Annotated in this window: 52 protein-coding genes; 38 read left to right on the forward strand and 14 right to left on the reverse strand. The window is 40.7% G+C overall.

Annotated features, from left to right (window positions below; genetic code table 11):
• Positions 1-381: 381 nt before the first annotated feature.
• From U1E44_RS08415 to U1E44_RS08425, 3 genes are all read right to left on the reverse strand, one after another.
• Positions 382-639 (reverse strand): hypothetical protein, encoded by a 258-nt coding sequence (locus U1E44_RS08415; RefSeq protein ID WP_322930627.1) that lies wholly within the window; start codon positions 637-639, stop codon positions 382-384.
• Between the two features lie 460 nt (positions 640-1099).
• Positions 1100-1474 (reverse strand): hypothetical protein, encoded by a 375-nt coding sequence (locus tag U1E44_RS08420; protein ID WP_322930628.1) that lies wholly within the window; start codon positions 1472-1474, stop codon positions 1100-1102.
• A gap of 5 nt (positions 1475-1479) precedes the next feature.
• Positions 1480-2772, reverse strand: coding sequence for an RHS repeat-associated core domain-containing protein (locus U1E44_RS08425; RefSeq protein WP_322930758.1), 1293 nt, complete (start codon positions 2770-2772; stop codon positions 1480-1482).
• A 612-nt stretch (positions 2773-3384) separates the two neighbouring features.
• Between U1E44_RS08425 and U1E44_RS08430 the strand changes: the two genes are divergently transcribed.
• The 3 genes from U1E44_RS08430 (at position 3385) to U1E44_RS08440 (ending at position 7636) form a co-directional block, all read left to right on the forward strand.
• Complete coding sequence (locus U1E44_RS08430) at positions 3385-4551, forward strand: MFS transporter (RefSeq protein WP_322930629.1); 1167 nt, start codon at positions 3385-3387, stop codon at positions 4549-4551.
• A 125-nt stretch (positions 4552-4676) separates the two neighbouring features.
• Entirely contained in the window at positions 4677-5945 is a 1269-nt protein-coding gene (locus tag U1E44_RS08435; RefSeq protein ID WP_322930630.1) for a M28 family metallopeptidase, read from the forward strand.
• Between the two features lie 41 nt (positions 5946-5986).
• The gene (locus U1E44_RS08440; RefSeq protein WP_322930631.1) at positions 5987-7636 is read left to right on the forward strand and encodes a M1 family metallopeptidase; all 1650 of its coding nucleotides are present in this window, start codon (positions 5987-5989) and stop codon (positions 7634-7636) included.
• Between the two features lie 163 nt (positions 7637-7799).
• Here the strand turns inward: U1E44_RS08440 and U1E44_RS08445 are convergent, their stop codons facing one another.
• Positions 7800-9047, reverse strand: a complete 1248-nt coding sequence (locus tag U1E44_RS08445; RefSeq protein ID WP_322930632.1) for an MFS transporter — start codon at positions 9045-9047, stop codon at positions 7800-7802.
• Positions 9048-9365: 318 nt separating this feature from the next.
• Between U1E44_RS08445 and U1E44_RS08450 the strand changes: the two genes are divergently transcribed.
• The 5 genes from U1E44_RS08450 (at position 9366) to U1E44_RS08470 (ending at position 15222) form a co-directional block, all read left to right on the forward strand.
• Positions 9366-10733 carry an amidohydrolase family protein gene (locus U1E44_RS08450; protein WP_322930633.1) on the forward strand — a complete coding sequence of 456 codons (1368 nt, stop codon included), beginning with the start codon at positions 9366-9368 and terminating at the stop codon, positions 10731-10733.
• Between the two features lie 117 nt (positions 10734-10850).
• Positions 10851-12071 (forward strand): bifunctional alpha/beta hydrolase/OsmC family protein, encoded by a 1221-nt coding sequence (locus U1E44_RS08455; RefSeq protein WP_322930634.1) that lies wholly within the window; start codon positions 10851-10853, stop codon positions 12069-12071.
• A gap of 117 nt (positions 12072-12188) precedes the next feature.
• Positions 12189-12764, forward strand: coding sequence for a superoxide dismutase family protein (locus U1E44_RS08460; protein WP_322930635.1), 576 nt, complete (start codon positions 12189-12191; stop codon positions 12762-12764).
• 380 nt (positions 12765-13144) lie between these two features.
• A complete protein-coding gene (locus U1E44_RS08465) occupies positions 13145-13969 on the forward strand; it encodes a DUF547 domain-containing protein (protein ID WP_322930636.1) in 825 nt (274 codons plus the stop codon).
• A 71-nt stretch (positions 13970-14040) separates the two neighbouring features.
• The gene (locus tag U1E44_RS08470; RefSeq protein ID WP_322930637.1) at positions 14041-15222 is read left to right on the forward strand and encodes an LETM1-related biofilm-associated protein; all 1182 of its coding nucleotides are present in this window, start codon (positions 14041-14043) and stop codon (positions 15220-15222) included.
• 96 nt (positions 15223-15318) lie between these two features.
• On the opposite strand, the gene U1E44_RS08475 is transcribed toward U1E44_RS08470, so the two are convergent.
• Genes U1E44_RS08475 through U1E44_RS08490 form a run of 4 tightly spaced genes read right to left on the reverse strand, consistent with a single transcriptional unit; the run spans position 15319 to position 18089 of the window.
• Complete coding sequence (locus U1E44_RS08475) at positions 15319-16074, reverse strand: LytR/AlgR family response regulator transcription factor (protein ID WP_322930638.1); 756 nt, start codon at positions 16072-16074, stop codon at positions 15319-15321.
• A gap of 43 nt (positions 16075-16117) precedes the next feature.
• Positions 16118-16441 (reverse strand): 2TM domain-containing protein, encoded by a 324-nt coding sequence (locus U1E44_RS08480; protein ID WP_322930639.1) that lies wholly within the window; start codon positions 16439-16441, stop codon positions 16118-16120.
• Positions 16428-16733 carry a 2TM domain-containing protein gene (locus U1E44_RS08485; protein WP_322930640.1) on the reverse strand — a complete coding sequence of 102 codons (306 nt, stop codon included), beginning with the start codon at positions 16731-16733 and terminating at the stop codon, positions 16428-16430. The genes U1E44_RS08480 and U1E44_RS08485 overlap by 14 nt, the downstream gene beginning before the upstream one ends.
• Before the next feature lie 21 nt (positions 16734-16754).
• The gene (locus U1E44_RS08490) at positions 16755-18089 is read right to left on the reverse strand and encodes a histidine kinase (protein ID WP_322930641.1); all 1335 of its coding nucleotides are present in this window, start codon (positions 18087-18089) and stop codon (positions 16755-16757) included.
• A gap of 333 nt (positions 18090-18422) precedes the next feature.
• Between U1E44_RS08490 and U1E44_RS08495 the strand changes: the two genes are divergently transcribed.
• Both U1E44_RS08495 and U1E44_RS08500 read left to right on the forward strand, forming a co-directional pair.
• Positions 18423-19976, forward strand: a complete 1554-nt coding sequence (locus tag U1E44_RS08495; protein ID WP_322930642.1) for an NAD(P)/FAD-dependent oxidoreductase — start codon at positions 18423-18425, stop codon at positions 19974-19976.
• Positions 19977-20226: 250 nt separating this feature from the next.
• The gene (locus U1E44_RS08500) at positions 20227-21495 is read left to right on the forward strand and encodes a DEAD/DEAH box helicase (protein ID WP_322930643.1); all 1269 of its coding nucleotides are present in this window, start codon (positions 20227-20229) and stop codon (positions 21493-21495) included.
• A gap of 44 nt (positions 21496-21539) precedes the next feature.
• Here U1E44_RS08500 and U1E44_RS08505 read toward each other — a convergent pair whose 3' ends face one another.
• Entirely contained in the window at positions 21540-22280 is a 741-nt protein-coding gene (locus U1E44_RS08505; RefSeq protein ID WP_322930644.1) for a response regulator, read from the reverse strand.
• On the reverse strand, positions 22277-24223 hold the full coding sequence (locus U1E44_RS08510) for a histidine kinase dimerization/phosphoacceptor domain -containing protein (RefSeq protein ID WP_322930645.1): 1947 nt from the start codon (positions 24221-24223) through the stop codon (positions 22277-22279). Before U1E44_RS08510 ends, U1E44_RS08505 begins: the two co-directional genes overlap by 4 nt.
• Positions 24224-24397: 174 nt before the next feature.
• Here U1E44_RS08510 and U1E44_RS08515 point away from each other — a divergent pair, with 174 nt between their 5' ends.
• From U1E44_RS08515 to U1E44_RS08650, 28 genes are all read left to right on the forward strand, one after another.
• Positions 24398-24907, forward strand: a complete 510-nt coding sequence (locus U1E44_RS08515) for an ester cyclase (RefSeq protein ID WP_322930646.1) — start codon at positions 24398-24400, stop codon at positions 24905-24907.
• Between the two features lie 153 nt (positions 24908-25060).
• Positions 25061-25795 carry a hypothetical protein gene (locus U1E44_RS08520; protein WP_322930647.1) on the forward strand — a complete coding sequence of 245 codons (735 nt, stop codon included), beginning with the start codon at positions 25061-25063 and terminating at the stop codon, positions 25793-25795.
• A gap of 119 nt (positions 25796-25914) precedes the next feature.
• The gene (locus U1E44_RS08525) at positions 25915-26469 is read left to right on the forward strand and encodes a nuclear transport factor 2 family protein (protein ID WP_322930648.1); all 555 of its coding nucleotides are present in this window, start codon (positions 25915-25917) and stop codon (positions 26467-26469) included.
• A 152-nt stretch (positions 26470-26621) separates the two neighbouring features.
• Positions 26622-27089, forward strand: coding sequence for a cupin domain-containing protein (locus U1E44_RS08530; RefSeq protein ID WP_322930649.1), 468 nt, complete (start codon positions 26622-26624; stop codon positions 27087-27089).
• Between the two features lie 11 nt (positions 27090-27100).
• Positions 27101-28012, forward strand: coding sequence for an SDR family oxidoreductase (locus U1E44_RS08535; protein WP_322930650.1), 912 nt, complete (start codon positions 27101-27103; stop codon positions 28010-28012).
• Between the two features lie 38 nt (positions 28013-28050).
• Positions 28051-28464 carry a RidA family protein gene (locus tag U1E44_RS08540; RefSeq protein ID WP_322930651.1) on the forward strand — a complete coding sequence of 138 codons (414 nt, stop codon included), beginning with the start codon at positions 28051-28053 and terminating at the stop codon, positions 28462-28464.
• 108 nt (positions 28465-28572) lie between these two features.
• Positions 28573-29907 (forward strand): YfcC family protein, encoded by a 1335-nt coding sequence (locus U1E44_RS08545; protein ID WP_322930652.1) that lies wholly within the window; start codon positions 28573-28575, stop codon positions 29905-29907.
• An 82-nt stretch (positions 29908-29989) separates the two neighbouring features.
• Positions 29990-31537 carry a M20/M25/M40 family metallo-hydrolase gene (locus U1E44_RS08550; RefSeq protein ID WP_322930653.1) on the forward strand — a complete coding sequence of 516 codons (1548 nt, stop codon included), beginning with the start codon at positions 29990-29992 and terminating at the stop codon, positions 31535-31537.
• A 36-nt stretch (positions 31538-31573) separates the two neighbouring features.
• Positions 31574-32182: a DUF2306 domain-containing protein gene (locus U1E44_RS08555; protein WP_322930654.1), complete on the forward strand. Its 609-nt coding sequence runs from the start codon at positions 31574-31576 to the stop codon at positions 32180-32182.
• Positions 32183-32209: 27 nt separating this feature from the next.
• On the forward strand, positions 32210-33214 hold the full coding sequence (gene ahr, locus U1E44_RS08560) for an NADPH-dependent aldehyde reductase Ahr (protein WP_322930655.1): 1005 nt from the start codon (positions 32210-32212) through the stop codon (positions 33212-33214).
• 12 nt (positions 33215-33226) lie between these two features.
• Complete coding sequence (locus U1E44_RS08565; protein WP_322930656.1) at positions 33227-33727, forward strand: YybH family protein; 501 nt, start codon at positions 33227-33229, stop codon at positions 33725-33727.
• A gap of 40 nt (positions 33728-33767) precedes the next feature.
• Positions 33768-34523, forward strand: a complete 756-nt coding sequence (locus tag U1E44_RS08570; RefSeq protein WP_322930657.1) for an SDR family NAD(P)-dependent oxidoreductase — start codon at positions 33768-33770, stop codon at positions 34521-34523.
• A gap of 28 nt (positions 34524-34551) precedes the next feature.
• Positions 34552-35856 (forward strand): DUF418 domain-containing protein, encoded by a 1305-nt coding sequence (locus tag U1E44_RS08575; protein WP_322930658.1) that lies wholly within the window; start codon positions 34552-34554, stop codon positions 35854-35856.
• A gap of 7 nt (positions 35857-35863) precedes the next feature.
• Positions 35864-36685 (forward strand): sterol desaturase family protein, encoded by an 822-nt coding sequence (locus tag U1E44_RS08580; RefSeq protein ID WP_322930659.1) that lies wholly within the window; start codon positions 35864-35866, stop codon positions 36683-36685.
• Positions 36686-36688: 3 nt separating this feature from the next.
• Positions 36689-37162 carry a RidA family protein gene (locus U1E44_RS08585; RefSeq protein WP_322930660.1) on the forward strand — a complete coding sequence of 158 codons (474 nt, stop codon included), beginning with the start codon at positions 36689-36691 and terminating at the stop codon, positions 37160-37162.
• Positions 37163-37230: 68 nt separating this feature from the next.
• Positions 37231-38145, forward strand: a complete 915-nt coding sequence (locus U1E44_RS08590; protein WP_322930661.1) for an amidohydrolase family protein — start codon at positions 37231-37233, stop codon at positions 38143-38145.
• 301 nt (positions 38146-38446) lie between these two features.
• On the forward strand, positions 38447-38782 hold the full coding sequence (locus U1E44_RS08595; RefSeq protein ID WP_322930662.1) for a hypothetical protein: 336 nt from the start codon (positions 38447-38449) through the stop codon (positions 38780-38782).
• Positions 38783-38818: 36 nt separating this feature from the next.
• The gene (locus U1E44_RS08600) at positions 38819-39595 is read left to right on the forward strand and encodes a hypothetical protein (protein ID WP_322930663.1); all 777 of its coding nucleotides are present in this window, start codon (positions 38819-38821) and stop codon (positions 39593-39595) included.
• Positions 39592-39762 carry a hypothetical protein gene (locus U1E44_RS08605; RefSeq protein ID WP_322930664.1) on the forward strand — a complete coding sequence of 57 codons (171 nt, stop codon included), beginning with the start codon at positions 39592-39594 and terminating at the stop codon, positions 39760-39762. The genes U1E44_RS08600 and U1E44_RS08605 overlap by 4 nt, the downstream gene beginning before the upstream one ends.
• Before the next feature lie 140 nt (positions 39763-39902).
• Positions 39903-40664, forward strand: a complete 762-nt coding sequence (locus U1E44_RS08610) for a DUF6090 family protein (protein WP_322930665.1) — start codon at positions 39903-39905, stop codon at positions 40662-40664.
• A gap of 228 nt (positions 40665-40892) precedes the next feature.
• Entirely contained in the window at positions 40893-41945 is a 1053-nt protein-coding gene (locus tag U1E44_RS08615) for a proline iminopeptidase-family hydrolase (protein WP_322930666.1), read from the forward strand.
• 25 nt (positions 41946-41970) lie between these two features.
• Positions 41971-43134 (forward strand): acetyltransferase domain-containing protein, encoded by a 1164-nt coding sequence (locus tag U1E44_RS08620; protein ID WP_322930667.1) that lies wholly within the window; start codon positions 41971-41973, stop codon positions 43132-43134.
• Between the two features lie 323 nt (positions 43135-43457).
• A complete protein-coding gene (locus tag U1E44_RS08625) occupies positions 43458-43682 on the forward strand; it encodes a hypothetical protein (protein WP_322930668.1) in 225 nt (74 codons plus the stop codon).
• An 11-nt stretch (positions 43683-43693) separates the two neighbouring features.
• The gene (locus U1E44_RS08630; RefSeq protein ID WP_322930669.1) at positions 43694-43861 is read left to right on the forward strand and encodes a hypothetical protein; all 168 of its coding nucleotides are present in this window, start codon (positions 43694-43696) and stop codon (positions 43859-43861) included.
• Between the two features lie 305 nt (positions 43862-44166).
• The gene (locus U1E44_RS08635; protein WP_322930670.1) at positions 44167-45657 is read left to right on the forward strand and encodes a TolB family protein; all 1491 of its coding nucleotides are present in this window, start codon (positions 44167-44169) and stop codon (positions 45655-45657) included.
• 396 nt (positions 45658-46053) lie between these two features.
• Positions 46054-46902, forward strand: a complete 849-nt coding sequence (locus U1E44_RS08640; protein ID WP_322930671.1) for a phosphatase PAP2 family protein — start codon at positions 46054-46056, stop codon at positions 46900-46902.
• Positions 46903-47085: 183 nt separating this feature from the next.
• Complete coding sequence (locus tag U1E44_RS08645; RefSeq protein WP_322930672.1) at positions 47086-47964, forward strand: SMP-30/gluconolactonase/LRE family protein; 879 nt, start codon at positions 47086-47088, stop codon at positions 47962-47964.
• A 30-nt stretch (positions 47965-47994) separates the two neighbouring features.
• Positions 47995-48765: an SDR family NAD(P)-dependent oxidoreductase gene (locus U1E44_RS08650; protein ID WP_322930673.1), complete on the forward strand. Its 771-nt coding sequence runs from the start codon at positions 47995-47997 to the stop codon at positions 48763-48765.
• Positions 48766-49124: 359 nt separating this feature from the next.
• Here U1E44_RS08650 and U1E44_RS08655 read toward each other — a convergent pair whose 3' ends face one another.
• From U1E44_RS08655 to U1E44_RS08670, 4 genes are all read right to left on the reverse strand, one after another.
• Positions 49125-50507, reverse strand: a complete 1383-nt coding sequence (locus U1E44_RS08655; protein ID WP_322930674.1) for a RagB/SusD family nutrient uptake outer membrane protein — start codon at positions 50505-50507, stop codon at positions 49125-49127.
• 17 nt (positions 50508-50524) lie between these two features.
• On the reverse strand, positions 50525-53716 hold the full coding sequence (locus U1E44_RS08660) for a SusC/RagA family TonB-linked outer membrane protein (protein WP_322930675.1): 3192 nt from the start codon (positions 53714-53716) through the stop codon (positions 50525-50527).
• 510 nt (positions 53717-54226) lie between these two features.
• Entirely contained in the window at positions 54227-55117 is an 891-nt protein-coding gene (locus tag U1E44_RS08665; RefSeq protein WP_322930676.1) for a PorP/SprF family type IX secretion system membrane protein, read from the reverse strand.
• Between the two features lie 17 nt (positions 55118-55134).
• On the reverse strand, positions 55135-55831 hold a 697-nt coding region (locus U1E44_RS08670; protein WP_322930677.1), incomplete at its 5' end, for a gliding motility-associated C-terminal domain-containing protein.

Below are 55831 nucleotides of genomic sequence, written 5' to 3' on the forward strand. Positions count from 1 at the left end.
ATCCCTGCTAAATGGATTAAAAATGCAAGGCAGTACAAATTAAGGGTATATGGTAAATTGCATTTTAAAACTTAGATTATCCTGATCAAACCCAAAAAAGTACCTAAAACAAACTAATCCAAGCATATTGGACAGACCAACCTTTGCTTTGTTCTGAGCTAAATTCATATAAATCAATGGATTCACCTAAATTTATCAGCTAGAGAAGTGAAACTTTGCCTTATCTAGTCAAATTTGAACAATGAGAATGGCGAAATAACCTTATTTTTAAAGACATGCGGATTTATGGTGCAAATCCGCGCCATCGGGGTTAATAGATTCAGGTTATAAAAAGCCTGAGTTAGATTGATTTTACGATGGGTACAAAAGCCGTCATCCCGATTAGGGGACGAGTACCTTGGTCCCGGGAGCCTCGGGACGCACATCGTACGTCAATCCTTCAACCGTATCTTCCACCAATTGCCCAATGGAGTTATAGACATAATTGTTGGGGGCCTGTGTCTTTAGGTCGTCGGCATTGGTGGCCGCGGTGACCGCATCCTGCACATGGTTCAACTGGTTGGTGCCCGTTTTGTAGGCATAGGCAAAATCGTCCATGGCGTTGCCATTGGCGAAAGGAACACCAAAGGATGCGCACACCAACAGGGTGGTCAGTATTCGGTATTTCCTACTCGGTTCGGTCCTCGTTGCAAACGAGCACTAGCGTACACGAGGACCAGCGAGGGGATACGGCTGTCCCACAAACGAAGCTCAAAGGCCTCTTTTCCCGTCTCCGGGTCCTTCTCCTGGCCCTGGAAGGCGTACCTGTAGTCGCCAACCAAATTACGGCCCGGCATGGGCATGCCATACGGGTAATAATCCGTGGCGTTCACCGCATCGGGGCTACCGCCGCTAACTTCAAATGCCGCACGAACGTTGCCCAAATGGTCGGTAAGTTCATATACAGCCCCCCCTGTCCCCCCCGAAGGGGGGGGTATGGTAAACCCCTATCCGGCTGTTGCCGTAAATGGGTTGTTCCACAAGTGTGGAATTGTTATATACGGCCATGACACTTCCTGCCACGTCCCGCACGTAATGGGTGGTCTGGGTATCGTTCTGTTTAATAACAGTTCATTTGAATTTCCATATCAATATTTTTGTCAATGCTCCCCAAATCCTCTTTTATCATTTGCATGATAAGATTTTCCACATTAACTTTTTCTTTGTTACAGAGTACTATTTTTCTATTAAAATCAGTTTCTAGGTAACCTATTTCCCATTCATATAGCAAGTCTTTTGGAGGCTTTTTTTTGGTAACTATGGCAATATTAAAGTCATCTGAAAATTTATATTTATTTGAAAAGTTACTAGCCTTAAATATCTGAGAAATTATTTCTCCTTTATGAGTTATGTTGATTTGACATTTTTCTATATCTGTTCTTTTATAGAATTCTTTTAAAGCCTTACCTAAAATGGTTTTTTTGTTAAAAAACATAATTCCTAATTACCTTGATTTGTTTTGTGATAATATCTAATCAATGAAAGCGATGAAAGTCCAACACCCGTCGCTCCATTAAGAGCAGGAGTACTCAAGGTTGCATGAACAGCAGGTCTTAATGTGCTAGCTCCAAAAGGCAAAGATGAAAAATTTTGTGTCTGTCTCCCAAAATTCAATGTCGTTCTTGCTCCTGGGATAAATTGCCCACCATTGTAAAAGGTATTCTCTATCAATATGCCTCCTCTAGGTGCTCGCGGTATAGATTTGATACTATATTGAACAATATCATCAGACAGCAAAGCAATATCGTCAGAAAACGACAATGCTGTCCGACTACCAGAGTAAATAACGGCTGCCGTTCCTAATTCGGCGAAACTCACCGGCAATGTCAATGCACTCATCAATTGGATAACACCCCTGCCATATGCCTCTCTCCCTGCATAAAACTCAGCCCAATGTTGGGATTTAATGGCATTCCATTCCTGTTGCTTATACCAATCGAAGGCATCACGTGGGTCTGTGAAATTGGTCCCGTTCAATGCATTCCAATCGCTCAGGTTTCCTTGGAACGTAGTACTCCAATACATACTTTCCGTGTTCCAAGAACTGTTGATTCTTGGAGCCGTGACCACCACCTCGTCCAATTGCACGGTTGCTATCTGTGGGTCCGGGCAATCCGGGCAGTCGGTCATTCCCCCGTTGGGATCGACAAGGCTTATCGGGTTGTTCCCCATCCCAAGATAGGGTGATGCATACTGCCCATACGGGTCCGTTGTCAACCACCTCCCAATACGGCTGTCCCACAACCGCAGCTCAAAGGCCTCCTTGCCCGTCCCCGGGTCCTTCTCTTGCCCTTGGAACGCATATCTATAGTCGCCAACCAAATTACGGCCCGGCATGGGCATGCCATAAGGGTAGTAATCCGTGGCGTTCATCGCATCGGGGCTGCCGCCGCTTACGGCAAATGCCGCCCGTACGTTGCCCAGGTGGTCCGTGAGTTCGTACTCGGTATTATTGGATTGCCTATTGTGAACGGCTATACGACCACTGCCATAAATTGGTTGTTCCACCAAGGTGCTGTTAGTGTAAACCCCCATGACACTCCCGGAGACATCCCTGACATAGTGGGTGGTCTGAACTATATTGATGCCATTGCCATCGTACGTATCCTTGCGCACCCTGTGGCCCCTGTCATTGTAAAAGAACGTAACCAAATTTAGGTTATTTTTTTTGATTTCGGCAACAAGTCCGCTGGCATTGTACGAATAGGTCAATCCTTCACCCGTATCTTCCACCAATTGCCCAATGGAGTTTAGACATAATTGCCGGGGGCCTGTGCCTTTAGGTCGTCGGCCCCGCTAAGGCTGGGATGGCTTAGGCTTTTCAGCTGCCTGGTTAAATTGGAAACATAGTCGATGCCCTGAATGTTCGGTATGGCCCAAGCGTGACGCTTGCGCCAGCATGGGAAAGCAAAAGGATTCGCACACTAGCAAGGTTTCGGCATTTCGTATTTCCTACTCGGTTCGGTACTCGTTGCAAACGAGCGCTAGCGTACATTAGGATCAGCGGAGGAAGGAACGCAAAAGGATACGCACACGAGCAGGGTTTCGGCATTCCGTATTTCCTACTCGGTTCGGTACTCGTTGCAAACGAGCACTAGCGTACATTAGGACCAGCGGTGCGGCACTCGTCGCAGACGAGCGATAGTCTATAGATTTTAGCATCAAATAAGTACTATATAATCAAAATGCACAACAGGTTTAGAAAAAAAATGTATCCAGAATGGTTTGTGAATTTAAAGTATCCGTTTTCAATTCACAATTCCTAGCAAAATTTTATCCAAAAAACCCAATTCGGACAAATCGAAGCTCGGGATAGTGGTATATTTGGCTTTATAATGCTGCTGTATGAATATAAAACCCCGAGGCCATATTCTCCCCATCATCATCCTATCCCAATTTGCTTGTACTTCGCTTTGGTTTGCAGGAAATGCCATTGTAGGCCAATTGGCATTAGCTACAGGAATAGGAACAGCCATTGTAGGCTATTTATTGTCCTCTGTACAATTTGGCTTTATTTTAGGGACGCTGGTTTTTGCGTTGCTGATGGTTGTCGATCGATTTCCACCGGCTCGGGTATTTATGGGCTGCGCCTTTTTAGCCGCACTATGCAATGCGGCTCTGCTTATAGAGCCGATGCACATTTGGATCATGCTTTTTGCTCGCTTTGGCACCGGATTTTTCATGGCAGGAATTTATCCTGTTGGCATGAAAATAGCAGCAGATTACTATGACAAAGGATTGGGAAAAGCACTCGGTTTTCTAGTGGGCGCTCTTGTTTTAGGTTCTGCATTTCCCTATCTGGTAACCGAATTATCGTTGCACAATCATACCCATGTCATTAAAACGACCTCGGTAATTGCTCTACTTGGCGGCCTTGCACTTTGGGTATGGGTACCCAATGGCCCCTACCGAAAGCCTAGCTTCAAATTACAGGTAAAGGCGGGGCCTTCCTTATTTAACATAAAAGCGTATAAAAAAGCGACCTTTGGCTATTTCGGTCATATGTGGGAGTTGTATGCCTTTTGGGCTTTTACCCCACTTGCCATACAAACGTATAATACCGCAAACAATACTTCGCTATCTGTACCTTTATGGACCTCCGTGATCATCGGAATTGGAAGTTTCTCCTGTATTCTAGGAGGTATGCTGTCAAAAAAAGTAGGTAGCCGTAAGGTGGCATGGGTATCCTTACTCCTTTCCGGAATCTTCTGCCTATTATCGCCATGGTCCTTTCAATTACCGGCCATTCTATTTTTAGGTGTTTGGTCTTTTTGGGGTATGGCTGTAATTTCGGATTCTCCGCAGTTCTCAACCCTAGCAGCTGCTGCTATTCCTCCGGCACTAAAAGGAACAGGACTAACGCTAATGAACAGTATTGGTTTTGCGATTAGCATTATAAGCATACAGACCCTTTCGTTTTTGGCAGATACCATAGATACCAAGTTTCTTTTTTTGATTCTTTTTTTAGGACCATTTTTTGGAATATGGTCTATGAACAAGAAAATGTATTAACATTATGTTAAGAAAAAACCAATCAAGATAAACGTACTTTAGAACCTATAAATAGCACTAAAATGTTAAAAAAAATTATTATTCTTTGCCTCTTTTGCTATTCATCTCTAAATGCTCAAACGGATATGCGCTTGTACGAAATTATAGATGCCATATCTTCCGAGCGCATTAAAAAAGATGTAACTACCTTAGCTAATTTCGGGACAAGACATACCCTTAGTGATACCCTATCTGCCACCCGTGGCATTGGTGCCGCCCGAAGATGGATTAAAAGCGAGTTCGATAAAATTTCGAGTGAATGCAAAAATTGTCTCGAGGTATTTTATCAAAAAGATTTGGTAAAAAAGGGCGATAATGATCGTATTGTAAAAGACGTATATGTGGTTAATGTGGTAGCGGTACAGAAAGGAGCCAAATATCCGAACAGCTATATCATTATGAGTGGTGATATTGATTCCAGAGTAAGCGATCCCACCAATTACACCTCAGATTCGCCCGGTGCCAACGACAACGCCAGTGGTATGGCGGGTACCATTGAGGCGGCTCGTGTACTGTCTAAATACGCTTTCGAAAACAGCATTTTATATGTGGGGCTTTCCGGAGAAGAACAAGGTTTATATGGTGGAAAAGGGCTTGCCGCTTATGCAAAAGAAAAGGGATGGGAAATTATCGGAATTATGAACAATGACATGATTGGAAATATCACCGGTGTCAATGGTGTTATAAGCAACCGGGATTTCCGTATTTTTTCGGAACCTGTTCCTCCTACCGAAACCGAAAAGGAACGTAATGCCCGCCGGTTTTATGGCGGGGAAGTCGACGGAATCTCCAGGCAATTGGCTCGCTATGTACATAAAACAGTAAAAAAATATATGCCCGAAATGAACCCCATGCTTATTTATCGGTTGGATAGGTTTGGTCGTGGCGGCCATCACCGACCCTTTAATGATGTCGGTTTTGCCGGTATACGTATCATGGAAGCGCATGAAAATTATACGCAACAACACCAAGATATTAGAGTAGAAAACGGCATAGCGTATGGCGATGTACTAGAACATGTCAATTTTGAGTACGCTAAAAAACTAACCGCAGTGAATGCCATCAATTTGGCTTCTTTGGCATGGGCACCCCCGGCACCCAAAGAAGTTAAAATAGGGGGCATTGTTGCCCCGTCGGCCAAATTTCAATGGACTAAAGTAGCTGGTGCCGTAGGGTATAAAATTTATTGGCGAGACACCACCTCCCCCACTTGGGATCATAGCCGTTATGTAGGAGATGTAAATGCCTATACCTTAGATGGTGTAGTGATCGATAATTTCTTTTTTGGAATCGCATCTGTAGGAGCTAATGGATTTGAGAGTCCGGTGGTATTTCCCAATGCCATTTTTAGATAGTATGTGATATCTCTATAACTAACCGCCAAAATAAACCTGTAATGAAATCTAAAATCCAATTTCTTTTGCTTCTTTTTATAGGGACTGCCCTATTAGGGAATGCACAACTTTTAACAAACAAAGAATGGCAATTTACGGAACAAGACACCTTGCGAGGGAGCATTACCCCGGAACGCGAATGGTGGGATCTTTCCTTTTATCATTTAGACATCGCCGTAGACCCCGATAAAAAATATATCGCGGGCAGCAATACCATTCGCTATACCGTTTTAAAAGAAAATCAAATGCTGCAACTCGATTTACAGCCACCGCTAAAAATTGAAAAAGTAACGCAAGATGGGGAAGAATTGGAAGTAGATAGCAACATTAATGCACATTTTGTTCACCTTATAAAAAAGCAACAGATTGGCGATAGTAATGAAATAATAGTACAGTATTCCGGCCATCCCAAAGAAGCGGTAAACGCACCTTGGGACGGAGGCTTTTCATGGGACAAAGATGAAAACGGCAATCACTTTGTAGCCACCTCTTGCCAAGGTTTAGGTGCCAGTGTTTGGTGGCCCAATAAGGATCATATGTACGACGAGGTCGATAGTATGGCCATCAGTGTTAAAGTGCCTAAGAATTTGATCAATGTGTCTAACGGTCGTCTCCTAAAAATAGACGATCACGGAGAAACTAAAACCTTTCATTGGTTTGTGAGCAATCCTATAAATAATTATGGCGTTAATGTAAATATTGCGGATTATGTACATTTTGGGGAAAAATACCAAGGTGAAAAAGGAACTTTAGACATGGATTACTATGTATTACGCTATAATTTAGAAAAGGCCAAGGTACATTTTACAGATGCGCCTAAAACCATTGAAGCTTTTGAATATTGGTTTGGCCCTTATCCCTTTTATGAGGATAGTTTTAAGCTGGTAGAAACCCCCTACTTAGGTATGGAACATCAAAGTTCGGTAACTTATGGCAATCAATATCAAAAAGGGTATCTCGGCAGAGATCTTTCTGGAACGGGTTGGGGATTGAAGTTTGATTATTTAATTATTCACGAATCGGGGCATGAATGGTTTGCCAACAATATCACTTATAAAGACATTGCCGATATGTGGGTACACGAAGGGTTTACCGCCTATTCAGAAAGCCTGTTTTTAGATTATCATGAAAGTACCAAGGCAGCCGAAGAATACATTTATGGATTGCGTAAAAACATCAGAAACGATCGCCCCTTAATTGGCCCGTATAATGTGAACCAGGAAGGCAGCAGCGATATGTATATTAAGGGCGCTAATCTACTGCATACCCTTCGCCAAGTAGTTAACGACGATTCTAAATGGCGCGAAATTCTTAGAGGACTTAATACGGAATTCTACCATCAAACCGTAACTACGGATCAAATAGAAGAATATATTAGTGCACAAATGCAACGAAATTTGCAGCCTTTCTTTGATCAATATTTAAGAACCGTAAAAGTTCCAGTTCTGGAATATAAGATAGAAGGCAAACTCCTTTCTTATCGTTATAGTGATATAGTGGAAGGCTTTGATATGCCTTTACGGATTTTTGTAAACGGTGAAAAAAAATGGATACATCCTACTGCGAAATGGAAAAGCGAAAAACTGAAGGCGAACAATACTTCAGTGACTATGGATCCCAATTTCTACATTGAAAATCGCCGTATTCCTTAATTCTCCATATAAAAATTCCACCTGTAATTTATCCCATATATTCTGAGATAAATGGTTAGGGTTTAATGAATTAAACATAGATGACTCCTTACCTTAATCTAGGTTGATGGATTATTTTTTTCAGTAGGCAACCTTTTACGCCGTCCAAATCCTGAAATGTATTTTACGTGCGGTACAACTTGTGATACAGCGCTGCAGCCGTGCCGCCAATCACCGAAAAAAAAGCCAACGCCCAAAATACATGTTGATGGCCTACTACTCCCGGATTGGCGTCCAACAAATAACCCATGCCCGGACCGGCAAAAATATCGGGACTATACCCCACTAAGGAAATTAAGCCCACCGCCGTACCCGTTAAAGCAAGGGGAATATGACCTTGTTGCATTACTGCAAAATAGAGTGCCCGTACGCTGTACACACCCACCGCAACAATGACATTAGATAACATAAAATACCATTCGGAGGCAACGGTAACCCCAGTAGCAAAAAGGAAAGCACCTAAGAAGACGAATACAAAGCCTACGGTAAGCCAAAATGTAGGTTTGGTACGGTCCGCTAAAAATCCGATACAAACCCCAGTAAAAGCTCTCATAAATAATAAAAAGGTACCTATTTGTGCCGAATCCACCGGATCATAAAAGAGAACCTCTTGGGCATATTGCGCAAAAATATCGGTAATCTTATAACCGGTATACGCACATAAAATAATAACCATAAGCAACCAGACCGAGGGTAATTTTAGCACTAACAAAAGTTCATTTGGGGTTATTTTATCTAGTTTGTAGCCTCGCTCATCGGCGTCGGACTTCAAAAAAAACCAAACCAAAAATCCTATACCAACGATTAAGGCAGAAACTACATAGACCACATACGTAAAGCCTGCCCGCTGATCTAAAAAGGAGGTAGCCTCACTTTGCGCACCCACAAAAAAAGCAAATATAAAAACGCCTAAAAGTCCAAATAGCGTTGCGGTAATTCCCCTTCCCCCATCTAAAAACCCAAAGGCTTTGCCTTGCGCACGGCTACCGCCCCATACCCTTGTGGCCTTTACCATGGGTGCCCAAAACAAAAAAATAGTAGTAAAACCCCAATAGCCATACAGAACCTGAAGCACCCAAAAAACCGGATAGGTTGCAAATACGATACCACCCAAAGCAGTCATCCATAAGGAAATAGCGATCAGTTTCCGAGGGGCAAAAGTGTCGGCCAAAGGACCTCCAAAAAGATACGAAAACAATGCCACCAAACCATACACCGAAAAACAAAGCCCTAACTGCGTGTTGCTCAACTCAAATAAGGCCAAAATCGTAGGTCTAAAAACACGGGGCAATACAAAAGGGAGCAGAAAAACAGCTTCACTAGCCACAACTAAAATGAGTAAATAATACCAAGGCGGGCTACTGCGCTTCATACCAAATGGATGCTGTTACGTAAATGATCTAAATGTAAGGAAAAAATACCGCACCCCTACCCTGCCTTTCGCTAAAAAATGGTATATTTCGGTTGCCAATAGATGGTTCGGTGTAGGTTTTCGAGGGAATGGGTATCTTCCGAAATCATCTATGCAAGGTAGGTAAAACTATGATATTCAGATCCATCTTGATCATGAGTATCCCGTAAAAACCTGAAAGGTACCTACGTAAAATAGCAGCTACTTCTCGTTTTCAAGACTCGGAATCGCGAAAACGTAATTAGGGGAATATCGCATAGTTCGCAAATAAATATACTGATGAAAACCATAGCTATCCTTTTTTCTTTTTACCTTTTGAGTTGCACCTCGAAACAAGCAACGCATTATGACACTGTCATTACGAATGTAGATATTATTGATGTTACCGACGGTTCTGTGACTAAAAATACAGTTTTTGTGCGTAATGGGGTAATTGCAGTCATAGCGCCAGAAGGCACCTTAAAGCCCTACACGGCTACAACCATCATAGAAGGTGTCGGTAAGTTTCTTATGCCAGGTTTGGCAGAAATGCACGCACATATTCCACCGCCTTCGGTGGGTGCGCAACGTATAGAAGAAACCCTATTTTTATACCTTTCTAACGGTGTTACTACAATAAGAGGGATGCTGGGCGATCCGGCGCATTTAATATTAAAAGAACAAGCCGCATCTGGAACCCTACAAAGTCCGCGTATTTTCACTTCGGGTCCATCTCTTAATGGAAATTCAATACCAACGCCCGAAGAGGCCATTGCTAAAGTAAAGGCTTATAAAAAGGAAGGATACGATTTTCTGAAAATTCATCCCGGGATAAAAAAGGAAGCGTTTGATCAGCTGGTACAAACGGCAAACGAGGTTGGTATTACATTTGCCGGCCATGTTCCTGTTGATGTAGGCATTCGTCATGCCCTACAAAGCGGGTACACCTCTATAGATCATGTTGACGGCTTTTTGGAGGGCTTGGTACCTCCCGATGCCAAAGTAGCAGCCGACGCCAATGGTTTTTTTGGATATAATTTTACGGACTTGGCTGATACCTTGCACATCGATGCATTAGTTCAATTATCTAAAAAAAATAAGGTTTGGATTGTACCAACTCAAAGTTTATTCGAGCGCTGGTTTGCTCCGGTGGCTGCCGAGGAATTACTGCAACAACCCGAAATGCGCTATATGCCCACAACAACATTGGAGGACTGGAAGCAACGGAAAAACGCTTCTATTGATCCTGCTGCGGGATTTGATGCAGACCAATGGCACAGGTTTAATGTGATTCGACGCCAATTAATTCGAAAATTACAAAAAAATGGTCATGGTATGTTGCTGGGCTCTGATGCTCCGCAGCTCTTTAACGTTCCCGGTTTTTCGATACACCATGAAATTGAGGGTCTATCCCAAGCCGGAATGACCCCCTTAGAAATTCTTCGATCCGGCACCTTAAATCCGGCGGTATTTTTTGGAATGCAAGACATCTTTGGATCAATTAAAGAAGGATTGGATGCCGATATGGTATTACTGAATGCCAATCCGTTAGAAAATCTTAAGGCGTTAAAGCAAATAGAAGGAGTTATGGTTCGGGGAACGTGGTTATCCAAAGAAAAGATTGCCGACAAATTAGCAGAAATCGCTGCAAATGCGAAAAATAACTAGGATGTAGCCAAAAAAACCACGAGCGCAGCTTAAGAATTCCTCCTTTTTACGACCAATGCTAAGGGATGCGCCACTTTGGTACGTTCTATCCTAAAAAACGCACAGAAAATTATAAGAATGAGTTTAGAAAAAGTAACTTTTACAAACAAAACCGGAGACACCTTGGTGGGTCGCTTAGAATTACCGTCGCATCAGGAGCCTCATAATTTTGCCCTTTTTGCCCACTGTTTTACCTGTACCAAAAATTTGTCTGCTGTCCGTAATATCAGTAGGGAACTGACCGCAAAGGGATTTGGCGTTCTTCGCTTCGATTTTACGGGTCTTGGTGAAAGTGAAGGAGATTTTGAAAATACGAATTTTTCGGGTAATGTGTCCGATTTAATTGCAGCGGCCGCTTTTTTAGAAGACCAATACAAAGCACCGGTTTTACTTATAGGTCATTCGCTAGGGGGTGCCGCTGTCATTTATGCCGCAGATGCCATAAGCACCATTAAAGCGGTTGCTACCATTGGAGCTCCTTCTGATCCGGCTCATGTTGCGCATCTTTTTAAAAGTGATTTACAAGAAATAGAAGCCAATGGCAAAGCTGTGGTGAACCTTAGTGGAAGAGATTTTACGATAAAAAAACAATTTATCGAAGATTTACGAACCAAGTCCATGCCGCAAAGCATTGCCCAGTTGCGAAAGCCAATCCTTATTATGCACTCTCCACAAGATACCACAGTAGGCATTAAAAATGCAGAGGAGATATACAAAGCGGCACACCATCCCAAAAGTTTTGTTTCCTTAGACGGTGCAGATCATTTGCTTATGCAAAAAAAAGATTCGGAGTATGTAGGTACCGTAATTTCTGGATGGGCGGTACGGTACGTAGATATCCCTGAAACACCCGAACTAAAAAGCAAACATCAAATTGTGGCCAGTTTGGATCATGATGCAGGATTTAGCACCCCTATGAAAATTGGTAATCACCAGTTAATGGCAGACGAACCGCTAGATGTAGGTGGCAAGGATTACGGCCCTTCGCCTTATGAGTTGGTCGCTGCGGGTTTGGCGGCATGCACCGCCATGACCATACAAATGTATGCCAGACGAAAAAAATGGCACGTTGCCCAAGTAGAAGTACATATCTCGCATGACAAATCGTACGCCAAAGACTGTGAGGATTGCGACACAACCGCATCCAAAATAGATACCTTTACACGAGATATTACCCTAAAAGGGGATTTGAACACCCAACAGCGAGAACGCCTTTTAGAGATTGCAAACAAATGTCCGGTGCACCGTACTTTGTACAGTGAAACCCGTGTAATTACAAACTTGCATGACAAATTGTAGTCTCCATGAGGTAAGAAGCCTAAAAATGTCCGATCGGTGAAAATCAAGAGCGTATTTGGTTGACTTCACCTAAATTATTCTGTAACTTTATTGAAAATTTGATAAATATCATAGATTATGAAAGTAGTAAAAATTTTGACCTTGGGAGTGCTTCTCAGTATTTCCTACCAATGTAAAGAAGTGAAAAAAGAAGTAAATGCCGCCGAAACGGAGATTAAAGCAGTAGTGGAAGAAGTACTGCCCAAAACGCTTAATGTGACTCTTGAACCTAAAAGTGACACTAACGTAAGTGGCGAAATAACGTTTACTGAAGCGAACGGAGAGGTGAAAATGGTAGCAACGATATCGGGACTAACTCCTGGCGAACATGCCATTCACATTCACGAAAAAGCAGATTGCTCTGCCGCAGATGGCACATCTACCGGCGGTCATTGGAATCCTACCTTTAGTGCACATGGCAAATGGGGTGCTACCGAAGGATATCATAAAGGAGATATAGGTAATTTTACTGCGGATGCCGATGGTAACGGAAAAGTTGAATTTGCTACAGACGAATGGTGCATTGGTTGTGGCGAAGACACCAAAGACATCACAGGAAAAGGCGTTATTGTGCACCAAGGAGTTGATGATTTTGTAACCCAACCCACAGGTGCCGCAGGAGGTCGCGTTAGTTGTGCGGGTCTCATCTTATAGTGCTGATTTTCGTAATACGTGTAAAAAGTTGCTTTCGGGCAACTTTTTTGTTTTAAACCAAATATGTATGCAGGGCACTTTATCTAGCTTTATTGCAATCATATAGGTAAAAAAGTTACATTTTTATTTTGGGGGTTAAACAAACCGCAAACCCTTAGCGAATTTTTAAAAACTTAACAAGAGTAATAGGAACCTTAAAATAGCTGATGTGCAGCTGTTTTAGCTTGGACTAATTGCATTACTCGTTCTTGTAACCTTACATCAAATATATGCTAATCCGTAAACCTCAACATTAAGTCATTTTTGAATTAAAGTTTAGATTGCAGCTGTTATGCAGAGCCTTTGCTAACGACTTAATCTATATGCCCACATATTTTCCTATGAAATTTTCCAAAAAACAAAAATACATCAGCATTGGAGGGTTTACATTGCTATTCCTCATCGTTGCCTTTTTACTATCTACCCTAACCTTCGACGCTAGCGACGAAATAGGATCCGATTATTCAGAAACAAACCTCAATGCCCTTTCCGAAACTTTGCTGCGCTATATAAAAGATGGCAGAAGCACTACCGAGCTACAAGCACAATTAGACCAAATTTCTATGGAAACCTTGGTAAATGGATTGGCCTCTGATGCGCAAAAGATTGCTTTTTGGGTTAACATATACAATGCCTACATCCAAATCCTATTATCCGAGCACCCTGAACTTTATAAAGACAAAAACGCATTTTTTAAGGTCGATCAAATCCCCATTGCAGGCACCCGAATTTCATTTGCCTTTATAGAACATGGTATTCTAAGAAAATCGCAATGGGAATTGGGAGGAGGCTATATTCACAAATGGTTTACAAGTAAAATGGAACGAAATCTAAGAGTTTACCAACCGGACTATCGCATCCATTTTGCGTTGAATTGCGGCGCCAAAGACTGTCCGCCTGTCGCCATCTATGAACCCGGTCGTTTAGATGACCAATTTGAAGCCGGAACAAAGCGTTTTTTAATGCGCACCACAACGCTTCAAGATGACATTGACGCAGTAGAGGTTACCGCATTATTTAGTTGGTTTAGAGGTGATTTTGGTGGTAAAAAAGGTACGCTAAGCATTCTTGAAGAATTTCAGATCATTTCCAGAAACGCAGCCCAATCGCTTTCCTTCAAAGATTACGATTGGACATTAGAATTGGATAACTTTATTGATCTTTAGCTGGTCATGATTAAAAGATTGCAGGGTTACCCAAATTTTAAATTAACTTTGATTTTTGAAAAACCACTACCATGAACCCTTCTTCTGCCGGCTGGATCGACAAATTTGGATCGCTGGTTGGCAACAACTTGTGTATTCCTTCGAGTTTTTGGACACTTTACGGCGATCTTAAAAAGAGAGGGTTTGTCTACGGTATTAATGTACAAATTCCCGAATACATTGTTTTTGAACACGCTTTAACTGAGGACGAAAAGGCCAAAATAAACCTATTAGAAGCACTATACAGCACCTATCACCTGTCCTGTCCGCAACAAGATTTCCCAGCCTTTCTGGAGCGTATTTTTAGCTTTTATAAATCCTTAGAGGTCGGAAAAAGATCCTTTTTCGACAAGTTATTGACCGGAAAAAAAACGTCGTCCCAACTCGAAAAATTAATCGACTCTAGAATTTATCTGGAAGACAACGTCTTAAGTCGGAATTTTAACAGCATCATCACCAATTCCCTTTTATTGATTGATGTCCTTACCTTTAAGTATTATCTGGAGGGTGGAGAAGCATTAAAAACACATGCACAAGAACTAGAATACGTGACTATTAACATCACATATCACGCATTAAATTCTAAGGAAAAGAACAAAAATGATGCGCGTTTGGCGCAGCTTTTTGCTGCCTCGCTAACGTACATTGAAAGCGAAAGTCAACATTTTGACGGCTCGTACAGAGCCCGAATGATCAATAAATTTAACGTTTATGAAAACCAATATTTTTTAGATGTGGCCTGTTTAACGGTTTGGGAAGATCATTCGTTAGACTACAAAGAGTCCGAATTTATTTTTGGTATTGGTAAAGATCTAGGGTTTTCAACGGAAACTATTGCTACCGCTCTAGATCATGTATCGCAATTTTTTGAGGAAAATGTAGCTCAAATTCCATTTTTAAAAGATGCCAATTTGGCCGTACAGTTCTATGACAGCATGTCTAAAATCGTAAATAAACTTATCCTTAGGAATAGCAAACGGCTTCAAAAAGAGCTTTCGGAAAGCAAAGAATTAGTGAGCCTTTTATCCAAATCTACCCTGCGCGACTTAAGTCCGGAAGAAAAGAAAAAAGTACAAAATCAGCTGTTAGACATTTTTAAAAGCATCCCTTCGCTGGCCATCTTTATGTTGCCCGGAGGTGCAGTGCTCCTTCCTATTTTTATAAAATTGATTCCCAAATTACTGCCCTCGTCTTTTGATGAAAATAGGATATAGAAACTCAAAAAAAGACTCAAAAAACAACTATAAGAAAAACTTATAGTATGTGTTTTAAAAACTATAATATATTTGTAATGAGTAATTTATATGTATTTATTGCAACCAATACTTAAAATCGTTTACGCGCTCTCTACTTACAATTATTTCTTGATCTTGAAATCGTCTTAACTTTATTTGAAGCCTGGAATTGGCATAGGAAACAATATCATGAATATGGTTTATATGGATTAAAAATTTTCGACTTACTCTAAAAAAAGACCTAGGCTCTAGTTCGGTTTCCAAATGTTCCAAGGTGGTGTCTAGCAGGTAATTTCGACCGTCGGCGGTCGCTGCAAAAGTACCTTTATTCTCACTGTAGAAACACTCAATGTCTTCGGCATTAATAATTTTAAGATGCTGCCCTACCCGCACCGTAAATCGTTTTTTAAATTCTCTTTCAAGCGGGTTTACCAATAGTTTACGGATATCGTCAAAATTGAATTGCACGGTTTGTGCAACGGGTTTAAATCCTTGATATTTTTTTACTGCGGTGACCAGCTCATCGTCATCAATAGGCTTTAATAAATAATCGATACTATTCAATTTAAAAGCCTTTAGCGCATATTCGTCAAAAGCGGTAGTAAAGATAATTGCGCTTCGTATTTCTACCTTCTCAAAAATCTCGAAAGAAAGTCCATCAGATAATTGAATGTCCAAAAAAATAAGTTCGGGGTGTGGATTATTTTGAAACCACGAAACCGCCTCGGATACAGAATGTAAAAGTGTTGTAACTTTTACATTCTGTTTTTCTAACATGCGTTTAAGCCTTCGGCCAGCCGGAGCTTCATCTTCAATTATGATTACGGTCATTAGTGTCTTTTTTTGGTTGCTGTTTTCCTTTTTTATGTGGGCATTAGTCCCACTTACGGTCTCGCAAGTACTTTTCCTTCTTTAGGTATTCCTGTATCTTTCGTTCTTCCCATTTTTTACCAAAAATCAGATTAGAACCAAAAACGCCAAAGGCATGAAACAGGAGGCCAATACCCCAAAATAAAGGAGTTGCAAATAAGCCAAAATCCCATAAACTTTCTCCAGATTGTACTTTGCCGACTCCAACAAGTACTACCAGGAAAAGATTAACAATGACATAGCTAGCCAAATGACCATAAAAGCCCTTTAATTTATCCAACCGTTTTTTTGCCAATATATACGCTTCTTCTTCGCTATAGTTTTCCATGCTGCCGTGTTTTAAAAGAATCTTGTTTCATAAATTTCTTTATTTTTTGCGCTTCCCAATTGCTTCCTAAAATACCGTTTATCCAGAAAACAGAAAATGCATGAGATAATACCCCTATGCCCCAACCTATGGTTGAGAACCAAAACCATTTAAATTCCCAACTCGTTCTGTAATTCACAAAAATAATTAAAGGAATTACAATGAAATAAGCCAAAAGATGCCAATAGAAGCCCTTTAGATCCTTGACACGCCTTTTGGCTCTTAAATACAGTGCTGTTTCAGAATTTTCCATAATGTTACACTTTAATTTTAGTTAATGCCATTTGGTTTTATTCTTTTCTTCTTCCATAAACTGGCGCAATTTACGTTCTTCCCAGGACCAACCGGGCCCATACACCTTAAAGGCGTGGAAGGCAAGGCCAATGCCCCAGCCTAAGGCTGGAAACCAAAACCATTGGAACTCCCAATACGTACGGTAATTAATAAATATTAAAAACGGTATTACCACCACATAAGAGGCTAAACTAGAGTAGAATTCCTTGAGTTCTTCCACTTTTTTGCGTGCACGGATATAACTATCCCCTGAGTTTTGATGTGTCATAATGGGTATTGTTTTAGTTAATAAAGGTAATTGTACCCTAAAATGGGTGTTTGTTTTTTCTATATGCACTTTGCGAGATGACAGAATATGGTAGCGTTGCTGAATGTTTTGCAGGCCAAAACCGCTGCTTTTTCCGAGGACCTCTTTGGGTTGCAATTTATTTTCTACCACAAGGTTGCCATCCATTTCATAAATTTTGATATGCAACGGATGCCCCGGATTTACCTTATTGTGTTTTACGGTATTTTCTAAGAGGAGCTGTAGCGATAAAGGCACCAGCAACGCTTCCGGATTGGTTGCTCTGTCGGGAATTTCAAAAATAATGCTATTCTCAAAACGCATTTTCAACAAACTCACATACGTACGTGCAAAGTCTAATTCTTCATCGAGTGTAACCAAATCCTTATTTTTTTGCTCTAATACATAGCGATATACTTTGGATAAAGAAGTGGTAAATTTTTGTGCCAATGACGGGTTTTCTTCAATAAGACTCGTTAATACGTTTAGGCTATTGAACAAAAAGTGAGGATCCAGTTGATTTTTTAAGGCATCGAACCTCGCAGTGGCAGAACCTGCAAGAAACGTCTGTTCTTTAATTTTCTGTTTCTGTGTTTGCTGGTGCGTATAATAACTGTAGAAGGCCAAGGTTGTAAGGGAGGCAACCAAAAAGGCAATAAGATAGGTAATACTATTTTCTTCTTGATAAAATTGAGCCAAGGGGTACGTACTCACAATAAATCGCATTAAAAAAACGATGGGTACAAAAGTTAACCCATTGCCAAGGCTTATAAAAAGGATTAAAAACGTATTGGTGGATCCTCTAGAAAGCGCATTTTTAATCCTTCCAAGGTTATATTGATGGAGGACTACAAAAGCAATACCCAACAGCGCAAATTTCCAAACTTCGTTCATTAGAACCAGATTCCATGCAATAACTTCATTAGAAAAGGCAAACCGAAAAACCTTAACGAAGGCATAAAATCCGATACCTACCCAAACACCGTTTATGCTGTTTTTTCTGTTAAAATGATGACGTATGGTCTTCATTGCTTTAATTATTTCTATACCCTTTATTATTAATTATTTCAATGCTTTATAGTAATCTATCCATCTAAATCGGATTAGAGCCTACCCAAAGCATTACTCAGCGTACTGTTTATGGTAAAAATGGTAAAAAATGTATCCGAAAAAACCTTTCAATTCCTATGTCTAGAGGAAGCTACTGCTGCTACCGTCCGTAAAAACCATCCTTTACCCACAGCTACTTTATGCCGTTTAATGGTACAAAGATGCATTAAGCCCCCATTGCCACAAAAAAAGTAAGACCGAGTTGTTGTATTTGATTGATGGATTGGTAAAAATAGAATTAATTTTGCACCTATGGTGAAACAGATTCAATTGCGCATTCCGCTGGAAGAGGAAGGAAAACCCCATCTGCTTCAAAAAAAAGCAGCGGCATATTTGGGTTTGCCCGAAAACGAAATTACGCTAAAAGTGTTGCGAAAATCCATTGATGCCCGGAAGCCTACCATTTATTTTACCTATAAAATTGCCGTTTTTATAGCCGAAAAGCCCTCAGAAGCTACCGAATATGTATTCGATTACAAGGATGTCTCAAAAGCAAAACCGGTTCATATTGTCGGTTTTGGTCCGGCTGGGATGTGGGCGGCACTGCGGTGTTTAGAATTGGGGTACAAACCTGTTATTTTAGAACGCGGAAAAAATGTACAAGATCGTAGAAGGGATTTAAAAGCAATCAATCAAGACCATATCGTACATGAAGATTCTAATTATTGTTTTGGTGAGGGTGGTGCCGGAACCTATTCGGACGGTAAATTATACACTCGGAGTTTAAAAAGAGGTGATGTGCGCAAGATATTTGAAAGTCTGGTGCATCATGGCGCCACGGAGCAAATATTGATCGATGCCCATCCGCATATCGGTACCAATAAATTGCCGAAAATAGTGCAGCATATTCGGGAAACCATTCTAAAACATGGGGGAGAAATTCATTTTGAAAGTAGGGTGGTCAATTTTGTCCTTAAAGACAATACCCTTGTTGCGCTGCAACTCCTTAACCAGACCGAAATTCCGGTTCAGCGCGTAATCCTTGCAACAGGGCATTCTGCCAGGGATATTTTTTGCCTACTACATCAAAAAAATATTGCTTTGCAGGCCAAGTCTTTTGCTATGGGGGTTCGGGTAGAGCATCCACAGCATATTATCGACGCCATACAATATCATTGTTCCGGAGCCCGAGATACAAAATTACCGGCTGCAGCCTACAGCTTGGTAGAGCAAGTGAATGGAAGAGGTGTGTATTCCTTTTGTATGTGTCCGGGCGGATTTATTGTGCCCGCAGCCACTGCTCCCGGTGAAGTGGTGGTCAATGGGATGTCGCCTTCCAAACGCAATAACCTGTATGCCAATTCCGGGATTGTGGTCGCTATAGATGTAGCTCAGGATCTTCCGAAATACGAAAAGTTTGGCGCACTAAAGGGGTTAGAATATCAGAAAGATTTAGAACGTTTGGCGTTTACTTCGGGTGGAAGAAGTCAGGTTGCTCCTGCGCAACGCCTTACGGATTTTGTGGAAGGAAAACTATCTCCAGATTTAAACCCAACCTCCTATCAACCCGGGCTGCTATCCGCTCCGCTGCATTCTTTACTGCCCAAACTCATCGGAAGTCGTTTACGAACAGGATTTATTGGTTTCGGAAAAAAAATGAAAGGGTATTATACCGCAGAAGCCAATATTGTGGGCGTAGAATCCAGAACCTCTTCGCCCGTAACTATTCCGCGAAATGAAAATTTAGAACATCCCCAAATCAAAGGATTGTTTCCCTGTGGTGAAGGCGGTGGCTACGCAGGTGGTATCGTCTCCGCAGCTATGGACGGAGAGCGATGTGCCGAGGCTGCGATGGTTGGGTTGTAACGCTAAAGTGTCGAGTTCAAGCGCAAATTCAATTTCAAAAACAATTTCAAAAACAAATTCAAAATCATTTTGAACTATCAAAAAAGTAAGAAATCATAATAGTTTACAGTCCTTAGAAAAAAGGCAACCCCATTTGGGACTCCCCAAAAGTCAAACCATCAACGGTCAACCGTCAACTGTCAACCAAAATCCAACAACCGTTAAAATACTACAACAAATAACCCTACCTTTGCGCCTTATTTTAAATAACATGACATTCAAAGAATTAGGGATTATAGAACCCATTTTAAAAGCCTTATTGGCAGAAGGATATACCCAGCCTACACCCATACAGGAACAAGCCATTCCCATCTTATTACGAGGAAAAGATTTACTGGGCTGTGCACAAACCGGTACCGGAAAAACCGCGGCCTTTGCCATACCCATTTTGCAACAGCTCTGTTTAGATCCGGAGCTGCGCAAAGGACAGCACCACATTAAGGCCTTAGTAGTTACCCCAACTCGTGAATTGGCATTACAAATCGCCGAAAGTTTTTCGGTTTATGGAAAACATACGGGTATAAAAAACACCGTTATTTTTGGTGGTGTAAAGCAAGGTGCACAGGTTACGGCTTTGCGCAAAGGAGTGGATATCCTTATCGCTACCCCGGGTCGCCTGCTCGATTTAATGAATCAGGGGTTTATTTCGTTGCGACACATAGAATATGCCGTTTTAGATGAAGCCGACCAAATGCTGGATATGGGCTTTATCCATGACATCAAAAAAATAATAGCTAAGTTACCTACAAAACGACAATCCCTTTTCTTTTCGGCGACCATGCCCAAAGATATTGTAGACCTCTCCCGAAAAATTCTAGGCGATTTTGAACAAGTTAGCGTGCGTCCGGAGCAAGCCACAGCCGAAAAGGTAGCGCAAGGACTGTATATGGTGAGCAAGAAAAACAAGCCGAAATTGCTGGTTCATTTAGTTCAAGAACGTCCTGCCGATTCTGTGCTTGTATTTTCCCGCACCAAACACGGAGCCAATAAAATTGTAAAAGTGCTGGATAAGGCAGGTATAAAGTCGGCAGCCATTCACGGCAATAAATCGCAGGCGGCTCGGCAAAAGGCCTTAACTGATTTTAAAGAAGGTATTTCTAAAGTGCTTATTGCCACAGACATTGCAGCGCGAGGCATAGATGTGGAAGAACTTTCATTGGTCATCAATTATGACCTCCCTAATATCCCTGAAACCTATGTACACCGTATTGGTCGCACCGGAAGAGCCAAAGCAAGCGGCATGGCCATTTCCTTTTGTGATGTGGAAGAGCGACCTTATTTACGGGATATCGAAAAACTAATCAAACAGCCCATTCCCCGCATGCCCGAGCATCAATTTGTAGACGATGGTACAGAGGAGGTGGAGGAAGAACGTCCTGCAAGGCCACGACACCAACAAGCAAAGCAAAATACGGCGGGTGGTACTGCACCACGGAATAAACCCAAAGGGAATTGGCATCAAAGCAGAAAGGGGCGGTAATTCGGCTTTTTTAGCGTTTAGAAAGAAGAGCGAATACACCGCTGTTATATTGTCTGAAGACGGCGCATGAGCAAATCGCGGTACGCCTTTCCAAAAGGAATTACTTTGCGGTTAATTTCTAAATGACTATCGCCCACAGCATCCAATTTAGAAATATTTACGATGTAAGATCGGTGTACTCTAAGAAATTGGGGCTGCGCAATTTTTTCTTCAATTGTTTTCAAAGTAGTTGTAAGCAGATAATGGTTTGAAGCGGTCACGATATTACAATAATTTCGATTGGCTTCAATATAAAGAATATCTTTTAGCAACAATCGGGTCATTTTTTTATTGTGTCGTACAAAAATACGGTCTTCAAGTATTTCTATAGGTTCTGTACATTTCTCTAGTGTTCCTTCTTTTTCTTTTAATTGTTCTACCACAAGGGCAACGGTTCGTTGTAATTGTACCGTATTTAAGGGTTTAGACAGAAATGCATACGGGTGCGTCGTTTTGGCTCTACTAAACGTAGCTTCATCAGAATTGGCAGTAAGGTAAACAATGGGAACATCATTATTTTTTTGTATCAAGGCTGCGGTACCAATACCATCTAATTTTCCTTTGAGGTTAACGTCCATTAAAAGGATGTCGGGCGTATTTTCCTTGGCGTGCAGTATTGCCTCCTCGCCGCGGGTGACAATCCCGGTAACCTCATACCCCAACTTGGTGAGCTGCAAAGAGATGTGCGCCGCAATAATCATATCGTCTTCCACTACCAAAATCCGGACCTTTTCTGCTATAATCATGCTGCTTTATCAAATTGAAAATGAACTCTTGTACCCCCATCTATGCGCAGTTCCATTTTTCCGCCCAGTTGTTGGGTTAGGAGTGCTATAAGTTGGCTGCCAAATCCGGTGCCATGGGTTTTAACATTGTCTGATTTCCCAATCCCGTTATCATTAACCCAAAGTTGGATCTGTGTGCCTTCTATGTCCAATCCCACACGGATAGTACCTTTCATTTTATTGGGAAACGCATATTTTAGGCAGTTGGTGAGCAGCTCATTTACAATAAGACCAATGGGCACAGCCGTATCCACATCCAGCGAAATAGATTCCATTTCTATACGTATTTTTACCTGATCTTCAGCATCAAAAATAGCTAAAATATAGGCAGCCAAATTTTCGAAATAATCTTTCATTTCAATAGATGACAAACTGTTTTCTTGATATAATTTTTGATGGATCATACTCATACTATGAATTCTGTCTTGGCTTTTTTGCATGGCATCTGCCACTATAGGATTATCGGTATGTGCAGATTGCAATGCTAACAAGCTTGAAACTATTTCGAGGTTATTCTTTACCCGATGATGAATTTCTTTTAAAAGAAATTGATTTTCGGCATTATGACGTTGCAATAAGATATTTTTTTTACGGTTATTGCGCATAGAAATAAACAGAAACAGCAAAAACAATAACAAGAGGCTGGCTATTACGATAAGCAAAACTTGTACACTTGCTTGGCGTCTTAATCGCAATTGTTGTAATTCTATAGTGCCCTCTTTCTGAGCCAATTCTAGTTCTGTTTGCAACTCCGCTATTCGCTGGTCTGCTTCAACGGTAAAAACAACCTTGGTTAGCTTATCGTATTCCGAAAAAGCCTTATATGCTTGCCTATATTGATGGGTGCCAGCCAATGCTTTTCCCAACTCGTTATATGCTTGACTTAGATAAAACGCATCTCCAAACGCTTCTGTAGCCACTTCAATACATTTTTCCAAGCTCGCTACTGCAGCGGTAAAATCGCTCTTTTTATTCTGAAATTTTCCCACAGATAGCCAGGAGCGCATCAACATAAAATCGTTTTGGAGCAATTGGGCATACGCAATCGCCTTATCACCCGCAACAGTTGCCTTATCAAACTGTTCCAAATCTCCATAAAGATCAGCAAGAGAAATATAAACGTCGCTTAGATTATTGTAAAACCCGTACCGCTCTCCCAATACTGCGGCATGTTCATAATAATGTTGCGCCTTATCATAGTCCTTTAATGCCAAGTAATTATTACCAACTACATACAAGGTAAAATCGTAATCCAGATCGTTCATACCTATTTCTTCGAAGATCGCTATGGATTGAAGACCGTATTCCAGTGCCTTCTCATATTTTGCTTGTTTCCATAACAAATTGCTTAAATCACTGTACGCTAATGCAATGGCTTTTTTGTCATTGTATTTTTCCCCAAGATGAAGGGAAATCATGGCCTCATCTGCGGCCTTATCTAATTGGCCTTTTCGCTCATATACATAGCCCAATTGGGTATGTAAAAAGGGTAAATCACCCGAAGTCACTTTCTCCTTAGCTTTTTCTAAGACAATACGTGCACTGTCTAATTTTTCCATACGAAGCAGTACAGCGCCTTCCGTGATTTGGAAACGCCCTTCCCAAAGGGAATTGTTCTTTTCTGCTGCGCGTTGCAACCCTTTTCTCGTAAAATCTAATGAGGTATTTAAGTTTCGGGTATGCCAGTAATAAGCCAAATCATTTAGGATTGTAAAATACAAGGTGTCGTTGGTAACATCGGGTAAGGCTTCTTCCAGTATTCTAAGGTAAGAATACCCAAAGTTATCTGTTTCTACAAATACTTTTTTGTACGATTTTTCGCTTGATTTTTCAAAAATTTGTCCAAAAGAAATGCTGCAAGAAAATGCCAGAAGTAAACCGGTACGTACAAAAAGTGGATTCATTTCCCAGTTGTGCTTTAGCTGCGAAATGGGGCATTTAAATATACGAAAATTTATGTAACATTTCGTTGGTAAAAAAAAGTAGGCCTTCGGACAGTAATTGAAGCCGTTCGTCCTTAAATGCTTCGAGATATAAAAAAAATGAATTCTCTTAGAGCATTATAAGAAATGTACCTTATGCACCTACGTACAAATTTAATCTATTTATTTGTTCCCATTGTCCTCTTTGGCAGCGGTTGCCAATCGGGTCGGGAGAATGAAGTGCAACAGACAGTGCGGTTGGCTAACTCCATTGAAGCTATTTGGAATGATCGCAATATGGAACCATTTCAAAATTTAGCGGTTGTAGAGTATAAAAGATACTTAAACGGCTTAAAAGTTGCGGACACCCAAGAAGAATTGGAAACTACCCTCAACACTTTTTTTATAGGATTTCCGGATACTGTAATAAAACTAGACGATCTTTCCCTTAAAGGCAACCGGCTGTATGTACATTGGAATCTTACAGGAACACATACCGGACAGTTTACCTCGATAGGCCCCACAGGAAAAAAAATTAACATTAATGGCTTTGCAACCATCTTACTAAATACGGATGGAAAAATGGTACAAGAAGAAGTATATTACAATGAATGGGACATGTTGCAGCAATTGGGCTATACCCTAAATGCTCCAATATTAGACTAATGCCGTGGATACGCTAAAGACATGAAAAAATGTAAGAAGGGCTTCTATTATTAGCTCCGTAGTTGGATCGTATTTCATCTATTAGAAACCATTAATAAACTGACAGATACTATTTTATAAATCAATACTAATTAATAACCTAAACCAACAAAAATGAAAACATTAACAAACACTATGATTTTGGCACTGCTGCTAGCCGTGCCAATGATGTCTAATGCCCAAACCAGTGATAACCCCATCATGGGAGTTACAGAATTTACGTTATTACCCGGACATGAAATGCAATTTATTGAAGGGGTAAAACTCTGGAAAGAATGTTACAAGGAAAACAACGGTGCAGAAACGTTCAATGTCTGGAAACGGTTTCAAGGAGAAGGTGTTGTTTATGCCGTGACCGGTTTTTCTCCCAATTGGGCCGATATGGACAAAGAGGATGCTGCAAGTAAAGCTTGCCGTATTACTGCAATACGCATGATTATGCCTCATGTGGTAAAATCCGAATACAATACGACCAGTCCCATGCCGGAATATAGTAGAGAAACTTTGGAAGGTACAAAAATGGTCTGGGTTTCCTTTTTCAGAATTACCAATTCTACCATTTTTAACGAGGTAGCCAAAGAAATAACTAATGCTATTAAATCTAAAGAAGGAATGCCTCGCTCCTATTGGTATGCCTTTATGGGAGGAGGACCTGAAGCTCCCCATTATATGATTTCTACTCCATTTACCCAATTTGCTGATTTGGACGTGGAAAGAGATGGTCCTTGGAAGGTTTACGAAGCGGCACAAGGCAAGAAAAAATCTGATGATCTTAGAGCAAAGTGGCGCTCCATTGTGGAAAATAGTTGGAGCTATTTATACACCTTAAATGAAGAGTTAAGCAACTAATTCTTAGCCTTTATAAGCATTGTAACCAAACCATACTTAAAGCAAAACCATTTGAACACCAAGTAACCAACCCTAACCTGCAAGGTGGTAAAAAGCCTTGCAGGTTTTAAAAAAACAACATGAAAAATAACAAACTACGACATAGGGTACGCATTATTCGTACACTTAGCGGTTCGTGGGCGCTTATGGCAATTCTGTTTACAGGCTGCGAACAAAAACCGCAACGCTACACTCAAAATTCTACGGAAATTGATACGTATAAAAAAGTTATCGACGCCTATGAAAAACAGGATTGGGCAAGCATGCTAACCCACTACGCAGACACCGCAAAAATCCAAAATAATGCGACGGAGAAAAAAGCGCAGACCGTCTCTCAAATGGTATCCCAGAACAAAGAAGACGCTAGGCTATTTTCCTCTTGGGATTTTGTAGATACAGCATCTGAGTACGAAATGGTAATCACCGACAAAGGGGAAACTTGGGTCAATTTTTGGGGACTGTGGCAAGGCACGCTCAAGGCTACCGGACAAGTTTACGAAATTCCTACCCACAGCACGATTCAATTTGCAAATGGTAAGATAGTGAAGGAGCATGGGTATTGGGATATGTCTGCCTTAGTATTGGATTTGGCCAAATTACAGGAAACAACGGAAGTGGAAACCGCTGCTGAGTAAAACTAAGTAACTACACAAACAGGTGGGTTGCCATTTTTGGAAATAAAATTAGTTCATCATTTTTGGTTTTTTGAATTAGCAGCTTAAAATCACACGAACTCAAAGAAATCCAAATCTATTGGTAATCTGCCTGTTTTTTTAATCAATATAACATGGAAACGATCATTCAAAAATCGGCAATTAAAAACGGAATCACGCTAATCGCCTTAGCTATCACGGCGACCCTCCTTGGTCAGGAAAACACAACCTCATCAACATTGGCCTATAAAACCGGGAATCCGGCCGATTGGCCCACGGCTCAGGATGCCGTAATCGCAGCACCCAACAATCATAAAATCTTACTGGAAAATGACCGAGTACGTGTATTGGAGGTATTTCTTGCACCTGGCGAAAAGGAGCCCGTACACCACCACCAATGGCCAAGTGTCCTTTATATTCAGGAAGCCGGGGATTTTATAGATTATGATGGCGAAGGAAATGTAATTTTTGATAGCCGCCAGTTACAACCGCCCCTTCAATTCCCCTTGACCCAATGGAAAGATCCGGAGGCACCCCATTCCGTTGTGAACCTGAGCGATACCCAACCCATCCGGTTGATACGCGTGGAACTAAAACACTGAAGGCACCTCCTATGAATCTAATACCCAACATTACTAAGAAAATAAAAATTGCCTTTAAACCAACAAAAATGCAAAACATATTAATTACCGGAACAAGTAAAGGTATTGGCCTTGAAACGGCTCTTGCTTTTGGAAGATCTGGCTATAAGGTATTTGCTACTATGCGCAATACTTCAAAGGCTGACGATTTTAAACAAATGATAACAACCGAATCTTTAGACATTACTATAGCTGAAATGGACGTAGATTCTAATGATTCAGTAAAACAATGCATTGATGACATTATTAAAAAACACAAATTCATTGATGTTTTGGTCAATAACGCTGGGATTGAACGCCACGGTTCCATTGAGGAATTGAAGATGAAGGACTTCAAGGATGTCATGGAAACCAACTATTTTGGGGTGCTTCGCTGCACGAAAGCTTTGTTGCCTTTGATGCGAAAAAATCGAGCGGGCTGCATTATCAACATTGCCTCGGTTTCTGGTCATATCTCAAGTGGTCCGTTGGGAGCTTATGCTGCCAGCAAATTTGCGCTTGAAGCCTTGAGTGAAGCTTTGGCGGGCGAAGTAAAACCCTTTAACATTCGGGTTGCCGTCGTAGAGCCAGGCATTATCAATACGCAAATGGCGAGCGATATTAGTAAAGATGCGGAGTCTCTCTATCCACATTCAAAGCGTCTCGCCGGAATGTTCTCAGCATCCCTAAAAACACCAACACCACCAACATTGGTGGCGAACAAAATTTTGGAAGTGGCGGAAAGTGGCAACTGGAAATTGAGACATCCAGTCGGCCCCGATGCCGAACCATTTATTCAATGGCGAAAATCCATGACCGACGAACAATGGATCGATTGGAGCGCTTGCAGCGATGAAGACTGGTATAAATCTGTGGAACAAGATTTTGGATTAAATGCCAGGTGAAATCAAAATAAATAAAACAATACTTATTAAAAATAAAAATGGAAAAATCAACATACAACTCAGAAAAACCCGAATACTTCCTACTTCGACCGGAAGTTGAAAAGGCCTATGGCTATTCACACGCTGTGAAAATTGGCAACCATATCAAAATTTCAGGAGCCGTTAGTATGGATGATGAAGGCAACCCAACAGCTGTGGGCGACTTCTTGCAACAAATGAAAAATTGTTATGTCGACTTAGAAAAAGTGCTTAAACATTTCAACTGCACCTTCGATGATGTGGTAAAAGAAGATGTGTTTACTACTAACATGCCTTTGTTTTTAGAACATGCCGAATACCGCACTGAAATTTATAAAAATCACTTTCCCACAGGAACGTGGTTAGGTGTAAAGGAATTGGCTTTGCCGGAGTTTATGATTGAAATAGAAATGGAAGTTTATAAAACGGAATAATCCCAGCCACATTGATGTGATAAAAACCCTTAAAGTGTATTTAAAACAAATGAATCATACAACCCGAATTAAACAAAGCCATACCTATGGCTTTCATTGTATGTACAAATGAAAAAATTTCCGAATGCCATCGTTATTATACTAGCCGTCATCGTAGTCGCCTGGTTGCTTACATTTATTATTCCGCAAGGGAGTTACGAGCGGGTATTTAACGAGGCCACCGAGACCACTGTTGTGGTACCCGATTCCTATCAGGTACAAGATGCATCCCATCTTTCTGTATTCGATGTATTGCTCTCCATACCAAGAGGCATCGTGGGACGAGCCGACTTAGTTGTATTGATACTCCTACTCGGTGGCTGTTTTTACCTCATTGAAAAAACGGGCGCATTCAGTCAAGGTCTTAACCAACTCATGAAAATTTTAGTTGGAAAAGAAACGGTTGCTTTAATTAGTATCACTTTGCTTTTTATAACTGGAGGATTTACCATAGCATTACAGGAAGAATTGATCGCCATGACACCTATACTCTTGCTATTTGGAAGAAGTATTGGTTACAATGCAAAAACAATGGTTGCTGCAAGTTTAGGTGGTGCCATTGTTGGTGCTTCCTTTAGTCCTTTTAACCCTTTTGGAGTGGTCATTGCACAAAAAGAAGCAGGTGTAGCGCTGCTCTCTGGCTATGAGTTTAGGCTGATTGTTTTGGCTATTGCTGCTGTCGCTTGGGTTCTATTTGTACTTCATTACAGTGGTAAAAATCGAATTGAAAAATCAACTTTGAATATAGAGACTGAAACATTTTCCTTTAGAAACAAAATGATTCTAAGTCTCTTGGCACTTACGTTTGCAGTTGTTACCTATGGCTTAATTGCGCTCGATTGGGGCTATAACGAAATGTCTGCCTGCTTTTTCTTTTTAGGTTTGGTGTGTGGAACCATTGCGGGCTTTAGCTTTAATAAAACGACAGAAGTTTACATTGATGGCTTTAAGGAAATGGTTTTTGCTGCATTGATTATTGGATTGGCAAATGGCGTCTCTGTTATTTTAAGGGATGGAATGGTCATTGATTCTATCGTTTACGGATTATTTGGCCCATTAGAGCAGCTGCCTCCAACGCTATCTGCGGTACTCATGATGGGTTCGCATGCGGTGATTCATTTTCCAATGCCAAGCACTTCCGGTCACGCTATTTTAACCATGCCGATTTTGAGTCCCTTGGCCGATTTAATTGGCTTGTCGCGTCAAGTTTGCGTGCTTGCTTATCAATACAGTGCCATTATGATGGATTTAATTGTGCCTACCAATGGCGCAACCATGGCTATCATTGCATTGGCAGGTATCAACTATAAAAACTGGATAAAATTTATTGTAAAACCAGTATTAATCATGTTATGTATTGGTGCTGTAGCGATAATAATAGCGGTACAAATTGGTTACCATTAAAAAGTGAAAAATAGCGATTTTGAGATAAATAACTTTCGAAAAAATAGAAACTATTAACAGTAATAAAATAAACATCATGAAAATGACATCTAAAATAATTATCACAGCATCCTTATTTGTAGGATTTGTCTCCATGGGTCAAACAATCCCGCAAGCCATCGCTAAAATCAATACCGAAGGTTTTCAAAAATCGCAAGTCATGCATTTGATTTCCGATTTATCCGATGTGTATGGCCCACGACTCACAGGAACCAATCAATATTACACTGCGGCAGAATGGGCCAAAAAAACCATGGAAAATTGGGGAATGGATAAGGTCTATTTTGAAAACTACTGCGACGATTGCATGGGTTGGGAAGTTAAATCCTTTAATGTAGAAATGACAGAACCTGCCTATATGAACATACAAGCCTATCCGTATGCCTGGACAGAATCCTCGAACGGCGTACAAGCTGGGGATTTGGTTTGGATTGAGGGTTATGCCGATATGGAAAAGGTAAAGAAACAATGGAGCGGAAAATTACAAGGAAAAACCGTTTTGTTTGGTTCTATCCCGGAACAGAATATGTTGTTCGATGCACTTTCAAAACGATTTACCGAAGACCAAATTACGGAGGCGGAAAAATCAATTGTACCTGCACCCAATAAAACGCTAGGGTTTTCTGCCGGAAATATAGATTTAATTAAAGATTTAGACCTTATTTTCGCAAGTTTCATGAAAAAAGATGACGCCTTTTTTGCATTCTTAAAATCAGAAGGCGCTTTAAGTATGTTGGGAACAACACCATTTTTTCCGGGAATCATTCATCCTAGTGGGACGTATAATTTCAGAAAAAATGATACAAAGCCACTGCCCTATTTTGCGATTTCACCTGAAAGTTTCGGAAAATTAAAACGCTTGATTGACAGAGAAATGACGCCTAAAATTAAGTTCCATCTAGATGCTGAATTGTACTTAAAGCCTCAAAATAACGTGAACATTATCGCAGAAATTACAGGCTCTGACCCCAAATTAAAGGACGAAGTAGTGATGATTGGTGCCCATTTTGATTCTTGGCATCCGGCATCCGGTGCAACCGACAACGGTGCTGGTTCTGCGGTGATGATGGAAGTGATGCGCATTTTAAAATCATCCGGATTAACACCAAAACGAACCATCAGAATCGCACTTTGGGGCGGCGAGGAACAAGGGTATTTAGGTTCTATGGCATACGCAGAAAAGCACTTTGGAAAAGTAAAGGAAACGACTCGAAAAAAAGAGGTTGAAAAAATTTCGGCATACCTCAATATGGATAATGGCGCAGGTAAAATGAGAGGCATCTATCTGCAAGGAAATGAAGCCGTAAGACCCATTTTTGCTGATATGTTAAAGCCGTATGCACATTTAGACGTAAACAATCTCACCATCGAAAACACCAATTTTACAGACCACGATGTCTTTGACTATTATAAGATTCCTGGTTTTCAAATTATTCAAGACCCCTTAAACTACAGCACCGTAACACATCACACCAATTTAGATGCCTTAGAATATGTACCGGAACGCGATATGATGATCAATGCCACAGTGATTGCTGCATTGGTGTATCAAATTGCTCAAATGGATGTGCGTTTGCCGAGGGAGGAATAAAAAAATAGGGGCGTATAAAATTAATAAATGAATATCATGAAAAATATAAAAACCATTTTACTAATAGCATTAGTTCTTATTGCAGTCTATTTTGTGATAGACAGAGCACTTCCTTACTTCTTCAATTTTAACAAAGAACACTATCAAGACTACTACTGGCCGAATAAATGGTGGCTGGTTGGGCATTTACTTGGTGGTGCACTGGCCTTAATTATCGGGCCATTTCAATTGAGCACCTCGTTTAGAAATCGGTTTTTAAATCTACATCGCTCTTTGGGGAAAGTATTTATCATCGCCATCATTATTGGTTCATTAAGCGCCATTTACATGTCTTTTTATGTGGCGCCACAAGTCAATGTGTCTTGGAGCATTTCATTGTTTGTTATGGCATTAGTGTGGCTAGCAAGTGTATTAATGGCCTACAGAGCCATTCGTTTAAAACGCATTCAGCAACACAAAGAATGGATGATTCGCGCCTATATCATTACGCTTGGATTTGTGCTGTTTCGTGTCTTGAATGAAAATTCACTAATAAGAGATTTAATGCCCACTTTTGAAGAACGTGGTGCAGCATGTATCTGGCTGTCTTGGACCGTGCCCTTGTTTATTGCAGAGGTCGTATTACAATGGCACAAGAAAAAATAATATCAAACATTAAAAATTTAATACATTATGAAAGTATCAGCATTAGCGGCAAAAGGTCCGCACGAAAAATTAGAAACCTTCTCATACGAGCTCGGAGCCATTGGTCCTGAGCAAGTAGATATTAAAGTACTTAATTGCGGTATTTGCCATTCAGATCTCAGCATGATGAACAACGATTGGGGCATGACCACCTACCCCATTGTGCCCGGTCATGAAATCATTGGTGAAGTAGTAGCTGCTGGCAATGCTGTTAAAAACGTAAAAGTTGGCGATAAAGTAGGTGTGGGCTGGTATTCCAGTTCCTGTATGTCTTGCCACGAATGTATGGACGGATCGCATCACCTTTGTTCTAGCGTACAGTTCACCATTGGCGGCCGTCATGGCGGTTTTGCCGATTATGTGCGAAGTCATTGGTCTTGGGCCATTCCCTTACCCGAAGGTATTAACCTAGATAAAGCAGGGCCTTTGCTTTGTGGCGGCATCACGGTGTTTAATCCCATTCTGCTGGCAGGTGTTAAAGCAACCGACAAAGTTGGGGTTATTGGCATAGGTGGTTTGGGACATATGGCACTTAAATTCCTTAACAAATGGGGATGTGAAGTCGTTGCCTTTAGTTCCAACCCCAGTAAAAAAGAATCTATCCTCGCAATGGGAGCTACCAAAGTGGTAGATTCTAGAAATCCTGAAGAATTAGCAAATATCGCCGGCAGCTTAAATTTTATTTTAAACACCACCAACGTTACCTTAGATTGGAATTCCTATTTGGTGGCACTCGCACCAAAAGGAAAATTTCACAATGTCGGCGCCGTGTTAGAGCCTTTGGCAATTCCGGCATTTACCTTAATAATGGGAGAAAAGTCGGTTGCTGGCAGTCCGCTTGGTAGCCCGGCACTCACCCGCACCATGCTTGAATTCTGCGTGCGTCACGACATCTACCCAATAACAGAAGAGTTTCCTATGGCAAAAGCAAATGAAGCTTTAGCCCATTTAGAATCTGGAAAAGCGCGTTTTCGAATTGTATTGAAAAATTAAAACCAAAACAAAATGAAAAATCTTATTAAAAACAAAACCACGGCCACCTCAATCATCATTCTTTTATTGCTGATTTCAACAGGTTGCAATAATTCAAATAAATCTTTAGAAAAGGAAATAGAAGTAACAGAAACAGTTTTTGACTTAGCAAAAGAAAAACAAGAACTACAAAAATCATTTAAAGGCGTTATGGAAGCCCTCGCTAGCGGTGATGCCAAGGCCGTAGCCAATTTTTATACGGAAGACGGTGTTTTTATGCCGCATAACAGCCAAATTTTCACCGGAAGAGAGGAGATTGAAAAAGCTTTTGAAGGATTTATTGCAGGTGGATTTACAGATTTAGACGTAGAATCCACCTGGGCCGAAGGTTGTGGAAACTATTTATTAGACACTGAACAATGGACTTTAAGTAATGGAAAAGATACCCTAATAGGAAAATCCTTAGTGATTTGGAAAAAGGAAGACGGCATGTGGAAAATGTATAAAGACATGATCAATACCGACACTCCTTAATACCAAAAATAGATATTAAACAAAGTACACTTAAAATCGTATGGATTTACAACTCAAAGGAAAAAACGCCATTATCACTGGTGGCAGTAAAGGTATAGGGAGAAGTATTGCATTAAACCTGGCAGAAGAAGGTGCCAACGTAGCCATTTGTGCCCGAGGTGAAGACGCCTTAAAAAAGACCGAAAAAGAACTGCTTGACAAAGGCGTAAAAGTAATCGCATCAACTTGCGATGTTGGAAATTCCGAAGAATTACATGCTTTTCTAAACCACGTAAAAGACCAATTTGGAACCGTAGATATTTTAGTCAATAATGTTTCAGCATTGAGCCTCGGAGACGATTTTAACGACTGGGAAACATCCATCAATGTCGATTTATTAGGCAGCGTTAACGCTACCAGAAAAGTCATTCCATGGATGCTTGAGGCAGGCAGTGGCAACATTTTGTTTATTTCATCGGGTTCCGGACTTGAAGCCGGTTCGCCTCCTGCCTACGCCGCAGTAAAAGCAGCCATCATTAGCTATTCAAAAACCATGGCTATTCAATTGGCACCAAAAAACATCAGAGTTAATACCATTGCGCCCGGATCAGTAGAATTTCCCGATGGATTGTGGGAATTGACCAAAACTCAAAATCCACCATTGTACGATTGGGCACTCAGTTCCATCCCTTCAGGAAGACTAGGCACACCAGACGAAATAGGCAAAGTAGCCACATTTATCGTCTCCCCTTGCGCCAGTTGGGTTGTCGGCACCTGCTTGGCTGTGGATGGCGGACAACATAAAGCGAATTTGTAAATCAATTTAATCAACTATAACCAACCACATGGAACCACTAACCACCAGCGAATTAAAACCCACTGTAAAACAAGCCCGAATTAATGCCTTAGATGTTATTAGAGGCATCGCCCTACTGGGTATTTTATTGATGAATATCAATGGCATGGGCCTGCCCTACTCCTACGAAGACCCAAGTGTGCTTGGCCATACCGAAGGCCTTAACTATGCCGTTTGGTTTGCCAATGAATTATTTTTTGAAGGCACCATGCGCGGCTTGTTCACCATACTGTTCGGAGCAGGCGTAATTTTACTTACCTCACGACTTATTGACAAAGGCGCAGGTATTTCAACCGCCGATGTGTATTACCGCAGAATCGTTTGGCTCTTGCTATTTGGCTTGGTCAACACATGGGTCTTTTTATGGGATGGCGATATTTTGTATGCTTATGGCTTATTTGGGTTCTTTTTGTTCCCGTTTAGAAACTTGCCGGTTAAGAGTTTACTCATAATAGCCGCAGTTTTAATTTGCATAGGAACCGCATGGGATATTAGTGACTATCACAAAAACAAAACCCTAAAAACCGAAGCAGAACAAGCCTTGGCTTTAAAAGAAAGTGGCGCCGAACTCGACAAGAAAGCCGAAGGAGCCATTGCCGAATGGGAAAAGATATCCACCAAAAAAACACTCGAAGAAATACAAGAACACATCGCGGGCATGCAAGGCAATTATTTTGAAGTCCAGCAAGAAAAAGCCCCCGAAATACAATGGATGCAAACCTGGTTTCAATATCGTTATGGTGCTTGGGACATTTTAAGTTTTATGTTTTTAGGAATGGCTTTTTATAAACTGCGCATACTTCACAGTGAAAAAAGTGTGAAATTTTATGTGATACTTGCTTTGATTGGATATGCGGTAGGCTTGAGTGTCAATTACTACGAAGTCAACTTAATCACCAGCAACAATTTTGATACCCTTCACATTTATCAGGCTAAACAAACCTATAATATTGGCAGGCTGTTCATTACCTTAGGACACATTGGCTTTTTTATGTTGTTCATAAAATCGGGCGTTCTTGGCTTTCTACAAAGAGGTTTGGCAGCAGTGGGCCGCATGGCATTGTCTAATTATTTAATGCATAGCATTATCACTTCTATTGTGTTCCTAGGATTTGGCTTTGGATTGTATGGCCAATTAGAGCGTTACGAGTTGTATTACGTAGTGTTTAGCATCTGGATTTTCCAACTCATTGTAAGTCCGATCTGGTTGAAATATTTCTTATTTGGCCCATTTGAGTGGCTGTGGCGTTCACTTACGTACGGGAAGAAGCAACCGTTTAAAATTGTAAAATAAATAAATTATGGAAACACTCAACATCTTGATAAGCATAAATTTCGATTTACTTACTGTGGTTCTACTTGTCATCTTCTTTACCGCAGAAAATGTGTTAAACACCCAATTCAAATTTGATAAAATGGGTAAACATTTACTGGAAAACATCGGCTTTTTAATCATCATTACTTTATTGAATTTATTTTGGGCAGGCATCATTGTCGCAGGTGTTGATTGGTTAAACAGCAACCAAATTGGGTTATTTCATTATTTAAATATGCCTATTTGGCTTTTTTTACTGCTTAGCCTTATGCTGTTTGACATGGCCAATTACTGGTTTCATCGTATTGCACACTACGTTCCTTTTTTATGGAATTTCCACCGCGTGCATCACAGTGACAGTCGAATGGACGCTTCCTCTAACATCAGGGTACATCCCATTGAGCTGGTGTTTTATTTTGGATCGTCTAGCTTTTTAATGGCAGCCATTTTCGGATTAGATACTACCGGACTCGGTTTGTATGTGTTGGTGATTATTCCGTATGTTTTTATTGAACACTGCAACTTAAAATATCCTACGTGGATTGATAAAACCTTCGGATTGGTATTTACAACACCCAACTTTCATCGCGTACACCACGATCAGGATGAATATTACACCAATTCTAACTACGCCGATATTTTTATTCTTTGGGACCGACTATTTGGCACCTTTAAATACAAACATCCGGAAGAAGTGAATCTCGGGCTTAAAGAATTCGACGATCAAAAACAATCGTTTTGGTATTTAATGAAAACGCCGTTTATTAATATTCCGAGACATTCAGATACTAATCTAAACTCTAAATAAGTCATGCAAAAATATTTAATACTCCTAGTTTTTTCTTTAGGCTGTGCCATTGCCTATTGTCAAAAAATCGATGAAACAGTTCTTGCTGAAAAACGCGCTCCGGTGTTTACGCCATCAGAATTACCTTATCCCTTTTCAACCGCGGTTCAGGTAGGCGACATCTTGTATCTTTCTGGCGATCTAGGCGCTGCTGATACAGGAAACACGCTAGTTCCGGGTGGAATAGAGCCTGAAACTCGGCAAATGTTCAAACGAATAACCGCCACACTTGCGCAGCACGGCTTAATCTTAAAAGACGTTTTTAAATGTACCGTGATGCTCGCAGATATGTCTGAATGGCAAGCTTTCAATGCCATTTATGCCACCTATTTTGAACCCGGCAAATACCCTACCCGATCTGCTATGGGCGTAAACGGTCTTGCACTCGGTGCTCGGGTTGAGATGGAATGCTGGGCATGGAATCCGCAAAAGAACTAAACATTGACAAAATCAAGCTATTACCATTGATAAACCAAATGCTAGTCATTCTAACTAAATCTAAACAAATGAAAAAAACAGCTCTAACACTTCTTTTTTTAGCAATTGTCACAGTCACCTTTGCCCAAACCAAGGTGATTGACATGCACGTACACTCCTACTCCAATACCGATTTTGGAGAGCGTGAACCCGCAACCGACCATTATGGGGTTAAAGGCGCGAGAGATGCCCAATCGCATCGGCTAGAAACGGTTGCTGCCTTTAAAAAACGCAACATCGTAAAGGCTGCCGTAAGCGGTAACCCGGATAGTGTTGAAGCATGGGCCAAAAACGATCCCGAAAATATCGTGATCAGGGGCATTTTGATATTTTCCCCGGACGATTACGGCATGACCGTCCAAAAATTTGAACAACTCGTTATAGACAAAAAGATTGAAATTTTTGGAGAAGTGGCACCGTATTATTCGGGTGGGACCTTGAGCGATTCCATTTGGCAACCCTATTTAAAAATTTGTGAGCAATACGATATTCCTGTGGCAGTACACACCGGTGGTGGCGACCCGGGTGGCACCTACTCTTGGTCGCCAAAAGCGCGCTTATCCTTAGGTGATCCTTACCATATTGAAGATGTGCTTGTCAATTATCCCAAACTGCGCATGTACCTAATGCATGCCGGTGGTGAAGATTGGCCTGAGCATGCCATCAGACTTATGGCCTATTATCCGCAATTATACACTGATATCGCGGTGCTATTATGGGTAGAGCCCAATACCCAACGGTATGTTACCAACTTTCTGCGAGACATCAAACATGCCGGCTATTTAGACCGTGTGATGTTTGGATCAGACCAGATGATTTGGCCTTATGCCATTGAAAAATCTATTAACTTTTTGAATGGCCTTGACTTTCTGACTGAAGAAGATAAAGAAGGAATATTCTATGGAAATGCTGCAAGGTTCTTGAAATTGGAAACAAAACAATAAACATAAGCAAAATGAAACATTTAATTTCGATAACTTTTTTGGGGAAGGCTACAATCAATGGGAGTAAAGGAAAAAATTGAACTCATTATTTCAATCCTTGAAAAAGAAATTGGAAAAAATAATTAAAATTTCTATGATAAAACTCTTCCGAAACATCCGCAAAAAACTTCTCAATGAAGGCCTGTCTGCCGGACAGGCAGGGGTGGGTTTTCTAAAGCAGCAAAATGGAGGGCTTCAATAACCAAATCAGAATAATAGCTATCTTAGAAGTATAATTGCTAAACCACTTAAACTATTCATTATGAAAAAAAAACCAACCTACTGGTCCAAAACCGAACTAAAAATCTATATCCTTTTGTTGTGCGCCCAAGCGGATCATCACGCGTCGCAGGACGAGATCAATGTCATAAAGTCCAAATGTGATGCCGACACCTTTGACCGTCTGTATCAGGAATTTTCCCAAGATGACGAGGAAACTAGTCTCCAAAAAATTGAGACAGCCATCGGAAGATTAGAATATTCTTTTTTTGAGATTGACCAACTCAAAAAGGAAATTCTCCATATTTTCTTGGCAGACAATTCATTTAGTATGACCGAACGCAAATTGCTACAAATTCTGGACAATATTTTGTATTGAAATACGCCCTATAAGTACACTAAAACAAAATAGCAGATGGAAGAAAGCTCAGGTAGCGAAAAAAACCTATCGAACAATGAAGTTATAAATACCCCGAAAAAGAGGAACTCGAAATCTTATTTCAAGGAATTCTTTATGCTTTTCCTCGCTGTTTTCTGTGGATTTCTGGCAGAGAACTATCGGGAATCCCTGAGCGTCCGCAAGATTGAAAAAGAATACATTCTCTCTTTAATAGAAGACTTAAAAACGGACACTACCAATCTTGGCCTGTACATCACTTTTCGGAAAGAAAAGAGCATTTTGATGGATTCCTTGGCAAAAATGATGCTATCGGAAAATCGAGATTCAATGGGAAATCAGATTTACTTTTTAGCCCGGCAGGTGTTCAATGAACAGGCATTTTTCTATTCGGATGGCACCATACAGCAGTTAAAAAATGCGGGGAACCTTAGGCTTATTGGAAAAAGAAACGTTGTTAACGAATTACTTAAATATGAAAAAAAAGTAAAGGTCCTGGGAGAATGGGACGAAAATGACAACCGGACCAAAACGACCTTCCGTGAAATGGGAGGCAAGGTCTTTAATTCCTCGGAATTGAACAAGACCATGGATTCCGAAATGAAATTCGTCATGCCCACTACCAACCCACAATTGATTACGGATGATCTTACCATTATCAATGAAATTGCATTCCAGATCCACTATTTATCAAAAATGACTAGGGGCAACAGCCTTAGAGCGGCATCCTTGCGATCTGATGCCAATCGTTTATTGGAATTAATCCAAGTGGAATATAAACTAAACCGACCATGAAAAAACCAACAATAGCTCCTGATGAGGCCGTTGGGGAAAGCAATCCAAAGCATCGCATTATTCTTGATAGGAAAAACAGGAAATCCTATTTTAAAGTATCCTTTAGACTCTTTCCGGCCATTTCACGAAGCTTTTTTGTGGAAAAGCAAATGGAAAATTATGTATAGAAAAATACCAAAGTGCTGGCGTGCAATGCCAAAGATTCTGAGCAACTCAACTTGGTGTTACCTCTAAATTAGCACTATCTAAGAAATGAGCACAAACAAATTTCATCATTGCGCTTCATTAAAAGAAATTAAAATAACAAATGATAAAATTCTTTAGAAAAATTAGACAAAAACTGCTGACTGAAAATAAGTACGGAAAATATTTGACGTATGCTTTTGGAGAAATAATTCTTGTCGTTATTGGGATTTTGATAGCGCTGCAGATTAATAATTGGAACGAAAACAGAAAAGATTTTATTGAGGAAAAAGCCATTTTAGAAAACTTATTGGAAAATTTAAACCTATCGAAAATACAATCCGAACAATTAATATTTGAAGAAAATCAATTAAAGCTAAACCTGATTCAAATTCTTAGAATTGATTCCAATGATACTAGTGTAAACACTAAAATAATTAGTGACTCGATTTTCAAAAATGCCGTTTGGGATTTACAAAGCGATATGCCAACTTTTAACGCGTACAATAATTTGAAAAGCACTAATAAATTGAGTTTAATTAAGAATAAAAATATTAATGAGAAATTTACGGAATTAGAGTTTCGTCAAAACAAACTCAATGACATTCTCGAAGACAGATTGAACGTGCATCAAATTCGCATAGATGATATACTTGAACACGACATCAATTTCATACCCTTAGTAAAATCCAATATACCCACTATCAATATAGAAAGAGAATCGAGAAATAATTATTTGCAAGTACTAGAAAATAAAAGAATACGGAATCTTCTTGGCATGAAATTGTCATTTACCCAAGACGTGATTGATTTTCGAAAAAGTCTCGATACACAAATTAAAGATTTGACAATTTTAATCGAAAAGGAATTAAACGAAAAAAAATAATGAATGCACAACACCGGCCAAGGAAACATGAAGGCTTAAAGGGTAAAAATAGATTTTTGCACACAAAATAGAGCTTGGTTCTCGGTTGACAGAGACGTGTTTCAAAACCCGTAAGTTTCTTAGTCAGAGCCGATATAATGATATTTTTTATGCAAATACCTTAATGTACCGTCCCGAAACTTCAGGATTAGTTTCTTCATTTTTAATAAACCTTAAAATTTTAAATACATGAAAACCAACATCATTTTATTCAGCATTTTCATCAGCCTGCTTTTTGGCTGCAATGAAAAACCGGCAACCACAACATCCGCAGAAATTCCTCAAAAATCGAGCTATTTAGATTACTCCAACAGCGACGACCAACGGACAGGTGGCATTAAAATGATTCCTATTGAAACGGCCAAAGGCACCTTTAATGTATACACCAAACGCGTGGGCAACAGTCCAAAAATGCGCGTATTACTGCTTCATGGAGGACCCGGCGGCACGCATGAACAGTTCGGAAATTTTGAAGGCTATCTTCCGAACGAGGAAATTGAATATATCTACTATGACCAACTCGATTCCTATTATAGTGATAAACCCAATGATCCAAGCCTTTGGACCACCGAACATTTTGTGGAAGAAGTGGAACAAATTAGATTAGCACTCCATCTCAACAAAGATAATTTTTACCTGCTAGGTCAATCTTGGGGCGGAATTCTGGCCATGGAATATGCCTTGAAATATCAAGAAAATCTAAAAGGGCTTATCGTGTCTAATATGGTAGCTAGTGTTCCGGAGTATAATAAATACGCTCAAGACGTGCTAGGCCCTCAATTACCTGAAGCTGTCTTAAAAGAAATTCAACACATTGAAGCTGCTAAAGATTACACCAACCCAAGGTACGAAGCACTCTTGATGGCACATTTCTACACCGAGCATGTGCTGCGTATGCCTTTAGAAAATTGGCCAAAATCTGCCCATCTGTTGTTTGACCATCTGAACCCTGAAATTTATGTTTATATGCAAGGGCCGAGCGAGTTCGGAATTACCGATGAAGCCACTTTAAGCGATTGGGATATTTCGGATAGACTTAAAGAAATTAAAGTTCCTACCCTTATGCTAGGTGCAAAATATGACACTATGGATCCAAAATACATGGAGTGGATGGCCGGCGAGGTTCAGAACGGAAGAAGTGTTACCACAAAAGGCAGTCACTTATCTCAATTTGATGACCCAAAAACCTTTTTTAGCGAACTGATAAAGTTTGTTAAAGATGTAGATAACGATACCTTTTAATTTCTAAAAAAACCAATACACAACCATGACAAACCGGATACAATCTGTAGATTTTTTAAAAGGCCTGGTCATTGTCTTAATGGCACTAGACCATGTGCGAGATTATTTTCATATCGATACCTTCTATTTTGACCCCACCGAAATTGAAAAAACCAATTTCTGGCTCTTTTTTACCCGCTTTATAACCCATTTTTGTGCACCGGTATTTGTCTTTTTGGCCGGAACTTCTGCCTTTTTTGTAGAACAAAAAATTGGTAAAAATGCGGTAAGCAAATGGCTTTTAAAAAGGGGTTTGTGGCTCATTTTTGTGGAAGTCGTTATCATATCTTTTGGGTGGCGTTTTCAGTTTAATTTTGACGCTATAATCTTTCAGGTCATCTGGCTGTTGGGTGCCTCGATGCTTTTTTTAGCATTGTTTATCCATTTCCCAAAAAAGCTAATGATTCCGCTGTGTCTGCTCGTGATTATTGGACATAACTTTCTGGATATGTTTTCAGGGGAGCAAGGAGGCTTCTGGTGGATTTTGTTTCATGAATATAACATGATTCAACTTACAGATAGCATTACTATTGTAAACGCCTATCCACTCATTCCTTGGATTTTTGTGATGCCACTAGGCTATTATTTAGGCATACTCTACAAACCTGGGTTTGATGCTGTGAAACGTCGTCAAATTTTATTACGCACTGGTATTTCTGCCATTGTCCTATTTTTTGTTTTACGCTTTGCCAATGTTTATGGTGATTTGGTTGTCTGGTCTTCTTATGATGATTTCACAAAAACAGCCCTTTCCTTTTTTAACGTTACCAAATACCCACCTTCGCTCTTGTATTTGTTAATCACTTTGGGTCCTTCCCTAATTGTGCTTTCACTGGCGGAAAAATTTAAAGGAAAAATATTTGATGTCATGGTCCTTTTTGGAAAAGTACCTATGTTCTTTTACATCGTTCATATTTATTGGATACACCTGCTGGCTGTACCGGCGGTTTACCTCAGTGGCTATGATCCAAAACTTATGATTATTGATGTTTGGATTGGATTTGTTACCGAATTGCAGGGGTATGGTTTGTCCTTAGGCATTGTGTACCTCATTTGGCTTTTTGTAGTAGCAAGCTTATACCCGCTTTGTAAATGGTACTGGAATTATAAAAAGAAAAACCGGAAGTACTGGTGGCTTAGTTATTTGTAGCAAACTAAAAAATTCTTGAAACTGACTATTCCCGAGACAAGCCATAGGGGTATACTTCTACTGCGCTCAGTACGGGTTTCGCCCGTTTCATTTTGGCCTTTGGGCCAAAACCTGCTCATTGAAGGCCTGCCTGATGGACGGGCTGGTAAAATCGTTACATGTCCCGTTAGGGACAACCTATTGGTAGAAACAATCAATATGACATCAAACCATCGTGCCTTTAGGTACGAAATATATAATGTACCTAACGGCACATTCAACCAACAACAAACATATTAGCTACCAAGATAAAGTCGCTAACGGGACAATTAAAATTGAAATTTATGATTAAATTCTTTAGAAAAATCCGTAAAAACCTTCTCCAAGAAGGTAAAACCACCAAGTATTTCAAATACGCTATTGTAGAAATTATGCTTCTGATATTAAAAACAACCGTTTCATGTCCCGTTAGGGACAACCTATTGGTAGATAAGATCAACACGGCATCAAACCACCGTGCCGTGAGGTACGGCATATTATATAATGTACCTGCCTGCCGGGACAATTAAAATTGAGATTTATGATAAAACTCTTCCGAAAAATCCGTAAAAACCTTCTTAATGAAGGTAAAACCACCAAGTATTTTAAATACGCCCTTGACGAAATTATCCTAGTAGTGATTGGTATTTTAGTTGCCGAAAACCTTGCCCCAACCCGCCAGAGGCGGGTGGATTTTCTAGAGATATAATTCGCAATTTAAGCGTGGACACCAGCCTTTGGCGGGTTAGGGCGAGCGCAAAGGCAATATTTATGACTAACAATGATAAAATTCTTCCAAAACCTGCCTTTTCGGAAGACAGGCATACGCCAAAACCTTCTAAACAGCCTAAAATATAGGGTTAATTTGTAAATGCTACAAACACATCACCAATCACCAAAGGCAAAGAGCCAAAAAGAGCCTTTTAATGTAATAATATGATCTACAAGGGAATTACTCACAATTTTTTAGTACCTTGTCTTTACGACAATCAACACCTAAGACTTTTGAAAACAATGCTCAAAATTTACCTATTTTGCGCCATGGCTCTCGCATTAAACGCCCAGACGCCCGCACAGCACATCGGTATGTTTCACAGTGTAACGGATATTGGAAACCCCAATATTCCCGGTTCTGTAAGCTATCATGAACCCTCACAAATATACCGCCTATCGGGTTCGGGTGAAAATATTTGGTTTGATAAGGATAGCTTTACGTTTCTGCACAAAAACATGCAAGGCGATTTTATCATTCAGGCCAACATAAAATTTGAAGGGCAAGGCCATGACCCACATCGAAAAACAGGTTTAATGATTCGCCACTCAAAAGCATCTGATGCCCCTATGTTAGCCTGCACAGTGCACGGCGACGGATTAACATCACTTCAATATCGTAAAAACAAAGGAGCGAATGTCGAAGAATTAAAATTTAATACACAGGAAGCCGATGTGCTACAGTTAGAGAAAATAGGGACTACCTATATCGTTTCCGTGGCCAGATTTGGTGCGAAATATGAAGTGGCACAAATTACAGATATCGATTTAGGCTCAAATCCGTTGGCCGGTCTTTTTGTATGTGCCCATACCAACGAATTTTCGGAAGAGGTTATTTTTAACAACGTTCGTGTCTTTAACACCGCTACCGACGAATTGGTGCCTTACGAGGATTACTTGGGTAGCCTACTGGAAATCATGGATGTAGAAAACGGCGATCGTAGGATCCTTGACAGTTATACCGGCTCTTGGCAAGCTCCCAACTGGACACCGGATGGGAAGACCCTTATTTATAACGCCGAAGGAAAATTGTACAATTTTGAGCTACAGACGCATACTTCAACGGTTCTGAATACGGACTTTGCCGACCGCAACAACAACGACCATGTGCTTACTTTCGACGGAAAACAGATAGGTATCAGTCACCACGCAGAAGAGGCCAATGGGCAATCTATCATCTATACGTTACCTGTTAGCGGTGGAGTTCCAAAAAAAATTACAGAAAAAGGCCCCTCCTATTTGCATGGCTGGTCGCCAGATAATAAGTATTTGGTTTATACGGCCCAACGCAATGAGGTGTACAATATTTATCGTATTCCTGCGGCAGGTGGCAAGGAAATACAACTGACCCATACCCAAGGTTTGGATGATGGGCCGGAATATTCGCCCGATGGAAAGTATATCTATTTTAATTCCACACGCACAGGAACCATGCAACTTTGGCGCATGGATGCCGATGGCAAAAATCAGGTACAACTTACCTTCGACGCACTCAACGATTGGTTTCCGCATATTTCGCCAAACAATAAGTGGATTGTCTTTATATCCTTTCCCGAAGATGTGCCCGCAGACCAACACCCCTTTTATAAAAGGGTTTATATTCGTTTGATGCCTATTGAAGGAGGCGAGCCTAAGGTTATTGGCTATTTATATGGAGGTCAGGGCACCATTAACGTTCCCAGTTGGTCTCCAGATAGTACAAAGATCGCCTTTGTTAGTAATGGTACCTTTTAGGGTGATTTAGAAGCAAACCTTTTGGATTTGGATTTGAGTTTGGATTTGGATTAGTGCTTAGACAGTTCCAAAGATTGTTATTTTGCGATGCCGCAATCAGTATTCAAAAAAATATTTTACAGCAGAGTTTTGTTATATTTCCAGGTCAAGATCGACTAAAAAGCGAATTTAGCCCCTTACATCGAAAGAGAATGGACTCTGATAGCCATACGATTTGTGCAAATAAAAACAATGCGTTATACACGAAAATAGTGTTGTCCTTCCGGATTTTTAGGGCTTTGCGTACAAATCGACCTTTTTCGATATCTATCTAAAATCCCATGGGTTTCTGAGCCAATCTTATCAATGATTCGCAATTTTCAATTTCATATAAACAATTAAAGTAGTTTACGTTAGATGCAAAAATTCGTAATTTTACTTTTTACTTTATTATTTGTATCCATTTCTTTTGCACAAAATAGTCCAAACGACTCCAAAGACTCCACAGATACCATTACATGGAACACTTTACAATACGACATTGTTAACATATTAGGAGGTATTGGTCACGCGTATACCAGACCTTTACATTGGGAAGGCGATAATTGGTTAAGTTTCGGTGCCGTAGTGGCTGGTACCGGTATCGCTTTTGTTTTCGACGATAACTTAAGGGCTTATTTTGACAATCAGGAAGCGCATGTACCTGATTTTTTGCAAGGCTTTGGCACCTATTACGGTAGTCCACAAAACAATTATGCCCTCACCGGAGCGGTTTATTTTACAGGGTTTTTAACAAAAAACGAAAAATTGCGAAGGACAGGGGTATTATTAATTTCCTCCGCATCGGCGGCTGGTTTTTTGCAACAAGTGAGTAAATCTGTAGTTGGTAGGGCTCGTCCACGAAGCGGTTTAGAAAAAGATCATTTCCGCCCTTTTACCAATGACAAGGACTTCCATTCTTTTCCTTCGGGTCATGCGGTTATGGCATTCTCCAATGCCTACGCCATAGCAAAACAATTTACCAATCCATGGGTTAAGGCTGGTATTTATGGTGTTGGAATTATTCCGGGGGTATCCAGATTATGGCGCGGGGCGCATTGGTTTAGCGATTTTGCCCTGAGTACTGTACTTAGTATATTTACAGTAGAATCCATTGATGCGTATTTGGATGGTAAATACAAGGCTAAATACAATCCAAATACCAAAACCATAAGTTGGAATTTTCAAGTTGTCCCCGGTAAAATTGGCTTGGTCATGTCTTTTTAGACAAAATAGGTAATGCATAACTTTTCTTTTTCGCAAGGCAACCCTGTATAATAGCACATTATTTACGAAGCATGGTAAAAGGTTAGTCAGCGCCATAGCCCGAAGAACCAACAGAACTATTTTTGCCTAAAATAAACCGTTCTAATTTTTTACCTTTAAAAAAAATAGCAACGACTATCAACAATGCATATAGAAACAATTACCGATCTTAGGTGTTCGTTGGGCGAAGGACCACTTTGGAATGCTTTAGAAAATGAGATTTTATGGGTCGATATTATTGAAGGTAAAATACACAGCTATTCATTTACGCACAACGCATTACAAACCTATCCTTTACAGGAAATGGTTGGTTCGGTCACAGTGGCCTCAGATGGATCCTTAATTGTGGCTAGTAAGAGTGGTTTTGGACAACTACATCGGGATTCCGGACACGTGACGCCGATTACAGATCCGGAACATCATGTACCAAACAACCGATTTAATGATGGCAAATGCGACCCAAAAGGTCGATTTTGGGCAGGTACCATGTCTTTATCCGAAGAAAGGAAAGCAGGTAGTCTTTATGTTTTAGATGGTCTTCAGGTGCATAAAAAGATTGAAAATGTAACCATCTCTAATGGCATCGCTTGGAGCTTAGACCACAAGACCATGTATTATATAGACACCCCAACACTAGAAGTGGTGTCTTATGACTATGACAAAGCCACAGGCACCATTGGCAACAAACAAGTAGCCATTCGAATTCCCGAAAGCGAGGGTTATCCGGATGGGATGACGATAGACAATGAAGGAATGTTATGGATTGCCCATTGGGGCGGTTGGCAGCTTACGCGATGGAATCCTGTAACCGGGAAAAAATTGGTGGCTATACCGCTTCCGGCAGCCAAAATTACCTCTTGCACCTTCGGTGGCGAAAACCTGACCGATTTATTCGTTACTTCTGCTAAGGAGCGTCTTTCGGAAGCAGAATTAAAAGAACAACCGCTAGCAGGCGCACTTTTCAAAATTACAGGTACCGGTTTTCAGGGTGTGCCTTGCTTTCAATTTAAAATTCCACTTTAAGCTATACCTCGATATTTTATGTCACATACTATGGAAAAAAAATTATTTGACAATCAAGTAGCCCTAGTTTCAGGAGCCGGTATTGGGATAGGCTATGAAATAGCGCGCCAATTAGCATTACAGGGTGCCAAAGTGGTGCTTAACGACATCGACCCGATAGCTGCGAAAAATGCTTCGGCACAAATCACAAAAGATGGAGGTAACTGCGTGTTTTTTGTAGGTGATAGTTCCGAATTGGAAACGATCGAAAAAATGGTGTCTTTTACTGTAACAACCTTTGGAAAACTTGATATTCTTGTGGCCAATGCAGGAATTACGACCTACGGTGATTTCTTGGAATACCAGCCCGCTTCCATGCAAAAACTTTTAAAAGTAAATCTTTTTGGTACTTTTTTTCTAACGCAAGCTGCCGCTAAACAACTCATTTCTCAAGGTCGTGGGGGTAGTATATTGTTGACTTCCTCCGTAACAGGCCATGTAGCCCATCCTTATTTAGCAGCTTATGGCATGACGAAAGCAGGCATAGATCAATTGGCAAAAAACCTGGTTATTGATCTAGGGCCACACGGAATTTCTATCAACACCATTGTACCCGGGGCAACCCTCACGGAAAGAACACTAAAAGAAGATATTGATTTTGAAGGAATTTGGCAAAAAATAACGCCTTCCGGACGCCCGGCAACAGTAGCGGATATTGCGAATGCTGCCCTATTCTTACTAGCACCGCAATCGCGTCAAATTATGGGTCAGAACCTTGTTGTTGATGGGGGTTGGACATCCGTGGGGATTCCTCCTTATTGATCCGGTATGTTGGTTTTAACTCAAAGAAAATAAAGAATTTCTTGAAACTGACTATCCCCGAGGCAAGCCGCAGGTGTACCCCCTACAATAATCACCATACTGCGTTTACCGAAGTGCTCAGGGCCGTTTTCGCCGGTTTCATTTTCATCTGAAGGTCTAAACCGGAATTCGGTACTTTACTGCACCCGAAACTGCCAATAGCAGTTTCCACCGCTCCAAAGGAGCGGTGAATACCGCAGCCCCGAGGCTTGCCCTGGAGAATTCTTTAGTTTCAACGCATATCCATATTACCAACCAAAAGAGCGATGTTGTCCTAAATACTTGTTTATTAGATTACATCATTAGTTGTTCCTAAAGCCTCAATTCTGCACAAAATTTGGATTGATGTCCATTTCTCTTTGGGGAATAAAAAATAAGGTACGAACAGATGATTGCGCAATAGCGGGTTCCGCCTCATTTACCTTTTGGGCAGCCACACCAAAACGCAGCAAATCGGGCCATCTATGATTCTCAAAGGCAAGTTCCAGACGTCTTTCGTTTAAAAGTTTTTCAGCAAAGGTACCGGGTGTAGACCCATCGATATTTGCCAGACCCGCTCTAGTTCTTACTTGATTGATTAGTGCGTAACTTTCGGGCGATTCTCCAAGGGCTTCTGCCAACATAAGCAGTACATCGGCATATCTAAAAACAACAAAGTTTATATCCGCATCGTTCTCCGTTGGTGGATTGCTTTGAAACTTTCGTATGAAACGCGCCGAAATAGTTTCTCCTTCGCCATTTATGTACGATGTGCCCATAGAGGGTTCAAACCGTAAATCCTCCGACAAGAATGATTCCGTTAACGATATGGTTGGCCTATTTCTGGCAAATCCTTGTCCGGTCTGTAAATCCGGACTTGGCGAAAAATCATTGCTAAAAGCGCTTCCCTGACCAATACCGCCGCTTATAAATTGGACTTCAAAAATAGACTCTGCGTTATTCTCATTACTCGCACCCCATAAATCGGAATAATTATCTAGCAACCGATACCCATAATTAGCAATAATTCGTCGTAAAACCACTTCGGCTTCCGAATTATTCCCTATGGTTAGCAAGACTTTTGCGAGCAGGGTTGCGGCCGCACCTTTGGTTGCTCTTCCTACTTCGGTGTTAGAAATGGCGAGGTTTTCTTCGGCAATACGCAAGTCCTGAATTAATTGTTGGTACACCGTATTGGCATCCACCTGCTGTAATTCATCCCCTGGAATAAATGAAGTTAATTGCAGTGGTATGTTGCCAAAGGCTATGGCTAAATGATAATACATTAATGATCTCAGAAAGAGTGCCTCCCCAATGATTCTTTTTTTGAGCGTTTCATCTATGTCAACAGCATCGATACGTTCTAAGATAACGTTGCTATTGGCAATAACCCTATACGAATCGCTCCATGCTAAATCCATCTGTTCGGTTAGGGAATTTTCGGTAAATGCATTTATTTCCGTAAACTGCCGTGCCAATCCGGTCTGATCTGGCCCTTGGTCGGTATTATCGCTTCGCATTTCGAACATTGTCCAATAAGCTCTACCATACACCCCGTTATTTTGTAAACCGGCATAACTTGCGTTTATACCAAAAACAAAATCATTGGCATTTCTATAAAATGCCGCACCATTTCTGTTAGATGACGGTGCTATTTCTGTAAAACTATCACTACAGGAAGTGGCTACTATGAAAACTAAAATTAGTTGTATTGCTTTTTTCATTATCTAAAACTTTTAAATTAAAAATTTAGGTTTACACCAAGAATAATGGTTTTTACCAATGGAAAGGCACCAACGTCCTCACCGGGTGTTAACCCATTATTACCGCCACTCACCTCAGGGTTATATCCAAGATAATCGGTATCTGTAAAAAGATTAGTTCCCGTAACGTATAATCTTAGTTTATCGATGGAATTTCCCAAAAGCACTTTTGATGGAATCGTATATCCCAATGAGACATTTCGCAATCGTATAAACGAGCCATCTTCTACCTGAAAAGAGGACGGTCTGTTGTTGTTGCCATGATTACCAGTTTCTCGGTCTGCCCGGGGTATTTTTCCGTTTCCGGGGTTTTCCGGGGAGCGCCATCGATTATTAAATACACTGTAAGAATTAAAGTTAGCCTCTCCGTTCTTAAGGTGTCGCGACGTTAAATTCAAAATTTCATTGCCATGTACTCCTTGTAACAAAATACTTAAATCTATCCCCTTATATTCAAAGGTATTTGTAATTCCCCAAGTGTAATCCGGAAAAAAACTTCCGGTTACCGTCCTGTCATCTGGGGTAATTTCGCCGTCGCCATCGACGTCTTTAAATCGGAAATCGCCGGGTGCGGGATTTGGAGCTTGGGTATCAAATGGGGCACTTGCAATTTCTGCCTCACTTTGAAAAATGCCCTCTACCACATAGCCATAATAGCTTCCTATGGGGTCTCCTACCCTTGTTACATGTCGTACGCCCGCAGCACCTACAGAAAATATAGGTTCATTTTTGTCATTTAAAGAAAGTACTTCATTATCGTTGGTAGAAAAGTTAAAATCGGTATTCCATTTAAAGGCACCGACGAAATTTCGGGTGCGTAACGAAAGTTCAAAACCTCTATTACGGACTTCCCCCAAATTCTGCAGTACGGTATTAAACCCGGATACAGAAGAAACGCTAACATTCAACAATAGATCTTCAGTATTGGTGTTGTAATAATCGGCCACCATAAAAATACGGTTGTTAAAAAGTCCAAGTTCTAGTCCTACGTTGGTTTGGGTCGATTTCTCCCAGGTAAGCTCCGGGTTTGGCAAAGTGGACTGTATAAGTCCGTTTTCTTCGTTGCCGTTAAAGTTATAGTTATCCGGACTTAACAACCCGATGGCGCCAAAATTAGGGATTTCGAAGTTTCCTGTTTGGCCCCAACTAAAGCGAAGTTTCAATTCCGAAATGGCATCAACAGCGCTTAAAAAATCCTCTTCAGACACACGCCAACCTGCTGAGAAGGATGGAAAATACCCTCTTCGATTATTGGCTCCAAATCGAGAAGATTCATCTGTTCTTATCGTTCCCGTGAATAGATACTTATCTTGGTAAGAATAGTTAAGTCTAAAAAAGGCCGATGCTAAAGACCATGCTTCTTTAATGGAGGTACCGGCAAAAACTTGTCCGCCGCTTATGGTTTTAACCAAGTCATCCGGAAAATTATCTGCTTGCACTTGCCGAATCGTGATTTGATCGCGTTGCGAAGAATAACCTGCTATTGCGTTAAAATAGTGATTCCCAAATTCTTTTTCCCAATTTAGCGTATTTTCCCAAACCCAATTAATTTCTGTAGACGAAGAAGACTGCGCAAAAGACTCACCTTCTGAAGCTTCCCTAAAAAGTAGTGAATTACCTCTAAAAAAATCGCGGTTAAACACATTAATGTAGGTTCCTACAAACGTTTTAGCAGTTAATCCGGGCAAAATATCATAGGATAATCCCAATCCGCCCCGGTTTTGAAATTGAAATAGCTTATCGTCAACCGCATCTATGATGGCCAAAGGATTACTTGCCGTGGTTGTCCCCCCTCCCAAAAAGGATTGGTTGTTACGTTGGTTAACCGTTCCGTCATCGTTAAAGGGACGTACAGTAGGCGAATGCACAATGGCCGAATACACAATGCCCGGCGGTCTAGCAAAATAAGTTGCATTTGCTGGCTTTCTATCATTATCTGTTACCGTGGGTGCAAAAGACAAATCGAGTCTTAATTTTTCAGTTAAATCGGACTTAAGATTGAAAATTGCGTTAAATCGTTGAAATTGTGAACCTTCAATAATACCTTCTTGCTTAAAATACCCTCCCGAGGCAAAAAAGCTGGTTTTCTTAGACAATGGTGAAGCGTACGAAAGATTATAACTTTGTACAGGTGCCGTTTCAAAAATAAGATCCTGCCAATCCGTGTCCGTACCGTCCCAATTTATAAAAGAAAGAGGCATTTCAAAATTGGCATTTCCTCTGCTTCCTGGAGTAATAGGGTCATTAATAGACGCCCCGGGTACGGAAGAAAGGTAATTATTGTTTCGGGCATCGCGAGTAAAATCGATTAATTCTTGTGAATTCATTAAATCGACCTCGTTGGCCACGGTTTGCAACCCGTAAAACGAATTAAAAGAAAAGGTACCTTCGTCGGAATTTGAACCTTTTTTGGTGGTAATAATTACTACACCATTACCACCTCGGGAACCGTATATGGCCGCTGCGGAGGCGTCTTTTAAAACTTCAATAGATTGTATGTCATTGGGATTTATGGTAGCCAACGGATTCACAGGTGGCTCTTGGAAGGCACCTCCCCTTCGCGCCAACTCCCCTTGAATACCAATGGTAGTCAGGTTTTTAGATATAGGTATACCGTCTACCACAAAAAGTGGATCGTTCCCTGCGGAAATGGATCCGGTACCCCTAATTCTGATTGTTGGACTGGATCCGGGTTCGCCCGTAGTCTCTTGCACTTGCACACCGGCAACCTGGCCTATAATGGCATTTTCTGCACTAAGGGTAGGTACCTGCGTAATTTGTTCCGTTGATACCGATGAAACGGAACCGGTAACCCTTTTTTTGGATAAGGTACCATAACCCACGACTACCACTTCGTCTAAGGCTGCAGAATCTGGAATTAAATTCACCTGAACAAAACTTTGTCCGTTGACATTAATAGTTTGAGTTTTAAAACCAATGTAGGAGATCACAAGTTCCACAGCATTTGTTGGAAGCGAAATGGTGAAGTTCCCGTCAAAATCGGAAACTGTGCCCACATTAGTGCCTCTCACCTGAACCGTAGCACCGGGCAGCGGCAATCCTAAATCATCTACAATTTTTCCGGAAATCTCATTCTGAATAAAATTAGAAACAGTAAAATTAGACGAAACAGCGTCTAATGACCGATTTACTACTAACGATGCGAACATAGACCCAGGTCTAAAAATTAAAAATAGTAGCAAAAGGAACTGAGGGACACGAGCAAACGCACCCATTTTGGAAATTCTTAGCGTGTTATTCATAAAAACAAGTTTAATTGAGTTGGTTTTTAAAAGTACTGATTTTATTATAATTAATTTTTAATTTCTTTAACATTTTTCATGAATCTGATTTATGGATCAGATGCGTATACTCCAATATCATGAAACAACAAGGTAAAACGACCCATGGACATTTCATTTATGTAACCACAACTAATTTGATAATTTTATTAAACATATAAATCCTATAGATTTAATAGATTACAAAATAATAGATTTTAGAATTACTATGCAATATTTTTATTAGTAATTTTAAGAATACGTCGCTCGCCCTGTCGTAATTTGCAGTTCACTAACTGGAATCATAAAAGAAGCCAAGGATATTTCATCCTGTATCTCGTATAAAAAAAGCCCCAAAACGTAACGTTCATGGGGCTTTTTTTTTATAACAAACGTTAGTTACAACCTCAATCGAAATAGGATTTCGTGAGTACCATTGTCTATATTACTGACAGCACTTTCCATGGCCATTTCGTACGCATATCCAATTTGGAGTCCAGCCATGGCCTTGAATAGAAAGATTCCGCTGATGCTCTCATCGTAGCGGTAGGCCGCTCCCAAATCAATCCGTTGATTAAATTCCAAAATGGCGGTAAGATCCACGGAAAGTGGTGCGGCATCTACATACCGAATCAGTGCGGTTGGTTTCAATACCAAATTATGAGTCAGTTCAAAATTGTATCCCCCTGCTACATACAAATGGACTTTATCTACCCCTAACCTTGCTAATCCATCTTTTTGTTCCAACCTGTCGGGAGTCAATATTTTTGGAATTGAAAAAGACAGGAAGTAGGCTTCATTTTTAAGATAAAACCCTGCACCTACATTGGGGTTAAACCGGCCATCTATATTGCTTAGGTTAGGATCCGATTGTATGCTGTAGGTAACCAAACCTTGAGTATTAGCATCATACGAGCTAAACCCAGCTTTTATCCCAAAAAAGAGGTCGGTACTTTCCGATAGCTGCAGTTTATAGGAAACATCGAGCGCAAACGCGGTATGACTCTCAATAAAGGTTTTGTCGTTAACAATAGAAACGCCAAGTCCCAGATTCCTGCGCAAGGGCGTTCCGAATACAAAACTCTGGGTCTCCGGGGCACCTTCAATACTGGCCCATTGGCTGCGGATGTTTACCCCTAGATCTGTGGTCTCCTCTGAACCTGCAAATGCCGGATTGATAAGGTTCATATTATACCGGTAAAAGGTATAGTTGGGATCTTGTTGTGCGATGCCACATACGGCAAACAGGTTAACTCCAAAATATAGGAGCACTTTATATATAAATTTCATTTTTTTCTGATTTAGATTTAATAATTAATGAAGACCCAGCCTTGCAATGGTGCAGTACCGTTGCCTAGATCGATAACATAGAGGTACGAACCCGGAGGAAGCAAGCTACCGCTGCCTTTGTGGTTTCCACCCCAATCATTTCGATAGCCTTTTGCGGCAAAAACCTCATGTCCCCATCTGTTATATAGCCTTACTACATTGTTTGGATAATTGTCAATACCGGGAACTACCCAAGTATCGTTTATGCCATCGCCACCAGGGGTAAACGCCTGTGCCGGAACCAATACCGGGGTGGCAGCAAGCGGAAACGCATCCAAACCGTTGGGTACGCCGTCACCGTCCATATCGGAATCTTGGCTATCCGGTATACCATCCCCATCGGTATCCAAAGGGAAATGGCTTGCACTTTTTGCGTCGGTACCTTCGGTAATTTCGACCATATCCGTAAATCCATCATTATCGTCATCTGGGTCGGCATTGTCACCTATCCCATCTCCGTCCGTGTCGGTATCCTCGTTGGGATCGGTGGGAAAAGCATCTTCATCATTCGGAGTGCCATCGTTGTCTGAATCAGCAACCGCACTGAATGGGAATTGATCATCAACATTAGGTATTCCATCACCGTCTATATCCAGATCGGTATTATCTCCCGTACCATCACCATCCGTGTCGGTATCCTCGTTGGGGTCGGTGGGGAAAGCATCTTCATCATCC

Origin of the sequence: Aurantibrevibacter litoralis (assembly GCF_034651555.1) — a bacterium.
GTDB lineage: Bacteria > Bacteroidota > Bacteroidia > Flavobacteriales > Flavobacteriaceae > Aurantibrevibacter > Aurantibrevibacter litoralis.

Excerpts from the sequence above, each read along its gene's own strand:
- U1E44_RS08535 (WP_322930650.1), top strand. The coding sequence starts at position 27,101 with ATGAATCTAATACCCAACATTACTAAGAAAATAAAAATTGCCTTTAAA.
- U1E44_RS08420 (WP_322930628.1), bottom strand. The coding sequence starts at position 1,474 with ATGTTTTTTAACAAAAAAACCATTTTAGGTAAGGCTTTAAAAGAATTC.
- ahr (WP_322930655.1), top strand. The coding sequence starts at position 32,210 with ATGAAAGTATCAGCATTAGCGGCAAAAGGTCCGCACGAAAAATTAGAA.
- U1E44_RS08580 (WP_322930659.1), top strand. The coding sequence starts at position 35,864 with ATGGAAACACTCAACATCTTGATAAGCATAAATTTCGATTTACTTACT.
- U1E44_RS08525 (WP_322930648.1), top strand. The coding sequence starts at position 25,915 with ATGAAAAATAACAAACTACGACATAGGGTACGCATTATTCGTACACTT.
- U1E44_RS08430 (WP_322930629.1), top strand. The coding sequence starts at position 3,385 with ATGAATATAAAACCCCGAGGCCATATTCTCCCCATCATCATCCTATCC.
- U1E44_RS08650 (WP_322930673.1), top strand. The coding sequence starts at position 47,995 with ATGGAAAAAAAATTATTTGACAATCAAGTAGCCCTAGTTTCAGGAGCC.
- U1E44_RS08570 (WP_322930657.1), top strand. The coding sequence starts at position 33,768 with ATGGATTTACAACTCAAAGGAAAAAACGCCATTATCACTGGTGGCAGT.
- U1E44_RS08465 (WP_322930636.1), top strand. The coding sequence starts at position 13,145 with ATGAAATTTTCCAAAAAACAAAAATACATCAGCATTGGAGGGTTTACA.
- U1E44_RS08575 (WP_322930658.1), top strand. The coding sequence starts at position 34,552 with ATGGAACCACTAACCACCAGCGAATTAAAACCCACTGTAAAACAAGCC.
- U1E44_RS08520 (WP_322930647.1), top strand. The coding sequence starts at position 25,061 with ATGAAAACATTAACAAACACTATGATTTTGGCACTGCTGCTAGCCGTG.
- U1E44_RS08630 (WP_322930669.1), top strand. The coding sequence starts at position 43,694 with ATGATAAAACTCTTCCGAAAAATCCGTAAAAACCTTCTTAATGAAGGT.
- U1E44_RS08640 (WP_322930671.1), top strand. The coding sequence starts at position 46,054 with ATGCAAAAATTCGTAATTTTACTTTTTACTTTATTATTTGTATCCATT.
- U1E44_RS08505 (WP_322930644.1), bottom strand. The coding sequence starts at position 22,280 with ATGATTATAGCAGAAAAGGTCCGGATTTTGGTAGTGGAAGACGATATG.
- U1E44_RS08510 (WP_322930645.1), bottom strand. The coding sequence starts at position 24,223 with ATGAATCCACTTTTTGTACGTACCGGTTTACTTCTGGCATTTTCTTGC.
- U1E44_RS08485 (WP_322930640.1), bottom strand. The coding sequence starts at position 16,733 with ATGGAAAATTCTGAAACAGCACTGTATTTAAGAGCCAAAAGGCGTGTC.
- U1E44_RS08440 (WP_322930631.1), top strand. The coding sequence starts at position 5,987 with ATGAAATCTAAAATCCAATTTCTTTTGCTTCTTTTTATAGGGACTGCC.
- U1E44_RS08435 (WP_322930630.1), top strand. The coding sequence starts at position 4,677 with ATGCGCTTGTACGAAATTATAGATGCCATATCTTCCGAGCGCATTAAA.
- U1E44_RS08495 (WP_322930642.1), top strand. The coding sequence starts at position 18,423 with ATGGTGAAACAGATTCAATTGCGCATTCCGCTGGAAGAGGAAGGAAAA.
- U1E44_RS08475 (WP_322930638.1), bottom strand. The coding sequence starts at position 16,074 with ATGACCGTAATCATAATTGAAGATGAAGCTCCGGCTGGCCGAAGGCTT.
- U1E44_RS08610 (WP_322930665.1), top strand. The coding sequence starts at position 39,903 with ATGATAAAATTCTTTAGAAAAATTAGACAAAAACTGCTGACTGAAAAT.
- U1E44_RS08460 (WP_322930635.1), top strand. The coding sequence starts at position 12,189 with ATGAAAGTAGTAAAAATTTTGACCTTGGGAGTGCTTCTCAGTATTTCC.
- U1E44_RS08530 (WP_322930649.1), top strand. The coding sequence starts at position 26,622 with ATGGAAACGATCATTCAAAAATCGGCAATTAAAAACGGAATCACGCTA.
- U1E44_RS08565 (WP_322930656.1), top strand. The coding sequence starts at position 33,227 with ATGAAAAATCTTATTAAAAACAAAACCACGGCCACCTCAATCATCATT.
- U1E44_RS08455 (WP_322930634.1), top strand. The coding sequence starts at position 10,851 with ATGAGTTTAGAAAAAGTAACTTTTACAAACAAAACCGGAGACACCTTG.
- U1E44_RS08645 (WP_322930672.1), top strand. The coding sequence starts at position 47,086 with ATGCATATAGAAACAATTACCGATCTTAGGTGTTCGTTGGGCGAAGGA.
- U1E44_RS08550 (WP_322930653.1), top strand. The coding sequence starts at position 29,990 with ATGACATCTAAAATAATTATCACAGCATCCTTATTTGTAGGATTTGTC.
- U1E44_RS08500 (WP_322930643.1), top strand. The coding sequence starts at position 20,227 with ATGACATTCAAAGAATTAGGGATTATAGAACCCATTTTAAAAGCCTTA.
- U1E44_RS08595 (WP_322930662.1), top strand. The coding sequence starts at position 38,447 with ATGAAAAAAAAACCAACCTACTGGTCCAAAACCGAACTAAAAATCTAT.
- U1E44_RS08555 (WP_322930654.1), top strand. The coding sequence starts at position 31,574 with ATGAAAAATATAAAAACCATTTTACTAATAGCATTAGTTCTTATTGCA.
- U1E44_RS08480 (WP_322930639.1), bottom strand. The coding sequence starts at position 16,441 with ATGGAAAACTATAGCGAAGAAGAAGCGTATATATTGGCAAAAAAACGG.
- U1E44_RS08660 (WP_322930675.1), bottom strand. The coding sequence starts at position 53,716 with ATGTTCGCATCGTTAGTAGTAAATCGGTCATTAGACGCTGTTTCGTCT.
- U1E44_RS08585 (WP_322930660.1), top strand. The coding sequence starts at position 36,689 with ATGCAAAAATATTTAATACTCCTAGTTTTTTCTTTAGGCTGTGCCATT.
- U1E44_RS08605 (WP_322930664.1), top strand. The coding sequence starts at position 39,592 with ATGAAAAAACCAACAATAGCTCCTGATGAGGCCGTTGGGGAAAGCAAT.
- U1E44_RS08490 (WP_322930641.1), bottom strand. The coding sequence starts at position 18,089 with ATGAAGACCATACGTCATCATTTTAACAGAAAAAACAGCATAAACGGT.
- U1E44_RS08655 (WP_322930674.1), bottom strand. The coding sequence starts at position 50,507 with ATGAAAAAAGCAATACAACTAATTTTAGTTTTCATAGTAGCCACTTCC.
- U1E44_RS08445 (WP_322930632.1), bottom strand. The coding sequence starts at position 9,047 with ATGAAGCGCAGTAGCCCGCCTTGGTATTATTTACTCATTTTAGTTGTG.
- U1E44_RS08620 (WP_322930667.1), top strand. The coding sequence starts at position 41,971 with ATGACAAACCGGATACAATCTGTAGATTTTTTAAAAGGCCTGGTCATT.
- U1E44_RS08590 (WP_322930661.1), top strand. The coding sequence starts at position 37,231 with ATGAAAAAAACAGCTCTAACACTTCTTTTTTTAGCAATTGTCACAGTC.
- U1E44_RS08615 (WP_322930666.1), top strand. The coding sequence starts at position 40,893 with ATGAAAACCAACATCATTTTATTCAGCATTTTCATCAGCCTGCTTTTT.
- U1E44_RS08600 (WP_322930663.1), top strand. The coding sequence starts at position 38,819 with ATGGAAGAAAGCTCAGGTAGCGAAAAAAACCTATCGAACAATGAAGTT.
- U1E44_RS08515 (WP_322930646.1), top strand. The coding sequence starts at position 24,398 with ATGCACCTACGTACAAATTTAATCTATTTATTTGTTCCCATTGTCCTC.
- U1E44_RS08540 (WP_322930651.1), top strand. The coding sequence starts at position 28,051 with ATGGAAAAATCAACATACAACTCAGAAAAACCCGAATACTTCCTACTT.
- U1E44_RS08625 (WP_322930668.1), top strand. The coding sequence starts at position 43,458 with ATGATTAAATTCTTTAGAAAAATCCGTAAAAACCTTCTCCAAGAAGGT.
- U1E44_RS08545 (WP_322930652.1), top strand. The coding sequence starts at position 28,573 with ATGAAAAAATTTCCGAATGCCATCGTTATTATACTAGCCGTCATCGTA.
- U1E44_RS08665 (WP_322930676.1), bottom strand. The coding sequence starts at position 55,117 with ATGAAATTTATATATAAAGTGCTCCTATATTTTGGAGTTAACCTGTTT.
- U1E44_RS08635 (WP_322930670.1), top strand. The coding sequence starts at position 44,167 with ATGCTCAAAATTTACCTATTTTGCGCCATGGCTCTCGCATTAAACGCC.
- U1E44_RS08470 (WP_322930637.1), top strand. The coding sequence starts at position 14,041 with ATGAACCCTTCTTCTGCCGGCTGGATCGACAAATTTGGATCGCTGGTT.
- U1E44_RS08450 (WP_322930633.1), top strand. The coding sequence starts at position 9,366 with ATGAAAACCATAGCTATCCTTTTTTCTTTTTACCTTTTGAGTTGCACC.